The organism is Pseudomonas sp. Ors-4-3C (assembly GCF_055755035.1).
Genome location: NZ_CM146900.1, coordinates 6,183,816 through 6,241,034, shown reverse-complemented (window position 1 = coordinate 6,241,034; position 57,219 = coordinate 6,183,816). Strand labels below are relative to the sequence as shown.

At 62.2% G+C, this 57,219-nt stretch carries 51 protein-coding genes (1 of these 51 cut by a window edge); 36 read left to right on the top strand and 15 right to left on the bottom strand.

Annotated features, from left to right (window positions below; all coding sequences use genetic code 11):
- On the top strand, positions 1-69 hold the end of the coding sequence (locus ACVHNU_RS28180; protein ID WP_045122274.1) for a hybrid sensor histidine kinase/response regulator. The gene continues 2,706 nt to the left of window position 1, outside the view; only the last 69 of its 2,775 coding nucleotides appear in the window; its start codon lies off the left edge, out of view; its stop codon occupies positions 67-69.
- 21 nt (positions 70-90) lie between these two features.
- On the opposite strand, the gene ACVHNU_RS28175 is transcribed toward ACVHNU_RS28180, so the two are convergent.
- The gene (locus ACVHNU_RS28175; RefSeq protein WP_473018712.1) at positions 91-816 is read right to left on the bottom strand and encodes a hypothetical protein; all 726 of its coding nucleotides are present in this window, start codon (positions 814-816) and stop codon (positions 91-93) included.
- Positions 817-873: 57 nt separating this feature from the next.
- Positions 874-1,665: a hypothetical protein gene (locus ACVHNU_RS28170; RefSeq protein ID WP_400496178.1), complete on the bottom strand. Its 792-nt coding sequence runs from the start codon at positions 1,663-1,665 to the stop codon at positions 874-876.
- Between the two features lie 257 nt (positions 1,666-1,922).
- Between ACVHNU_RS28170 and ACVHNU_RS28165 the strand changes: the two genes are divergently transcribed.
- On the top strand, positions 1,923-2,519 hold the full coding sequence (locus tag ACVHNU_RS28165; protein ID WP_003221263.1) for a MarC family protein: 597 nt from the start codon (positions 1,923-1,925) through the stop codon (positions 2,517-2,519).
- Between the two features lie 59 nt (positions 2,520-2,578).
- Here the strand turns inward: ACVHNU_RS28165 and ACVHNU_RS28160 are convergent, their stop codons facing one another.
- The 6 genes from ACVHNU_RS28160 to ACVHNU_RS28135 all read right to left on the bottom strand — a co-directional run bounded on the left by ACVHNU_RS28160 (position 2,579) and on the right by ACVHNU_RS28135 (position 15,196).
- Entirely contained in the window at positions 2,579-9,637 is a 7,059-nt protein-coding gene (locus tag ACVHNU_RS28160; protein WP_473018711.1) for a TcdA/TcdB pore-forming domain-containing protein, read from the bottom strand.
- 406 nt (positions 9,638-10,043) lie between these two features.
- Positions 10,044-11,744, bottom strand: coding sequence for a precorrin-3B C(17)-methyltransferase (gene cobJ / locus ACVHNU_RS28155; protein ID WP_473018710.1), 1,701 nt, complete (start codon positions 11,742-11,744; stop codon positions 10,044-10,046).
- Positions 11,744-12,478: a precorrin-2 C(20)-methyltransferase gene (locus ACVHNU_RS28150; RefSeq protein ID WP_408980417.1), complete on the bottom strand. Its 735-nt coding sequence runs from the start codon at positions 12,476-12,478 to the stop codon at positions 11,744-11,746. The genes cobJ and ACVHNU_RS28150 overlap by 1 nt, the downstream gene beginning before the upstream one ends.
- Complete coding sequence (locus tag ACVHNU_RS28145; RefSeq protein WP_003221256.1) at positions 12,475-13,101, bottom strand: precorrin-8X methylmutase; 627 nt, start codon at positions 13,099-13,101, stop codon at positions 12,475-12,477. The genes ACVHNU_RS28150 and ACVHNU_RS28145 overlap by 4 nt, the downstream gene beginning before the upstream one ends.
- Positions 13,094-14,392, bottom strand: coding sequence for a precorrin-3B synthase (gene cobG / locus ACVHNU_RS28140; RefSeq protein ID WP_473018709.1), 1,299 nt, complete (start codon positions 14,390-14,392; stop codon positions 13,094-13,096). The genes ACVHNU_RS28145 and cobG overlap by 8 nt, the downstream gene beginning before the upstream one ends.
- Positions 14,393-14,539: 147 nt before the next feature.
- A complete protein-coding gene (locus ACVHNU_RS28135; RefSeq protein WP_473018708.1) occupies positions 14,540-15,196 on the bottom strand; it encodes a hypothetical protein in 657 nt (218 codons plus the stop codon).
- 234 nt (positions 15,197-15,430) lie between these two features.
- On the opposite strand from ACVHNU_RS28135, the gene cbiE reads away from it, so the two are divergent.
- The 24 genes from cbiE to ACVHNU_RS28015 all read left to right on the top strand — a co-directional run bounded on the left by cbiE (position 15,431) and on the right by ACVHNU_RS28015 (position 40,945).
- Positions 15,431-16,642, top strand: a complete 1,212-nt coding sequence (cbiE, locus tag ACVHNU_RS28130; RefSeq protein ID WP_473018707.1) for a precorrin-6y C5,15-methyltransferase (decarboxylating) subunit CbiE — start codon at positions 15,431-15,433, stop codon at positions 16,640-16,642.
- Positions 16,635-17,732 carry a cobalt-precorrin-5B (C(1))-methyltransferase gene (locus ACVHNU_RS28125; RefSeq protein WP_473018706.1) on the top strand — a complete coding sequence of 366 codons (1,098 nt, stop codon included), beginning with the start codon at positions 16,635-16,637 and terminating at the stop codon, positions 17,730-17,732. Before cbiE ends, ACVHNU_RS28125 begins: the two co-directional genes overlap by 8 nt.
- Positions 17,729-18,457, top strand: coding sequence for a cobalt-precorrin-6A reductase (locus ACVHNU_RS28120; RefSeq protein WP_473018705.1), 729 nt, complete (start codon positions 17,729-17,731; stop codon positions 18,455-18,457). Before ACVHNU_RS28125 ends, ACVHNU_RS28120 begins: the two co-directional genes overlap by 4 nt.
- A gap of 349 nt (positions 18,458-18,806) precedes the next feature.
- Positions 18,807-19,205 (top strand): DUF2946 domain-containing protein, encoded by a 399-nt coding sequence (locus ACVHNU_RS28115; protein WP_473018704.1) that lies wholly within the window; start codon positions 18,807-18,809, stop codon positions 19,203-19,205.
- A gap of 47 nt (positions 19,206-19,252) precedes the next feature.
- The gene (locus ACVHNU_RS28110; RefSeq protein ID WP_103485965.1) at positions 19,253-19,732 is read left to right on the top strand and encodes a copper chaperone PCu(A)C; all 480 of its coding nucleotides are present in this window, start codon (positions 19,253-19,255) and stop codon (positions 19,730-19,732) included.
- A 21-nt stretch (positions 19,733-19,753) separates the two neighbouring features.
- Positions 19,754-20,200 carry a DUF2946 domain-containing protein gene (locus ACVHNU_RS28105; protein ID WP_400496169.1) on the top strand — a complete coding sequence of 149 codons (447 nt, stop codon included), beginning with the start codon at positions 19,754-19,756 and terminating at the stop codon, positions 20,198-20,200.
- Between the two features lie 85 nt (positions 20,201-20,285).
- Positions 20,286-22,406: a TonB-dependent copper receptor gene (locus ACVHNU_RS28100; RefSeq protein ID WP_473018703.1), complete on the top strand. Its 2,121-nt coding sequence runs from the start codon at positions 20,286-20,288 to the stop codon at positions 22,404-22,406.
- A gap of 153 nt (positions 22,407-22,559) precedes the next feature.
- Positions 22,560-23,939: a PepSY-associated TM helix domain-containing protein gene (locus tag ACVHNU_RS28095; protein WP_473018702.1), complete on the top strand. Its 1,380-nt coding sequence runs from the start codon at positions 22,560-22,562 to the stop codon at positions 23,937-23,939.
- A 150-nt stretch (positions 23,940-24,089) separates the two neighbouring features.
- The gene (locus ACVHNU_RS28090) at positions 24,090-26,213 is read left to right on the top strand and encodes a TonB-dependent receptor (RefSeq protein WP_473018701.1); all 2,124 of its coding nucleotides are present in this window, start codon (positions 24,090-24,092) and stop codon (positions 26,211-26,213) included.
- Positions 26,214-26,327: 114 nt separating this feature from the next.
- On the top strand, positions 26,328-27,116 hold the full coding sequence (locus tag ACVHNU_RS28085; RefSeq protein ID WP_473018700.1) for an ABC transporter ATP-binding protein: 789 nt from the start codon (positions 26,328-26,330) through the stop codon (positions 27,114-27,116).
- The gene (locus ACVHNU_RS28080) at positions 27,113-28,060 is read left to right on the top strand and encodes an ABC transporter substrate-binding protein (protein WP_473018699.1); all 948 of its coding nucleotides are present in this window, start codon (positions 27,113-27,115) and stop codon (positions 28,058-28,060) included. Before ACVHNU_RS28085 ends, ACVHNU_RS28080 begins: the two co-directional genes overlap by 4 nt.
- Positions 28,057-29,067 (top strand): FecCD family ABC transporter permease, encoded by a 1,011-nt coding sequence (locus ACVHNU_RS28075; protein WP_400507892.1) that lies wholly within the window; start codon positions 28,057-28,059, stop codon positions 29,065-29,067. Before ACVHNU_RS28080 ends, ACVHNU_RS28075 begins: the two co-directional genes overlap by 4 nt.
- A 313-nt stretch (positions 29,068-29,380) precedes the next feature.
- Positions 29,381-30,646, top strand: a complete 1,266-nt coding sequence (gene urtA / locus ACVHNU_RS28070; protein ID WP_003221226.1) for an urea ABC transporter substrate-binding protein — start codon at positions 29,381-29,383, stop codon at positions 30,644-30,646.
- Between the two features lie 163 nt (positions 30,647-30,809).
- Positions 30,810-32,312, top strand: a complete 1,503-nt coding sequence (urtB, locus tag ACVHNU_RS28065; protein ID WP_262142667.1) for an urea ABC transporter permease subunit UrtB — start codon at positions 30,810-30,812, stop codon at positions 32,310-32,312.
- The gene (gene urtC / locus ACVHNU_RS28060; protein WP_473018698.1) at positions 32,312-33,391 is read left to right on the top strand and encodes an urea ABC transporter permease subunit UrtC; all 1,080 of its coding nucleotides are present in this window, start codon (positions 32,312-32,314) and stop codon (positions 33,389-33,391) included. Before urtB ends, urtC begins: the two co-directional genes overlap by 1 nt.
- Complete coding sequence (gene urtD, locus ACVHNU_RS28055) at positions 33,388-34,257, top strand: urea ABC transporter ATP-binding protein UrtD (protein WP_400507896.1); 870 nt, start codon at positions 33,388-33,390, stop codon at positions 34,255-34,257. Before urtC ends, urtD begins: the two co-directional genes overlap by 4 nt.
- Before the next feature lie 133 nt (positions 34,258-34,390).
- Positions 34,391-35,089, top strand: coding sequence for an urea ABC transporter ATP-binding subunit UrtE (gene urtE, locus ACVHNU_RS28050; RefSeq protein ID WP_473018697.1), 699 nt, complete (start codon positions 34,391-34,393; stop codon positions 35,087-35,089).
- Positions 35,090-35,119: 30 nt separating this feature from the next.
- Entirely contained in the window at positions 35,120-35,959 is an 840-nt protein-coding gene (locus ACVHNU_RS28045; RefSeq protein ID WP_473018696.1) for an urease accessory protein UreD, read from the top strand.
- Positions 35,960-36,106: 147 nt separating this feature from the next.
- A complete protein-coding gene (gene ureA / locus ACVHNU_RS28040) occupies positions 36,107-36,409 on the top strand; it encodes an urease subunit gamma (RefSeq protein WP_003221215.1) in 303 nt (100 codons plus the stop codon).
- A gap of 9 nt (positions 36,410-36,418) precedes the next feature.
- Positions 36,419-36,952, top strand: coding sequence for a GNAT family N-acetyltransferase (locus ACVHNU_RS28035; RefSeq protein ID WP_103485951.1), 534 nt, complete (start codon positions 36,419-36,421; stop codon positions 36,950-36,952).
- Between the two features lie 5 nt (positions 36,953-36,957).
- Complete coding sequence (locus ACVHNU_RS28030) at positions 36,958-37,494, top strand: GNAT family N-acetyltransferase (protein ID WP_473018695.1); 537 nt, start codon at positions 36,958-36,960, stop codon at positions 37,492-37,494.
- Complete coding sequence (locus ACVHNU_RS28025) at positions 37,491-37,799, top strand: urease subunit beta (RefSeq protein ID WP_007966984.1); 309 nt, start codon at positions 37,491-37,493, stop codon at positions 37,797-37,799. The genes ACVHNU_RS28030 and ACVHNU_RS28025 overlap by 4 nt, the downstream gene beginning before the upstream one ends.
- 170 nt (positions 37,800-37,969) lie before the next feature.
- A complete protein-coding gene (gene ureC, locus ACVHNU_RS28020; protein WP_027613556.1) occupies positions 37,970-39,670 on the top strand; it encodes an urease subunit alpha in 1,701 nt (566 codons plus the stop codon).
- A gap of 147 nt (positions 39,671-39,817) precedes the next feature.
- Positions 39,818-40,945 (top strand): sensor histidine kinase, encoded by a 1,128-nt coding sequence (locus ACVHNU_RS28015; protein ID WP_003221204.1) that lies wholly within the window; start codon positions 39,818-39,820, stop codon positions 40,943-40,945.
- 112 nt (positions 40,946-41,057) lie between these two features.
- On the opposite strand, the gene ACVHNU_RS28010 is transcribed toward ACVHNU_RS28015, so the two are convergent.
- Positions 41,058-41,363 carry a chaperone modulator CbpM gene (locus tag ACVHNU_RS28010; RefSeq protein WP_003221201.1) on the bottom strand — a complete coding sequence of 102 codons (306 nt, stop codon included), beginning with the start codon at positions 41,361-41,363 and terminating at the stop codon, positions 41,058-41,060.
- A 23-nt stretch (positions 41,364-41,386) separates the two neighbouring features.
- The gene (locus tag ACVHNU_RS28005; RefSeq protein ID WP_003221199.1) at positions 41,387-42,337 is read right to left on the bottom strand and encodes a DnaJ C-terminal domain-containing protein; all 951 of its coding nucleotides are present in this window, start codon (positions 42,335-42,337) and stop codon (positions 41,387-41,389) included.
- Between the two features lie 291 nt (positions 42,338-42,628).
- Here ACVHNU_RS28005 and ACVHNU_RS28000 point away from each other — a divergent pair, with 291 nt between their 5' ends.
- Entirely contained in the window at positions 42,629-43,903 is a 1,275-nt protein-coding gene (locus tag ACVHNU_RS28000) for an Hsp70 family protein (protein WP_003221197.1), read from the top strand.
- Positions 43,904-44,038: 135 nt separating this feature from the next.
- Here ACVHNU_RS28000 and ACVHNU_RS27995 read toward each other — a convergent pair whose 3' ends face one another.
- The 3 genes from ACVHNU_RS27995 to ACVHNU_RS27985 all read right to left on the bottom strand — a co-directional run bounded on the left by ACVHNU_RS27995 (position 44,039) and on the right by ACVHNU_RS27985 (position 46,419).
- Positions 44,039-45,052, bottom strand: a complete 1,014-nt coding sequence (locus tag ACVHNU_RS27995) for an AI-2E family transporter (RefSeq protein WP_007966974.1) — start codon at positions 45,050-45,052, stop codon at positions 44,039-44,041.
- 203 nt (positions 45,053-45,255) lie between these two features.
- Positions 45,256-45,561 (bottom strand): PsiF family protein, encoded by a 306-nt coding sequence (locus tag ACVHNU_RS27990; RefSeq protein WP_003221193.1) that lies wholly within the window; start codon positions 45,559-45,561, stop codon positions 45,256-45,258.
- Between the two features lie 63 nt (positions 45,562-45,624).
- Positions 45,625-46,419, bottom strand: coding sequence for an AraC family transcriptional regulator (locus tag ACVHNU_RS27985; RefSeq protein WP_045122700.1), 795 nt, complete (start codon positions 46,417-46,419; stop codon positions 45,625-45,627).
- A gap of 96 nt (positions 46,420-46,515) precedes the next feature.
- Between ACVHNU_RS27985 and ACVHNU_RS27980 the strand changes: the two genes are divergently transcribed.
- The gene (locus ACVHNU_RS27980; RefSeq protein WP_003221189.1) at positions 46,516-47,403 is read left to right on the top strand and encodes a DMT family transporter; all 888 of its coding nucleotides are present in this window, start codon (positions 46,516-46,518) and stop codon (positions 47,401-47,403) included.
- A 116-nt stretch (positions 47,404-47,519) separates the two neighbouring features.
- On the opposite strand, the gene ACVHNU_RS27975 is transcribed toward ACVHNU_RS27980, so the two are convergent.
- Positions 47,520-48,410 carry an alpha/beta fold hydrolase gene (locus ACVHNU_RS27975; RefSeq protein WP_473018694.1) on the bottom strand — a complete coding sequence of 297 codons (891 nt, stop codon included), beginning with the start codon at positions 48,408-48,410 and terminating at the stop codon, positions 47,520-47,522.
- Between the two features lie 312 nt (positions 48,411-48,722).
- Here ACVHNU_RS27975 and ACVHNU_RS27970 point away from each other — a divergent pair, with 312 nt between their 5' ends.
- A complete protein-coding gene (locus ACVHNU_RS27970; RefSeq protein ID WP_003221186.1) occupies positions 48,723-49,256 on the top strand; it encodes a ferritin-like domain-containing protein in 534 nt (177 codons plus the stop codon).
- A gap of 98 nt (positions 49,257-49,354) precedes the next feature.
- On the opposite strand, the gene ACVHNU_RS27965 is transcribed toward ACVHNU_RS27970, so the two are convergent.
- Entirely contained in the window at positions 49,355-51,430 is a 2,076-nt protein-coding gene (locus ACVHNU_RS27965) for an AsmA family protein (protein WP_473018693.1), read from the bottom strand.
- Between the two features lie 385 nt (positions 51,431-51,815).
- Here ACVHNU_RS27965 and ACVHNU_RS27960 point away from each other — a divergent pair, with 385 nt between their 5' ends.
- The 7 genes from ACVHNU_RS27960 (at position 51,816) to ACVHNU_RS27930 (ending at position 57,196) form a co-directional block, all read left to right on the top strand.
- A complete protein-coding gene (locus ACVHNU_RS27960) occupies positions 51,816-52,364 on the top strand; it encodes a hypothetical protein (protein ID WP_201135928.1) in 549 nt (182 codons plus the stop codon).
- A 174-nt stretch (positions 52,365-52,538) separates the two neighbouring features.
- A complete protein-coding gene (locus ACVHNU_RS27955) occupies positions 52,539-53,171 on the top strand; it encodes a TetR family transcriptional regulator (protein ID WP_045122272.1) in 633 nt (210 codons plus the stop codon).
- Between the two features lie 299 nt (positions 53,172-53,470).
- A complete protein-coding gene (ureE, locus tag ACVHNU_RS27950) occupies positions 53,471-53,971 on the top strand; it encodes an urease accessory protein UreE (protein WP_003221180.1) in 501 nt (166 codons plus the stop codon).
- A complete protein-coding gene (locus tag ACVHNU_RS27945) occupies positions 53,968-54,642 on the top strand; it encodes an urease accessory protein UreF (protein ID WP_400496151.1) in 675 nt (224 codons plus the stop codon). Before ureE ends, ACVHNU_RS27945 begins: the two co-directional genes overlap by 4 nt.
- Positions 54,643-54,666: 24 nt before the next feature.
- Positions 54,667-55,281 (top strand): urease accessory protein UreG, encoded by a 615-nt coding sequence (ureG, locus tag ACVHNU_RS27940; protein WP_003221176.1) that lies wholly within the window; start codon positions 54,667-54,669, stop codon positions 55,279-55,281.
- Positions 55,282-55,308: 27 nt separating this feature from the next.
- Positions 55,309-55,881, top strand: a complete 573-nt coding sequence (locus ACVHNU_RS27935; RefSeq protein WP_338800662.1) for a HupE/UreJ family protein — start codon at positions 55,309-55,311, stop codon at positions 55,879-55,881.
- 181 nt (positions 55,882-56,062) lie between these two features.
- Positions 56,063-57,196 (top strand): AGE family epimerase/isomerase, encoded by a 1,134-nt coding sequence (locus ACVHNU_RS27930; RefSeq protein ID WP_473018692.1) that lies wholly within the window; start codon positions 56,063-56,065, stop codon positions 57,194-57,196.
- Positions 57,197-57,219: the final 23 nt, after the last annotated feature.

Genomic DNA, 57,219 nt, shown 5'->3' with positions numbered 1-57,219 from the left:
CTGCGCGAGCTGATCGAACATTGGGTCGCCCAGCGCGATCAGCAGAACCGCACGGCCTCGACCTTCTGAGCAGGCCTGCCCGGTTGCGCCTCAATCGGCTGCGCAAAGCTGTCTGACTGCCCCTTCATCGGGCAACGTCAACCGCACAACGTTGTCCTTCAACCTGTCCCTGATTTTCAGGGCAACGGCGGCGCGTGCCGGAGCATAGAGGGTCTCAGACAAGTAGGCGCCGGCGTAACGCATGCACACGTCGCCGCGCACATCCTCGGCCTGAAACAGCTCGGCCAGGGGGTTGCCGCCAAGCACCCGATCAGTCGCAAGCTCAAGATAGACACTGGTCAAGGAGGTCGGCGTATTCGCGACGACCACCAGCAGGCGCACAGCCGTGGCGGACGCAAACCCATCTCCGGACTCGGACGCCAGGATGCTCTTCTGGATGTGTCTGCGCAGCAAACCCATGGCCGGCTCGGTGCCGGACAGGCCTGCCAGACGTCGCAGCGCTACAGATGCAGCGCCACTGTTATCCACAGCGTCGCTGAACATCGCGGTGAGGACCCAATCACCAAGCGACTCGACGTTATCCTTTTCGATGGACCATTGCCGTCGAGCTCTGGAGTGGCGCAGCCAATAGTTATCCAGCAACTGCACATACGCGCCATACCAGTCGATCTCCGCCGTCTTTTCGATTTTTTTATTGGCCGCCAATTGCGCCAGCAACAGGCACTCGATCAAATCGTCATAGTGTGCCAACTTATCCGTTACCGGAACCAGCACAACGGCGCCGCCAACAATCAATACTGAATATTCGTCATTCATATCATTGCTCCCGATAACAAAAAAGGCAGCCGAAACCGGCTGCCTTTTTTTGATCAATCAAATTTCAATATCGACAATCTTTTCACTGTGAACGATGAGTTTATTGTTAATGGCTTCACGAACCGAGTCCGCTTTTAATGTGTTTTTGACAAATACCGTTTCGCCTCGATACAGGTTTACATTACGCACATCGACATCGACGAACAGCACTTTGGTAGAGGTATTCCTGCGCTGGAAACGCACGGTGCCGAGGGCCATGATCGATTCACCATCGACTTCAACACATGCACCTGCGGAGATTCCGCCGACACCGTGTTGCAGCAGATTGCGCTCATAAGCCGTCAGTGCGGCAGTATCACGCTTCTGCAGGGCAGAGATCGCATCTCCCGCCACCTTGAGCATCAATGCACTGGCCGGGCCTGGCAGCGCAGCGCCGGCAACCACGGAACCGAGGATTTCCAGTACCAGTTTGTCCATACGCACGCTGGTGCCCTCGACATCCAGGTTGCTGTAATACTTTCTGACAGGTGTCCAGCCTGCCTGGGTCATCACCTCGCGAAAGCGCAGATACCACTCTTTACCCTGCTCTTCGGCCGGATACTGTTTGTTTGCTGCGAGCGTCGCGAAGAGGAAAGCGTTTGCCGCATCACGTTGGTTTTGGAGACTCATCTTGCCCACAAAGCCCATCGTGCCCTCACCTACAACAGCCCCCTTGGACGGTGCTTCTACGTCGTCCCCTATACCCATCAGGGCGTGAGGACGAATAACCAACTGGTCGTCGATCTCACACTCTTCAATCGCTTTAACACAAGAAGCAATATAACTTTCGCGAACAGCTTGATTATGCACAATAAAATCCTTATTAATTATCAGACAAGTTCCTCTTGAACTTGCGACCAAACAATAACCAAACAAACATACAACCACAAACCCGAATCTGTAACATCATATCCAAACAACAAAAACAACTAACAAAAAAGAACAACACAACGATCAAAATAAAGTCCGGAAAAAATGAACTGCCGTGCGCAGCATCTTCTGCGCACACAAGCAACTAAGCGACTGATAGACTCGCTGCCACCCCTCTCCGGATGCGAGCCGCCCTCATGCTCCACGTGTTATTCAGCGTTTACCTGAAGATGCTGGTGCTCTACAGCCCGTTCTTCGTGTTGTCCTGCTTCATCAGCCTGACCCGTGGCTACTCGCGCAAGGAACAGCGGCGCCTGGCCTGGAAAGTGGCGATTGCCACGCTGGTCTCCAGCGTCCTGCTGTATCTGTTCGGACGGGTGATTTTCGACGTGTTCGGGATCACTGCGGACGCGTTCCGCATCGGTGCCGGCAGCGTGCTGTTCATCTCGGCGCTGGGCATGGCTCAGGGCAAACCGGTGGTGCAAAGTGACAACGTGCAGCAGGATGTGACCATCGTCCCGCTGACCATTCCGTTGACGGTCGGCCCGGGCACCATCGGCGCCCTGCTGGTGATGGGCGTCAGCCAGCCGCACTGGGACGACAAACTGACCGCGATCATGAGTATTACCCTGGCCAGCTTCACCGTCGGGGTAGTGCTGTACCTGTCCAATCACATCGAACGCATCCTCGGCGATCAAGGCTTGCAGATCGTCAGCCGCCTGATGGGACTGTTCGTCTGTGCGCTGGCGGCGCAGATCATCTTCACCGGGGTAAAGGGTTACCTGGTTTCCTGAAGATCGGTAAAAAGGCCTGCGCAGTGAGCTGCGCAGGCCTTTTCAGTTACAGCGGTGCGTCACGCCGGCACGGCGTCGAGCAATCGTTCAAGCGTGACACTGCCGTCGGCGTCTGCGTGGTCACGCAGCCACTGCACCAGGCTCGACACCGGATAGGAGCGACCGCCCTCGAATCCGATGAACACCTCGCCACGCATCGCCGGATCACTCGAACACACATCACGCAGGATCAGGCTGTGCTGGCGGTCCGGGTCGACGATGAGCAAATGCTCCCCGACCTGCGACAGTTGCAGTTGCTGCGGCACATCCAGCTGCCAGATCAGCTTGCCGGGAATCGCCGGCACCTCGCCCAGACGGTGGCGGCAATCGACGATCACCGAATCCAGACGCAACCAGCAGGCCTTCGACAGGTGACAGGTCACATCACCCTGCCCCAAGCGCAGAACCAGACAGCGCACGTCATCGGCAATCAGCGGCAACAGGTCCTCGAGCTTGTTCTGCGCCTCGACCACCAGGACCTCGGCGTCACGCTGCACATACTCGAAAGGGCCGATACTCTGGTGGCCGGGGTAGACAACCACCCGCTGCGCCTGGCGCTCGTGCAACAACACATTGCGGTGGCGAGTGCCGAGCAATTCGCAATCCTGTGGCAGATTCTGGTCCGCCACGCGGATCAACCGCGCATTCGCCACGTCGTACCATTGCAGGCTGCCGGAGCCGGATTCCACGGCGATGAACGGCTCATGTTCGGCGGTCTCGAGCAAGGCCTGCAGTGCAGCCAGCCATTGTTCGCCGTGCTCGCGGACCCAGCGCTGTTCGACGCCAATGATTCGCTCCGCTTCCTCAGACCGCAACAGGAGTGACACGCCGTTGACCGTTGTCCCGCGCAGCCCGCCGCCATCACCGGTCACACGGCTGAATCGCCAGTCGTCCCACTCGGCCTGCGGCGCCGGCAGCAGGTCGGCCGACAACAGTTGTGCGCCGCTGCCGAAGGCCTGCTCAAGCAGCAGATGGTCAAAGAACACCTGCCTGCAGATCGCGCCGCTGGCAACGTCGAACAGCCACGCTGCCTGATTGTCCGGGGTGATACCGAGCAGACGCATCTCGCGCTCGTGGCCCGGATCGCACAACAGCAAGCGGTTATCCACCGTCCAGGCACACAGGTTGCGCTCACCGCCGGCATTGCGCACACCGAGAATGGCAAAACTGTTGATCGGATACTGCGTCGCCAGCGCTTGCAGTGCCTGCCACCACTGCGCCCGATCCTTGAGCCAACGCTCAGTAGTGCCCCCAAGCAACGCTTCACCCTGGGCGCTCAGGTTGAAAAACAGCCCGTCGTATGTCAGCGCCAGGTACCCACCCTCAACCGCCACTACGTCCTTGAGCCCGGCGGGCTGCACCCACTGATGCGTCCACTGCGCCGGCCAGCGCTCGCTGCCGGCGGACGTGGTCCGTTGCACCCGGCACAACTTCTGCGCCAGCCGGTCGTAAATGCAAAACAGATCGTGTTCATCGCTGAGGGGCAGGAGCACCAGGTCGCCGAGCTGCCTGATCGAATCGGCCCAGCCCCGGGTGTGCGGATACGGGGCATAGGGATGAATGCACAAGCGGTCACGACTGCGGATCCACACCAGGTCACGCTTGTGCGCATCGAACAGCCAGCAGACGGACACGAAGTCCGCCGGTTGCCAGTCGACCGTGGTGACCCCGGCACGCTCGGGCACCGGCGATAGCACCCCATACTCGCCAAACACCAGCGACCACTGCGCGAGGATCGGCTGAGCAAACACCTGGCGACCCAGCTCCCGGTCCAGCTCGTGGATCACCGCCACCAGCTGCAACCGGCCGTCATGGATCAGGTAATTGAACTGCGTGACTTTCCCGTCAGCGCCGACCCATTGCTGCTCGACATGGATCACGCCTTGGGCATCGGCATCAATGCGTCGCACGTGGCATTCACCGGCCAGCACCAGCAGGCGGTAACGGTATTTGAGCAATCCGCTGACTGCATCGACCTGCCAGATATCGTAGTTCTGCGCTTCGTAGAAATAGGCAAAATCATTCACCACCACCGCCAGCAACGCTTCATCCGCGGCCAGCACCTCTGCGCTGCGGATGTACAGAAAACGATTCTCTGCAGCGTCGTACCAGGCCGTGGTGTAGCGCGGCTGGTCCTCGGGCTCAAACGGAATCGGGAAATGCTGAACCGGCGTGTAGGGCAACCCCAGCCGATGCTCCCGGGCCAGCCCCTGGTAATGCAGAAGCAGCGATTGCTCGTTCTCACCGGAAGGTGCGCTCTGCTCGAGAATATCCAGTCGCCCGCCAGCGCGATTGACCTTGAACCGTTGGCGCCCTGTCAGCTGAAGCATGATCTCGTGGCGCCCCCTGCCGGTGAACGTCACCTTGACGCCGCCGACAGAAAGCCCCCCACCGACTTCGACCCGCACATCCGCCTCGGTCGCCCAGGTTGCCACCAGGCTCCACTGGCACAGCTGCAGGCTGGGCGCCTGCAACTGGATACTGACGCCGCGATTGAGGATCAGCGAGCACGCAGCGCCCGCCCCTTCAATCCGGTAAGTCAGGAGATCGTGCCAGGCTGTCGGGACCATCGGCACTGCCAGCGCACGCTCGCGGGCGTCCAGTTGCACCTCGATCACCGTTGGCCGATACGACGGTGCCAGGCGATTCACGATGTAGTGCGTGGGAAAGGAGTAGAACGAAAAGAGGAATTTCCACTGGCCGTCCTTATCCTTTTTTTCCAGCCTGCGAGCGGTATCGAAGCCCGTGTCGTGGCGCAGACTGGAGAACGGCAAGGCCTTGTATTCGTAGCCGTAGAACGTGATCGGCGTACACGGCAGGACGACCAGTTGCCCACCCGGCAGCTCGACATTGAGGTGACCGGGAAGCCCCAGTTCGCGGCGCAGATCGAGCGCCTGTTGCTCATCCGGATTGAAATCCGGCACCCCGAAATGGTCGCGCAACCGATACACCTTCGGGCTGCCGAGCAGCAGGCTGGCGCGGCTGAAATCGAGGCGTTGCACGATCAGCGCAGGGTGCACGACCCAGCCCCCCTGCGCAGCATCATGGCGATATCCAACACCGCGATAGGCCCGCTCCAGATCGTCGAAAAACAGCCCGACGTCCTGCGCCTGTTGCGCAATTCTGGCAAAGCCCTGGGCCAGGGCCGCGACGCCCACGGCCAGTCCACCGAGGATCACCCCGGCACCGCCGAGCACGGCAGCGGCCGTCGCCGCACCCGCAGTGGCCGCACCCAGACCACCAGCGGTCAATGCCAGACTGGCGGAGTCGAACGCCAGTTGCGTGCCAAACTGCGCCCGCTCGAGCTCGTTGTCCGCCGCCGCCAATTGATAGATGTCGAAGCCGACATTCGCCAGCCCCAGCACCGCTCCCACCCCTTCGTTGGCGACATGCCCCAGCGCCTCGCCTACCACCGGTGCGCAGGTGCGGGCGATGACCTTCTCCTCCTTGAGCGCGGTTCTGACCAGAGCGATCAGTCCCGCGACATCCGCGATATTGCCGTGCGCCAGCTGCGCGTAATTGACGTACGCGTGCAGCCGCACGGCAGTGGTCAATGTGCGGCCGTCGCCCTCGCGACCGCGCAAGGCGTTCATCAATGCCTGGATCGTGAAGCCGCTATTGAGGGTGTGCACGGCGCCGGCCTCGATCAACTCCGGCGCGGGCCGGGTGCCGAGGGTCGCGAACTGCTCGGACAGATAGCGCCTGATCCGCAGCAGACGATGATCAGTGCTGACCACCTGCACCACCTCCTCGCTTTGCACCGGGTCGATCAGGTTGATCCGGTATTTGCCATCGGCGGTTATCTCAAGGGTTTCGAACAGCGGCACCAGCGGTTTTGCCAAGCTGTGCAGCGCCTGCAAGGCGTCGGTCGTGTGGGCGATCTGCTGTCCCCACCAATGACTGTCCAGATCGCGCAGACTGCGCCCCAGAGGCGGATTGCTGACCAGCGACTGGCCGCGCGCACTGTTCAGGCGCTGGCGAATCCGTCCACCTGAATGCTCCGGCAGCACACTGTCGGACGCCAGCAATTGCCCGACGCGAAAGCCGGCGGACAGCTGCAGAGCCGAGATTTTTTGCCCGTGCAACTCGATCAGATCAAACGTCGGGCGCGCCTCGTCACCATAGGCCGCATAGTATTTCGCCAGGCCTTGCTTCAGAAACAGGTCGGTCAGCGCCCGCCGGAACAAGGCCGGATCACTGAACTCGAACACGCCGAAGTTGGGATCGTAGAAGTGATAAGTGATGCGTTCGCCGTCGAAGGTTTTCGCCAGCAGCATGGCGTGATTGTCCGAGTTGAGCATCAGCGTGCGCGAGCTGCCGTAGGCTTCAAGGGTGCTGCCGAGCTGCTGCAGATCGACACGTCCCAGAGGCTGGCCGATGTCGTGCAATTGCACGCTTTGCAACTCCTCGAGTGCCTCCAGGAACACCTTCGAATCGCTCTGGTGCGGCTCGACAGTCGCCAGGAAAAAACGCTCGCGCAAGCGCCGCGATGCGGCAACACCGTGCTCCAGCGCAGCACTCATGATCAGCGCAAGCGGATAACAGCGGCCACCGGGATCACCCGGGCCCTTGAGCAACAGATCCTGAGGCACCAGCTTGATGTCGCTGGCCTCGATTTGCCCCAGCACCTGCCCCAATCGCAGGATCACCTGCTCACGATGCTCGCGAGTGGCCACTTCCTGGATATGCCCGACATGCCGCCCCCACTGCAACAGCGTGTGAGCCTGCGACAGCGCCGCGCGCTTCAGCGTCAGCGCGCTGTCCGACGACAGCATCGGCTGATCGACATGGCTGGCCAGACCGGCCATGAACGCCGTCGCCCGCTGTTGATAAAGATGACGCTCGATGGCCGCATAGCGCACCGACGCCCCCACTTCGGCAACACGGTTGGCCAGGTTGTCGAGTTCGGCAGCGACCGCCATGAAACTTTGATTGTCCAGTGAGCCCGCGCCCAACAGTTGCCCCAACAGCACCCGCTGCAAGGCACTGACCTGGAAAAACTGCAGCGAGCCTTCGGCGATACTGCTCAGCAATTCATCCAGCGCCAGCCCCTGAACCCGCTCGTCGCTCAGCGCCACCGGCGCTTGCAGCATTGCAGGCTGCGCCTTGATGGCCTGACGGTCGGCGAAATCGAGCCCCGGGCCCGCAGGAAAATCCAGCGCGCCATTATGGCCTCGGCGCATTGCAGCCACGAACGGTTCACCGAGCCTGTCGATCATCCGTTGCAGAACATCCGTCAACAACACCGGCCGGCCTTCGATGACCGGCCATCCTTCTTCAAACAGCACGCTCTGCTGTTTCAGCAGGGCCGCCACATCACCGTTGTAGCGCGCGCTGTATTGCCCTTGCCGCCAGCGTTGCTGCTCGTCGACAACCCATTGTTCATCGTCGTTGGCGTTGTCTTTCCAGGAGTGATCCTGTTCTTCCTCGGTCTTGTCGTTGATTATCCAGAGTGGCTCGATGGCCGCCTCCAGGCGCAGGGTTTCCGCTTCTCGCGGGACAAAGTGCTGCCGTTCGTAATCGGCCATGCCATCGCGCATCGCCGCCGGGCCGGTCAGATAAATCGTCCCCTCGCTCTGCGGGCGGATGCCGTCACTGAAGTAGCCCGCGATGGCCAGCATCAGAAAGCTGGCCGCCACGTCTTCGGTCATCGACAGTTCGGCCAGAGGGCCAAAGGCCTGCTCGAGCACTTCGCGCGCCAGCCCGGTCATGCCGTCAAAATCGCTCAAGGCGACGCCGCGCTTGGCAGCAAGGCGGGCCGTTGCGTCGATCGACTCATAGTTGAACCGAAACCGCTCGATCACACTGTTGAGCATCGGCGCTTGCGCATGGGCCGTCAGGAATGAATTGCTCAACGTGTTCTGTACGGCAACGGCTCGCAAGGCCTGTGGCCGCACCAGCAGCTGCGCCGGGGCCTGGAACACTTCGTTCAGCGCGGGCTGTTGCCGGGCAAAGGCCTCAAGCGCGGGGCGATGCTCGGCGGGTAGGCGGTCCAGGTAGTCGGTGTAGGTGTCACGCCGGGTCTGCCGTCCAGGCATCCAGTGCGGGTTGTGATCAAGCAACAGTTGCAGGACGCCCAGACGCGCATCGCCGCCGAACCCACTGATGTCAACGCCCCCCAGGCGCCGGGCCAGCGGCGGCAGATTATCGACATCGGCATAGGCGCCGCCCTCGTTATACAAGGCCTCGACCCGCACCACATCAGAGGCGGCGGCCAGATTGCCGCGCAACCGGGTCTCGCGCTCGTAGATCGTCTGCAATTGCAGTGGCGTGTCGAGGTCATGCAGGTCGCGCAACTGCAGATCGCCGCCCGCGAGATCCAGCAGACTGCGACGGTTTTGTTCGATCCGCGTCTCCAGATCTGCGGCGTCCTGGCCGTAGGCCCGGGCCAACAGGTCGACCCGCGCTTCATCCGCTGACAGCCCCTGCTCCAGCGCGGCCTGGATGTGCATGAACATCTGTTGCTTGAGAACGATCACGCGTTCTTCGTACAACGTGCCCAGAGCCGATGCGGAAATGCTGTGGTCGCCACCCTGTTGCATGGCGTCAGCCTTGGCGGCCTCAACGATCAATCTGTCGGTTTGCCAGGCCAGCAACGCGTCACTGTCGTACCACAGATGCAGGCGATAGCCCTGCCCGCTCAAGACCTGTTTCCATACGTTGAGATAATCCCGCTGTATCGGGCCCAGCCCCCCGCCGAGCCAGACAAAGTGCAGATTTTTCGGTACCTCAGTGGCCACGCTCCTGGCATAGGACTGGCTGTTTTGCAGGCGGGTTTCGAAGGCCTCGATGCGGCTGTAGATCTGCGATAAGTCTTGGGGTCGTGCTGGCGCGTCGTCGGCATCGCGGCGCACGCGCGACAGGCCGAGCAACTGCCCCAGCGATTGTTTGAGCAATGCCAGGGGTTCGATCAATCGGGGCGAATCGAGCAGACCAATGCATGCAAAGTAATAACGCCAGACTGACTGCCAGGCGTCACTGTCGCGGTGCGCCAACAGGGCCTGTTCCAGATCCGCCTGTTTGAACAGGTTGATGAAATTCACATAACCACTGGCGTCTTGAAGTCTCTGATCCTGCATGAAAGTTTCTCCTTTGCCCTGAGCCGACATGTGTGCCTGCTGGCACTTTCCATGGCCGCCAAACTAACCACTGGCGAATCAGGGCTCAAACTGCAAAACATTCAATACATGTCAAAACAGACAACTAAAAAACAACTGGCAACACCTGTAACAGCAACAAGTTATTGCTGGTAACCCCGTTATGAATCAACGCAACTTAACAAGTCCCGTCATTACCTCGGTTTAAACTTTGGTACAGGTCTTAGAGGATTCAGGATAAGTCGGACAGAATGTAAGCAACAGGAAAGCTCTCACGTAGACGCGGAGCAAATCGTACAAGTCAGGTTGAAAAGTCAGACGCGGAGCATTTCACAGAATCCACGCGGGACAGCGGCTATGGCGAGGGAGCACGCTCCCTCGCCAGCACTCACGATTGCGGCTTTTCGCCGTACCAACGCGGCGTGTAGACCCACTCGCCACCGTCCGCTTTGGCAAAGGTGCAAGTGGTCGAGGAACCGATCAGCACCATGGTGCGCATGTCCACCTGATCGGGGGTCAGTTGCCCCAGCGTGGTCACGCGCAGGGTTTGCCCCGGCCGGCCAATGTCGCGCCCCAACACCACTGGCGTCGCCGCGCTGCGATGCTGCGCGACGATTTCCAGGGCCCGGCCCAGTTGCCACGGACGCGCCCGGGAGATCGGGTTGTAGAAGGCCAGGGCCAGATCGGCTGCGGACGCCAGATCCAGACGCTTCTCGATGATCGACCACGGCTTGAGGTTGTCCGACAGCGACATCACGCAGAAGTCATGCCCCAGCGGCGCACCCGCTTGCGCAGCTGTGGCGAGCGAGGCGGACACCCCCGGCAGGATTTCCAGTTCGACGCTGTGCCAGGCCGGATCGCTCGACTCGTGCAACGCTTCGAGCACCGCCGCGGCCATGGCGAATACGCCGGGGTCACCGGACGAGACCACAATCACCGAACGGCCCTCGGCTGCCAGCCGGAAGGCGTGGCGGGCGCGCTGCATTTCTTCGCGGTTGTCGGTGCAGTGCTGCACCTGATCATCGCGAAACGGGCCGGCCATGCGCACATAGGTTTCGTAACCGAGCACATCGGTGGCCCGCGCCAGTTCCGCCTTGACCGCAGGCACCATCAATTCGGCAGCGCCGGGGCCGAGGCCGATCACCGCCAGGCGCCCACGCTGACGACCGATCTGTGCGACGTCCAGCGGTTGCTCGGCGAGGGCAATCGCCAGGCCGTTGGCACTGCTGATCGTGGCCTGTGGCAGTGCCTGACGGGCGAGCTCGCCGAGATCTTTTTGCGCCGCGACAAAGCGCAGCGGCACACCCAGTTCGAGGGCCGCTTCACGCAGTCTGGCCGAGGCCATTTCAGTGTCAGCCGCCAGCAGACAGGCCAGCGACTGCTGCGCAACCCCGGCCTGCTGCAACGCGGCACGCACGGCATTCGGCAGATCGTCTAGCTGCGCGCTCACGGCCACCGCCACGCTGCGCGGATAGATCAGCAACTCGTTGGCGCTCGCGACACGCTCGGCACTGCCGACATGAATCGAGCGCTGCGCCTGCGGGTCTTGCGGCAGCTGCGCCTGATCCAGCCACGGCGCCGCACCTTCGATACGCACGCTGTGCCCGGCCAGCAGATCGGAAACGAAACGCTTGCCCAGTTCCAGATCCGCCAGCGCATACCCGCTGGGTGGATTGAGCAGGCAAGTGCCAAAACGCAATTCGCCACTGGTGGTGATCGCCGCTGCGACCTGCAATGCGGCGCCGATTTCACGGGCCATGACATTCACCCCGCCGAGGCCGCCGAGGAGCGGCACCACGGCGCTGCCATCTTCGGCCACGGCGAGTACCGCCGGTTCAGCGCCCTTCTCCAGCAGCAACGGCGCCAGGGTGCGAATGACAATGCCGGCAGCGCACAAGGCAATGATCGGCGTGTCCTGCTGGTACAACTCACGCAGGGTCGCGCCGAATTCCTGATAGCTGCAGTCGGCGCCGTCGACGCGTCCGGCGAGGCCGTGGATCTGCGCCGTCGGATACAGCTGCTGGATCCGTCGCGCGGTGGCGAGTGCGCCCTGTCCGAGGATGACAATGGCCGGTGTGGATGGCGTCATCAACCTTGCCACCGTTCGCCCGGGACGATGATCAGCGAGAAGTACGGCGAGGACATCGGCTCGACCTGATCCAGCGGCACGATTTTCTGATTGGCCATGGTCGCGCGTTCGACGTACAGCGCCCGCTCGGCCAGACCGAGTTCTTCGAGTACCGCACGAACTTTGGGAAAGTTGCGCCCCAGCTTCATGATCACCGCCGCATCGGCGTCGGCCAGACGTCGCTTCAGATCCTCATGCGGCAACACGCCGGAGAGCACCGACAGGCTCTGGTTGCGATACACCAGCGGCGCGCCGAGCACCGAGGCGCCGCCGAGCATCGAGCATACGCCCGGCACCACTTCGGCGTCGTAGCGCGTGGACAACCGATCATGCAGATACATGTAGGAACCGTAGAAGAACGGGTCGCCTTCACAGATCACCGCGACGTCACGCCCGGCGTCCAGATGCGCCGCGACTTCTTCGGCGGCGTCATCGTAGAAGTCGCTGATCACTTGTTCATAAGACAGCGGCGCCGGCAGCACTTCGGTGGTCACCGGGTACACCAGCGGCAGCAGATTCTGCGCGTCCTGCAGGTGCGCTTCGATGATGCCGAACGCATTGCCCTTCTTGCCCTTGGCGACGAAGTACGCCACCACCGGCGATTCGCGCAGCAGGCGCAGGGCTTTGACGGTAATCAGTTCCGGATCACCGGGGCCCACACCGAGGCCGATCAGACGTCCTTTGGCCTGCATCATTCGATCTCCGTGGCGAGGGCATTCACCGCTGCGGCGGCCATGGCGCTGCCGCCGAGCCGGCCCTGCATGATCACGAACGGTACGCCACGACTGTCCGCTGCCAGCGCCGCTTTCGATTCGGCGGCGCCGACGAAGCCCACCGGGAAGCCAAGGATCAGTGCCGGTTTCGGTGCGCCGGCATCGAGCATTTCCAGCAGATAGAACAGTGCGGTCGGCGCGTTGCCGATCACCACCACGCTGCCTTCCAGGTGCGGACGCCACAGCTCCAGCGCCGCCGCCGAACGGGTGTTGCCCAACTCGCGGGCCAGCTCCGGCACGCTGTCGTCGCGCAGGGTGCAGATCACTGGGTTGTTCGCCGGCAAACGCGCACGGGTCACGCCTTCGGACACCATCCGCGCATCACAGAGAATCGGCGCACCCGCCGCCAGCGCATCGCGTCCGGCCTTGCCGGCGCCCTCGGAGAACTGCAGACCATCGACTGCCTCGACCATGCCGCAGGCGTGGATCACCCGCACCGCTAGTTTTTCCAGATCGGCCGGGATGCGCGCCAGATTGGCCTCGCTGCGAATGATCGCGAAGGAGTTGCGATAGATCTCCTGACCGTCGCGGATGTAATCAAGCATCAAGGGGGCTCCATGAGCGGGCGTCGAGCAGGATCGCGGCCGCTTCAATAGTAAGGTTGCGTGCGTGCAGCGTGCCGAAACCCGGCAGCGTTGCATCGCGAAAATAGAGGTCATAGTGACCGGGGCTGACCGCCAGCAAAGTTGCCGGTGTGCGATGGGCCGCGGCGCAAGAACGCGGGCAACCGGACAGGTGCACGTGCTGCGCCTGTGGCAACAACGTCGCCAGCCGCCGCGCGTCGTGTTTGGTATCGGCCAGGCCTTTGCCGCAGCCGCTGGAGCCAGTGCAGGCGATCAGCCGGGACAACGGCTCGCCGGCATCCGTCAGCCAGTGCATCTGCGCCAGGTGTTGCAGGACTTGCGCAGCGTCGGTGGACTTCACGTTCGGCAACAGCAGACTTTGCCAGGGGGTGAAACGCAGGCTGCCATCGCCGAACTCTCGGGCCAGTCGGGCCGCACCACGCAGCATGGCCGGATCGAGACGACCGAGCGCCGGCACCGCACCGACATACACCCGGTCGTCAGCGTTTTGCGCGTGCATACCGATGTGCAGCGCATCCGCCAGCGGCGTGCGCTGTCGGGCAATGGCGGCTCTGATCGCCACGCGTTCGCGCAACTGTTCGAGAAAGGCCAGCATCGGCCATTCATCGAGCAAGTGGCGCATGCGGGTCTGCTCCGGCCGAGCCAGCTCAAGGAACAATTCCAGCACCGCGACCACCAGCGCATGGCCGTTTTCCACGGTCACGGCGCCGATCGCACGATCTGTCGGGCAGCCAGCCAGACCGAACGCCAGGAGTATTTCACCGTCACGTTCGAACGCCGACAGCCACAGATCATGCGGATGTTCGAGCATCGCCAATGCCTCTCCGCCGTCCAGTTGCACGGCAAACTTGGCGCTCAACTCGTGAAAACGGGGATGCGTTTGCAGGGTCGCCAGAATCTGCTCCGCCAGTGGCCGAGTGTCGAATTGCAGTTGCCGATCGATGCCGGCACTCGGGCTGAGCATCAGGTTGCGCACATCGTCGCCCGCGGCGGTTTGCGGCCCCAGGCCGGCGGTCAGCAAGCTTTCGATCAATGCCGCGGACTGCTCGCCAATGCCGCGAATCTGCAGATTGGCGCGGTTGGTCGCCTCGATCGCGCCACTGGCGAAACGCTCGGCGGCATCGGCCACCGCGTCAGCCTGATCGGCACTGATCGAGCCGCCATTGAGCTTGATCCGGCAGATGCCGCCGTCCAGCGCCTGGACAATACGCAGCAACCCCGGGCAAGCCGAGGGGCGTAAAGCGGTGGACATAGGGCGTTCGTTCAAGGGATGACCGGCTGGCTGGCAGCGCTGTGGTGGGCGAAAGGTCGCCATTATGCCTGCTTTGCCCAAGCGCATGAAAATGCCTGCCGGTCGGAAACTGCAGCCAGGCTGCAAATCTCACCGCCTGGCGCTGCCTCAGAGCTCGTATTCCTCAAATCTGGACGCACTCTTGCGAATGGCTTGCTCCACGCTTGCCCGTCTGGCATCCATCGCCCGGCGCGTGATCACCAGTTTTCTGGCGCGGATGTCCAGTTGCGACATCGGCTGATGAACCTGCCAGAACAGATAGTTGGTACTCAATACCAACTTGATAAAGCGAATATGGCTGAGCACCACGACCAGTTCGCCGCTGGCGTTCTGGCTGACCGGCAAAATATGCGAGGTGAAGGTTTTGCCACTCAGGGCGGTAAACCTTTGTAGCAGCGCTGCATCTTTTTCCAGCGCCTTCAGCCCTGCTTCAACCTGCTCTAATTGAGAGCGCGCGAGCAAGGGTGCTGCCAACCGCCGCCATGCCTCCTGCACACTTCCCGAAAACTCCGTCCGGACCAGCACCGCCGGTTGCTCCTCAGGAACCCAGTCGTACGACCAGAGGACCCCGGCAAAATAATCGAACCACTGCGCCGGCTGAGTGTTGCTGTTATAAACACTGTCCGCCTTGATCTGCGCGAGATAAATGCAGTTCTTCACAAAGTTGTTATCGGCCTCGGCCCGACCTTCCAGGCCGGTGAATAACATATTGTTAACGGCCATTGCATTATTCTGATTTGAACGTGTACTGGAACTGATATCCATATCATCTCCTGCCAACTTGGCATTGATTTAAAGTTATAGGTTTTATGGCGCCAGACTTACTCACAAATGCTGACTTGAACCAAACTAACAAAAACACTCGTTGAAAAAAGTACTTTTGCTCAACATCAAGTTTCCGTGCCGCTGTCAACGCGCCGCGACGACAGACCCGCGTCAGATGCCGGCAGCCGCGTTATCATGCCGCCCTTGAAGATCTACCCTGAATTAAGGAACGGCATGGCACCCTGGCTGACGGTTGTGGGAATCGGTGAAGACGGCTTCAAGGGCCTGGGCAAAAACGCCCGGCGCGCCCTGCTGGCTGCTTCGCGGATCATCGGCGGCCAGCGGCAACTGGACTTGCTGCCGGTGTGCATACGCGGCGAACGCGAACTGTGGCCGAGCCCGTTTTCCCTCGCGCCGGTACTGGAGCAGCGCGGCGCAGCCGTGTGCGTGCTGGCCAGCGGTGATCCGATGTTCTATGGCGTCGGCGCCAGCCTTGCGCGCCACGTGCCGAGCGCCGAGATGCTGATCCTGCCAGCGCCATCTTCCTGTTCGCTGGCCGCCGCCCGCCTCGGCTGGCCGCTGCAGGATGTCGTGACACTGTCGCTGGTCGCACGGCCGCTGGCAGCACTCAATGCGCACCTGTTCAGCGGGGTGCGCCTGTTGTTGCTGAGCAATGACCGACAAAGTCCGGCGGCAGTCGCGGCGCTGCTGCGTGAGCGCGGTTTTGGTGGCAGTCGCCTGAGCGTTCTGGAGCACTTGGGCGGCGACGCCGAGCGGCGCATCGACGGTACTGCCAATGACTGGAATGAGCCAACGATTGCCGATCTGAATGTGATCGCCATCGAATGCCTGGCCGATGCGCATGCACCGCGTCTGTCGCGTCTGGCCGGACTGCCCGACTCGGCATTCCAGCACGACGGCCAACTGACCAAACGCGATGTACGCGCCATCACCCTCGCCCGCCTCGCGCCAATCCCCGGCGAACTGCTGTGGGATGTCGGTGGCGGATGCGGCTCGATCGGCATCGAATGGATGCGCGCGCACCCCAACTGTCGCGCCATCGCCATCGAGGCGGACGCAGGCAGACAGGCCTTGATCGAACACAACCGCGACGCGCTGGGCGTACCCGGTCTGCAATTGGTGCGTGGCCGTGCGCCGCAGGCACTTGCCGGGCTGGAGCGACCCGACGCGATCTTCATCGGCGGCGGCGTGACCCGTGAAGGCGTGTTTGAAACCTGCTGGGATCAACTCAAGCCCGGTGGCCGACTGGTGGCCAACGCCGTGACCCTGCAAAGCGAAGTCACCCTGATGAACTGGCGCGAACGCCACGGCGGCGAACTGACCCGTATCCATGTCGCCCAGGCGCAACCGCTAGGCGAGTTCGACACCTGGCGTCAGGCGCTGCCGATCACCCTGCTGGATCTGGTCAAACCCCTCGATGCGTGACGAAACCGCCGAACAACCCGCGCCCCTGCGTAGCGGCCTGACCACCGGCAGCTGCGCCACCGCCACCAGCCTCGCTGCGGCACGCCTGCTGCTTGGCGGCACGTCGGCGGATGCAGTGCAGATCGTTTTGCCCAAAGGCAAGCAAGTGCAGTTGCGCCTGGAGTTCTGCCGCTTGACCGCCGACGGCGCCGAGGCCGGAACGATCAAGGACGCGGGCGACGACCCGGACGTAACGCACGGTGCGCTGCTCTATTCGCACGTGCGGCTGCTGGCCGAGCCGGGGATTCGCTTCATCGCGGGCGCAGGCGTCGGCACCGTGACCCGGCCGGGATTGGTGCTCGGGGTCGGTGAGCCGGCGATCAATCCGGTGCCGCGCAAGATGATCAGCGATCACCTGAGCCTGCTCGCCGCCGAAAGCGGTTATGCCGGCGGTTTCGAGATCACCGTCAATGTCGAGGGCGGCGAGGCGCTGGCGCTGAAAACCATGAACCCGCGCCTGGGCATTCTTGGCGGCCTGTCGATCCTCGGCACCAGCGGCATCGTCCGGCCGTTTTCCTGCGCGGCGTACATCGCCTCGATCCATCAGGGCATCGACGTGGCGAAAACCAACGGCTATCTGCACATTGCCGCGTGCACCGGCAACGCCAGCGAAGACACCATGCGCCGGGTCTACGACCTGCCGGAAATCGCCCTGATCGAAATGGGCGACTTTGTCGGCGCGGTGCTCAAGCATCTGCGCAAAGTGCCGGTGGATAAACTCAGCCTGTGCGGCGGCTTCGGCAAGATCAGTAAACTGGCGGCCGGGCACATGGATCTGCACTCGCGGCATTCGAGTATCGACCTGCCGCAACTGGCTGAATGGGCGGCGGCGATTGGCGCTGATCAGGCGTTGCAGCAGAGCATTCGTGAAGCGAACACCAGTCAGCAGGCCTTGGCGATGGCCAGCGCGGCGGGCATTGCCCTCGGCGATGAGGTCTGTCGCCACGCGCTGAATTTCGCCCGCAGCGTGGTCCCGGCGCAGGTGCAGGTCGAGGTGTTTGCGATTGATCGGCAGGGCGGCATCGTCGGCCATGCCGGAGGTTTTGCATGAAACGTATTCTGTTGCTCGGTGGCGTCACCGAAGCGCTGGCCATCGCCCGCACGCTGGGGCCAGAACACATTTACAGCCTGGCGGGCGTGGGCCGGGTGCCGACTGATCTGAGCTGCCAGGTGCGGGTCGGCGGCTACGGCGGGGCCGAAGGTCTGGCGCAGTTCATTGGCGCTGAAGGCATCGACCTGCTGCTCGACGCCACTCACCCCTACGCCGCACAAATCAGCCACAACTCCGCCCGCGCCGCGCAACTGTCCGGCATCCCCTGCTGGGCCTTGCGCCGCCCCGCGTGGCAGGCACAGGCCGGCGACGACTGGCGCGAGGTCAGCGACTGGGCCGAACTGAGCGAAGCCCTCAAACCGTTCCGCCGCCCGCTGTTCACCCTCGGCCGCGAACCGCTGCAACACCTCGACGAAATCCCCGCCAACCAGTTCTGGACCCTGCGCGCCCTCGACGTCTACCCCGGTAACGAACGCTGCGAAGTCATCGGCGCCCGTGGGCCATTTCTGCTTGAGGAGGAACGCGCGCTGTTCGAACGCCGGCAAATCGATGTGCTGATCAGCAAGAACAGCGGCAGCACCGCGACCGAGCCGAAACTGGAAGTGGCGCGGGAGTTGGGAGTGCCGGTGATGGTGCTGAAGCGGCCGGTGTTGCCGGGGGTTGATCGGGAGTTTGTGACGACGGCTGAAGTCCTCGCTGCCCTTGCCGCCTTCACCCGGCTTTAACCAAGCGCAGATCTCGAGTACGCCTTCGCGGGCAAGCCCGCTCCCACAGTGGTCGGCAGCGACTGCATAGTTTGTGTATGCCAGGGATCCTGTGGGAGCGGGCTTGCTCGCGAAGGCGTGCGACCTGACAGCTCGTATCCTGAACGTTAAAAAGCAGATCAAAAGATCGCAGCCTCGTTCCACTCGTCAGCTCCTACAGGAACGGCGGATGAGTCTGGCGTTGCGAATTTCCACCGCTACACTCTGTTTCAATTGATCTGCGACACCAAACCGCACGACGCCTTTTTACTTATCGGCCCTGATCAGGCTAAATAGCCGCGCCTGATCGCCCACCCAACGGATCTGTCCCATGAACCGACACCGGCTCGCATTTGCCTGGATCGCCTGCTTCGCAGTGCTGTTCAACATGCTCGCCATGCCGATGACCGGGGCGATGGCGCAGGCGGCCAATTCACCGGCCGAACAGTTGCTGTGGAGCAGTTTCTGCACCGGCAGCGGGACGAAGATGGTGGCGATCAACATCGGCACCACGGAGCAGAAAGCCCCGTCCAACGACAGCCATTCCACCATGCAGCATTGCTGGTGCTGCTCGGGTTCCGCGCCGCTGGTGGCGTTGCCGGGCCATACGCCGCAGCTGTATTTCGCCCGCTACGAAAGCAATCGCAGCGTGGCGCCGCCCTCGTTGCAAACACCGACACCGCGCCAGCAATGGCCGAGCCTCAATCCCCGCGCCTCGCCTCTGGTCTGATCTGTCTCGCAATTGACCTGCGTTTCATATCGTTCCGGAGAACTGCCATGTTGAACAAACTCATCGTCATCGCTGCGCTGTTGCTGCCTGCGTGCTTCGCCCATGCCCACGAATACAAGGCCGGCGAGCTGGAAATCGCTCATCCGTGGTCGCAGGAGCTGCCGCCCAACGCGCCGACCGTCGCGGCTTATTTCGTGATCAGCAATCCCGGCAAGACCGACGACCGCCTGCTCAGCGTCGACTCGCCGATCACCGCCGAAGCGCAACTGCATGAGCATGTGATGCAGGGCGACCTGATGAAAATGCAGCAGGTGCCCGATGTGGTGATTCCTGCCGGCGGCACGGTGACGTTCGCACCGATGGCCTATCACGTGATGCTGCTCAACCCGAAAGACCGCAGTCTGCTCAGCGACGGCAAACGCTTCCCGCTGACCCTGCATTTCGAGAAGGCCGGTGACGTGACCGTCGAGGTCGCGGTGCAGAAGAAACCTCCGCAAGAAACCCAGGCACACGATCACGCTCAGTAACCGATCCGGCTGACCACGCCCGTGCGCCCGCAACGCGCCGGGGCGTCCCGCCTGCATCGCCAGAGCCAGACTCTGACCCGCGGTAGCTGGATCGCCCTGTTCGCCATGTTGATGATCTTCATCGGCCCGCTGATTTCTCAGTCGATGCCGATGGATCAGCACGCCTCGACTTCCATGGCGATGCCCATGGACATGTCGATGGCCATGCCGGGCATGGATCACGCCACGCACGGTGCACAACCGGCTGCCGAACACTGTCCGCCGCAATCCTCGCACCACGCCCTGTGGGAAAAATGCGGTTATTGCAGCCTGCTGTTCAACTGTCCGGCGCTGACCGGTGGCGGCACTTTCGCCACGTTCAGCATCGCCCACGCCAACACCTTCACTCCACCCTCCCCGCGTCTGGGGCATGCCCGGCAGACCTTCTTCCCCGGCGCCCGAACCCGCGCCCCGCCCATCGCCGCGTAAACACCGCACCTTTGATTGCACACGGTTGAGAAGACAGCTTCAGGCTGCCGGCCGTGTCGTTTACGACTGTTTGATGGAAATTGTCATGTCCAGGTTTTCTGCTGTTCCACGTTTGAGCGCTGCTCGGGCGTCCTTTGCCTTGAACGAATCGCGCATTCGTTTCTCGCACGCCACCGCCGTCCTTTGCGGCGTCCTGCTGTCCCCGCTGGTGCTGGCCGATGACCACGCCGGGCACAACGAAGAACTGAGTCCGACGGTGATCACCGCGATCGCCCCGAGCTCGCCGCTGACCATCGTCACCAACCCCAAGGACCCGCGCCAACCGGTGCCGGCCAGTGACGGCGGCGATTACCTGAAGACCATTCCCGGCTTCGCCCTGGTGCGCAACGGCGGCACCAACGGTGATCCGGTGCTACGCGGGATGTTCGGTTCGCGGCTGAACATTCTCACCAACGGCAGCATGCTGCTCGGCGCCTGCCCGGGGCGGATGGACGCGCCGACCTCGTACATCTCGCCGGAAACCTACGACAAGCTCACAGTGATCAAGGGCCCGCAAACCGTGCTCTGGGGGCCGGGCGCATCGGCCGGCACGATCCTCTTCGACCGTGAGCCGGAAAGCTTCGGCGAGCTCGGCACGCGGGTGAATGCCAGCGTGCTGGCCGGCTCCAACGGACGCTTCGACAAGGTGGTCGACGCCGCTGCCGGCGGGCCATTGGGCTACGTGCGAGTGATCGGCAACACCGCGCACTCCGACGACTATCGCGACGGCAACAACGCCACCGTGCCGTCGCGCTACGACAAGTGGAACGGTGACATCGCAGTGGGCTGGACCCCGGACGCCGACACCCTGCTCGAACTCACCGCCGGTAAAGGCGACGGCGAAGCACGCTACGCCGGACGCGGCATGGACGGTTCGCAGTTCCTGCGCGAAAGCCTCGGCCTGCGCTTCGAAAAATCCAACATCACTGACGTGTTGGAAAAGCTCGAAGCACAGGTCTACTACAACTACGCCGACCACGTGATGGACAACTACACCCTGCGCACGCCGTCCGGCACCGGGATGATGGCCGGTCCCATGGCCTCCAACGTCGACCGTCGCACCCTCGGCGCGCGGATCAAGGCGACTTGGCGCTGGGCCGACATCCAACTGATCACCGGCCTCGATGCGCAGACCAACGAGCACCGCCAGCGCAGTGGCATGGGCATCGACACCTACAAGGATCAGCCGTACACCAAGGACGCCGATTTCCATAACTACGGCGTGTTCAGCGAAATGACCTGGTACGCCGCCGACCGTGATCGCCTGATCACTGGCGCCCGGGTCGACCGCGCTTCGGCCAGGGATTACCGGCAGAGCATCGGTTCGGGAATGATGAGCAGCCCCAACCCGACCGCCGGCGAGACCCGCGCCGACACCCTGCCAAGCGGCTTCGTGCGTTACGAGCATGACCTGGCTGACAGCCCGGCCACGCTGTACGCCGGCCTCGGCCACGCGCAGCGCTTCCCGGATTACTGGGAGCTGTTTTCACCGAAGTCTGGCCCGGTCGGTTCGCTGAATGCGTTCGACTCGATCAAACCGGAGAAGACCACCCAGTTCGACTTCGGTGTGAACTACAAGACCGCTGAACTCGAAGCCTGGGCCTCGGGCTACATCGGCGTGGTGCGCGACTACATCCTGTTCGACTACACGCCGACGATGATGGGCATGAGCTCTTCGCGCGCGGAAAACATCGACGCACGGATCATGGGTGGCGAATTGGGCGCGGCGTACAAACTCACCGAGCACTGGAAAGCCGATGCGACGCTGGCTTACGCCTGGGGTAAGAACAGCAGCGACGGCAAGGCCCTGCCACAAATGCCGCCACTGGATGCGCGCTTCGGCCTGACCTACAGCGAAGACAACTGGAGCGCCGGAGCACTGTGGCGCTTGGTCGCGGCGCAAAACCGCATCGACCAGAACAAGGGCAACGTGGTCGGCAAGGACTACGACAAGAGCGGCGGCTTTGGCGTGTTCTCGCTCAACGGCGCCTACCGGATCAACAAGAACTGGAAGGTCAGCACCGGCGTCGACAACCTGTTCGGCAAGGCTTACGCCGAACACCTGAACCTGGCCGGTAACGCCGGTTTCGGCTACCCGGCCAACGACCCGCAAGCGATCAATGAGCCGGGGCGCACGCTCTGGACCAAGGTCGATATGAGTTTCTAACAGTCAAATCCCACCCTGTGGGAGCGAGCTTGCTCGCGAAGGGGACGGCACATCCAACATAGATGCAGCCTGATACGACGCCTTCGCGAGCAAGCTCGCTCCCACAAGGGTTGCAGAACAACGAAAAGATCCAAGCCAAGCGGAGCAAACGTGATGCAAAAGCCCAAAGCGAAATTCTACAACCTGGCCTGGCGCTGGCATTTCTATGCCGGATTGTTCGTCGCGCCCTTCATGGTGATGCTGGCCCTGACCGGCATCATCTACCTGTTCAAACCGCAACTCGACTCACTGATGTACAGCAGCCTGCTCAACGTCCCGGCCGGACATCACACGGTGCCGGCCGATGAGCTGCTGCAACGGGTCAAGAGCGCTTATCCACAGGGTCAGATCACCCAGTACCTGCCGCCGGCCAACGCCGAACGCAGCGCGCAGTTCGTGGTGAAAAACGCCGGCCATGAACTCAACGTATTCATCGATCCGTACCACGGCGACATCCTCGGCGAGCAGGATGCAAAGAAAAATCTGCAAGCCATCGCCCGCGCCATTCACGGCGAATTGATGATCGGCACGGTGGGTGATCGCCTGATCGAACTCGCCGCCGGTTGGGGTGTGGTGCTGGTGGTATCGGGGGTCTTTCTGTGGTGGCCGCGCGGTCAGGCGGCGGGGATTCTGTGGCCTCGCCTGAACAGTCGCGGTCGGGTGTTGTGGCGTGATCTGCACGCGGTCACCGGGTTCTGGGGCGCAGCATTGCTGCTGGTGATGCTGCTCAGCGGCATGACCTGGACCGGCTTCTGGGGCAAGCAGTACGCCCAGGTGTGGAACGTGTTCCCGGCCGCGATGTGGAACAACGTGCCGACCTCCGACGTCGAGGCCGGCAGCCTGAACAACGCCGCGCGTCAGACCGTGCCATGGGCGATGGAAAACACGCCGATGCCGATGTCCGGCGACCACGCCGAACACATGGCCCACGGCGGCATGCAACACGGTCCCGCCGCACCCGCGATCAGCCTGCAAGACGTGCAGAACATTGCAGTGGAACGCAAGGTCGAACCCGGCTACAGCATCACCCTGCCAACCACCGCGACCGGTGTGTTCACCATTGCCGTGTTTGCCGACGACCCGCGTAACGATGCGACCCTGCATGTCGATCAGTACACCGGCAAGGTCCTCGCCGATGTGCGTTTCGAGCAGTACGGCGCGGTGGCGCGGGCCACGGAAATCGGCGTGATGCTCCACGAAGGCAAGATGTTCGGCACCTTCAACCAGATTGTCGTGCTGCTGATCTGCCTGATGATTCTGCTCAGCGCCGTCAGCGGTGTGGTGATCTGGTGGAAGCGTCGTCCGCAGGGCAAGTTCGGCGTACCGCCGCTGCGCCATGATCTGCCGAAATGGAAAACCGGCGTGGCGATCATGCTGGTGCTGGCGGTGATTTTTCCGCTGGTGGGGGCTTCGCTGGTGATGGTCTGGCTGCTGGATCGGCTGCTGTTGTCGCGTCTGGGCCGCCAAGCTGAATCTGCCTCAACTTCATCATGAAGCAGGCGAGATGCGCGTTTTAGACAGATCTTTAAACTGCCGGGGCTTAAACTCCGGCATTTTTTAGTGTTACTGTGTAACACAAATAGGCCACTCTGCCCGCAACCACAAGTTGCGGGCTTTCTTTTGAAGAAGTGATTCACCGCCCCGATGAACAAGTACCTCTTGTCCAGCCTCTGCCTGCTTGCCCTGAACAACGCCAGCGCCGATGGCCAACCGTTGACGCTGCCCACCGGAACCATCAGCGCCCCGGCCATGGATGACGAAAACGTCAGCCTGACCACACCGACCACCGCTGGCTCACGCCTGAACCTGACGGCCCTGGAAACCCCGGCCAGTGTCGAAAGCCTCAGCGGCGAGCAGGTGCGCGCCCGTGGCGATCGCAGCGTGCAGGACGCCGTGTCGCGCAGCACCGGCATCAGCCGCACCGGCACCCCGGGCGATGGTGGCACCTCGTTGCAGGCACGCGGCTTTACCGGGCAGAGTTCGGTGATGCAGTTGTATGACGGCAACCGGATGTACAGCGGCATGGGCACCGCGACCTTTCCGGTCGACACCTGGTCGGTGGAGCGCGTCGACGTGCTGCGCGGCCCGGCCTCGGTGCTGTACGGCGAAGGCGCGACCGGCGCGGTGGTCAACGTGATCCCGAAGAAACCGTTCGAGGGTGAAATCGAAAACCACCTGCGCGTCGGCTACGGTTCCTACGACAGCCAGCAACAGGCGTTCGACAGCGGCGGTTCGCTGAGCGACACCCTGAGCTATCGCCTCAATCTCAATCGTCTGCGCAGCAACGGCTGGATTGATCGCGGCGACTCCTCCAGCGACTTCATCAGCGCCGCCCTGCGCTGGCAAGCCACTGATGATCTGGCGTTCACCCTCGCCCACGACTATGGCGACCAGCGTCCGCAGAACTACTTCGGCACGCCGTTGATCAACGGCCAATTGCAAGACAGCCTGCGCAACAAGAACTACAACGTGCGTGACGACCAGCAGCACTACAACGATCAGTGGACGCGTCTGACCAGCGACTGGCAGATCAACGACGCGGTCAGTGCCAGCAACGAGTTGTACTACCTCAAGGCCCAGCGCCGCTGGCAGAACGCCGAGAACTACAATTTCGACACCGCCACACAACACCTCAGCCGCAGCGGCTACTTCGGCATCGGCCACCAGCAAGAGCAGGTCGGCGACCGCCAGACCTTCACCTTCAAACACTCGCTGTTCGGCCTCGACAGCCAGACCGTGAGCGGCGTCGATTACAACCGCATCCGTTTCCAGCTCAACAGCAACTCGCCGTTCAACGATGTGCTGCCGAACGGTCAGGCGCTGGATCTGTATCACCCGCAACCGGGCTATTTCGAAAGCGCCAACCCTTACCGTGACCAGTTCGACAGCACCACCAGACAGATGTCAGTGTTCGCTGAAAACCGCACGCAACTGAGCGAGCGCTGGTCGCTGGTGACCGGCGTGCGCCGTGATTACGTGCATGTGGATCGCACTAATCTGGTCGACGGCAGCCAGAGCGACAAGACCCTGACCGGCAACAACTGGAAGGCCGGACTGGTGTTTGCCCTGACGCCCGAGACCTCGTTCTACGGTCAGGTCGCGACCAGCACCGACGGCATCGGTGGCTTGATTTCGCTGAGCCCGAGCCAGCAGCAATACGACCTGTCGACCGCGCGGCAGACAGAAATCGGCATGAAGCAGTTGTTCTGGGATCAGCGCGGTGAGTTCACCCTGGCGGCCTATCGCATCGTCAAAAAGAAACTGCTGACCGACGATCCGGGCAACCCGACGCTCAAGCAGCAAGTCGGCCAGCAATCGTCCAACGGCCTGGAAGCCAGCCTCGATCTGCAACTGCCGCACGCCTGGCAACTGCAGGCCAACGCGGCGATTGTGAAGGCCAGGTACGATGACTTCTCCGAAGTGGTCAACGGGCAGACGCTGTCGTACAACGGCAATCGCCCGGTGGATGTGCCACGGCGCACCGCCAATCTGTGGCTGAACAAAAACCTCAGCGATGACCTGAAGGCCGGCGCCGGCGTGCGTTATGTCGATGCGCGTTACGCCGACATGGCCAATCGCAACGAGCTGCCGAGTTACACCGAGGTCGATGCGACGCTGTCGTGGAAAGCTTTGCGCAACACCACGCTGGGTCTGCAGGTGAACAATCTGTTTGACCGCCAGTACGCACAAAGCCAATACAATGAGGGCCAACAGTGGATTCTCGGCGAGCCGAGATCGTTCTTCGTCACGGCCGATTACACCTTTTGATTCATGGCCCTCTTCGCGAGCAAGCCCGCTCCCACATTGAAACGCGATCAACTGTGGGAGCGGGCTTGCTCGCGAAGGCGTCATCAGCAACGCCAGATATTTCAGAGTAGAAGCATGACCTCGCTAAACCTCACCAACCTCGCCTGGACACCTCTGGGCCACGGCCACTGCCATCACCAGTTCCAGCTGCGTGACGCCTCGTTGCAGGTGGCTGCCGGTGAGTTCGTCGGGCTGATCGGCCCCAACGGCAGCGGCAAGACCAGCCTGCTGCGGTGCGCCTATCGCTTCAGTCAGCCGGAAAGCGGTGAGGTCAGACTCGATCACCACAACGTGTGGAAGCAGTCCTCGCGCTGGTGCGCAAAACGCATCGCCGTGGTCTTGCAGGAGTTCCCCGATGCCTTTGGCCTGACCGTCGAAGAAGTGGTCGCCATGGGCCGCACGCCGCACAAAGGCCTGTTCGATGGCGACACGCTGGAAGATCGACAGCTGGCGACGCAAGCGCTCACATCCGTCGGCCTCGACGGCTTCGAAGACCATGCTTTCGCCACGCTGTCCGGCGGTGAAAAACAGCGGGTGATCCTTGCCCGCGCCCTGACCCAGCAACCGCAACTGTTGATCCTCGACGAGCCGACCAACCACCTCGATCCGCGTTATCAGCTCGAACTGCTGCAACTGGTCAAGCGCCTGCAGATCGGCACCCTCGCCAGCATCCACGACCTGAACCTCGCGGCCGCCTTCTGCGACCGACTGTACGTGATCAACCACGGACGGATCGTCGCCAGCGGCACGCCGCAGCAAGTGCTCACCACCGAGCTGCTGCGCGACGTGTTCGGCGTCGAAGCGTTGATCGACTCCCACCCCCTCCACGACTACCCGCGAATCACCTGGATAACCCGACCATGACTGTGCGTTCCCTGCTTTGCGTCGCTCTTTTGTTGTGCAGTGCCCAGGCCTTCGCCGAAGCCACGAAGTACCCGCTGACCATCCATAGCTGCAACCGCGAAGTGACCTTCAAGGAGGCGCCGAAACACGCGGTCAGTCACGACATCAACATGACCCAGATGATGCTCGCCCTCGGCCTCAAATCGCGCATGGCCGGGTACAGCGGTGTCAGTGGCTGGAAGTCGGTGACGCCCGCGATGCAGTCGCTGCTCGACGGCTTGCCGGAACTGGCCGCGAAATATCCGTCGGTGGAAACCCTGCTCAACGCCAACGTCGATTTCTTCTTCGCCGGCTGGGATTACGGCATGCGCGTCGGCGGCGATCTCACCCCGCAGACCCTGCAACCGCTGGGCATCAACGTGTATGAGCTGACCGAGTCCTGCGCCTTCGTGATGAAACGCCCGGCGGCGACGCTGGACGACACCTATAACGACCTGCGCAACCTCGGGAAGATTTTCGACGTGCAGGATCGCGCCAACGCACTGATCGCCGACATGCAGCAACAGGTCGCCGAAATCCGCAAAGATCTGCCCGCCGACAAGCCGCGCGTGTTTCTCTACGACAGCGGCGAAGACCGCGCCATGACTTCCGGCCGTCTCGGCATGCCACAGGCGCTGATCGATGCGGCCGGCGGGCGCAACATTCTCGACGACGTCGAAGCAAGCTGGACCCGGGTCAATTGGGAGACCGTGGTCGAACGCAATCCACAGGTGATCGTGATCGTCGATTACAGCGAAATCACCGCCGAGCAGAAGATCGAATTCCTGCTGAAGAACCCGGCGCTGCAATCGGTGGATGCGATCAAGAACCAGCGTTTCATCGTCATCCCCTACGTGCAGGCCACGCCGGGGATCGATAACGTGCTGGCGGTGGAAACCCTGGCCAAGGGGTTCCACGGCGAATGATCGACCGTCGCTACGCCTTGTTGCTGACCGCCCTCGGCGCCGTGTTGCTGGTGTCGTGCGTGGTCTCGCTCGGCTTTGGTCCGGCGCGGGTGCCGGTGGACGTGGTGTGGCGGATTCTGCTGCACAAGGCCTTCGGTCTCGGCGAGGTGAGCTGGAGCGCCGGGCAGGAACACATCGTCTGGCTGATCCGCGTGCCGCGCATGTTGCTCGGGGCGTTGGTCGGCGCCGGGCTGGCGTTGATCGGCGCAGTGCTGCAAGCGGTGACGCGCAATCCACTGGCCGATCCGCACCTGCTTGGCGTCACCTCCGGCGCGACACTCGGCGCCGTGATCGTGGTGCTGCACATCGGTGAAGTCGTCGGCCTGCTGACCTTGCCGATTGCCGCATTCATCGGCGCCTTGCTGAGCATGTTTCTGGTGCTGGGCATTGCCAACCGTCAGGGTCGGCTCGACAGCGACCGGTTGCTGCTGTGCGGCGTGGCGGTGTCGTTCGTGATGATGGCAATCGCCAATCTGCTGCTGTTCATGGGCGACCATCGCGCCAGCTCGGCGGTGATGTTCTGGATGCTCGGCGGCCTCGGCCTGGCGCGCTGGGAACTGCTGACGGTGCCGGCGCTGAGCGTGTTGCTCGGCCTCGGCTTGCTGCTGGGCATGGCCCGACCGTTGAACGCCTTGATGGCCGGCGAACAGACCGCCGTCACCCTCGGCCTGAATGCCCGCGCGGTGCGCCTGCGGGTGTTTGTGATCGCCTCCTTGATGACCGGGGTGCTGGTGTCGATCAGCGGCTCGATCGGTTTTGTCGGGCTGATGGTGCCGCACATTGCCCGGCGTCTGGTCGGCGCCGAACACCGGCGACTGCTGCCGGCCTGCGTACTGCTCGGCAGCCTGTTCCTGGTCTGGGTCGATGTTGCCGCGCGCACCCTGATCGCGCCGGAAGACCTGCCCATCGGCGTTGCCACCGCGGCTATCGGCGGCCTGTTCTTCATCGGTCTGATGCGCCGCCGCTGACACAACCCAATCCCCCCTGTAGGAGCTGCCGCAGGCTGCGATCTCTTGATCTTGCTTTTGATCATTGAAAATCAAAGTCAAAAGATCGCAGCCTGCGGCAGCTCCTACAGGAACAGTGTGCGCCCCAATCTGGCGCGGCCGCTTGCACCAACGCTCTCTCCGCGTCCCTTCATGGTGCACCCCGCCAACGCGCAACCGCTCTAAACCGACATTTTCCTGCCCGATCCCGACCGGGCACAGCCCTTGCAAAACAGTCTTCAGTCGTCCGCATCTGCCAACCATAAAAAACTTTAATGTTCATGGAGATCGCACAATGAAGCGTCGCAGTTTGATCAAGGCTTTCACACTCACGGCATCCATTGCCGCGATGGGCATGACCTGGACTGTCCAGGCTGCCGAGACCATCAAGGTGGGGATTCTGCATTCGTTGTCCGGGACCATGGCGATCTCCGAAACATCGCTCAAAGACATGGCGCTGATGACCATCGACGAGATCAACGCCAAGGGCGGCGTGAACGGCAAGATGCTCGAACCGGTGGTGGTCGACCCGGCGTCGAACTGGCCGCTGTTCGCCGAGAAGGGCCGGCAGTTGCTGACGCAGGACAAGGTCGCGGTGGTGTTCGGTTGCTGGACCTCGGTATCACGTAAATCGGTACTGCCGGTGTTCGAAGAACTCAACGGCCTGCTGTTCTACCCGGTGCAGTACGAAGGCGAAGAGATGTCGCCGAACGTGTTCTACACCGGCGCCGCGCCGAACCAACAGGCGATTCCGGCGGTGGAATACCTGATGAGCGAAGAAGGCGGCAGCGCCAAGCGCTTCTTCCTGCTCGGCACCGACTACGTCTACCCGCGCACCACCAACAAGATCCTGCGCTCGTTCCTGCATTCCAAAGGCGTGGCCGACAAGGACATCGAAGAGGTCTACACCCCATTCGGTCACAGCGACTATCAAACCATCGTCGCCAACATCAAGAAGTTCTCCGCCGGTGGCAAAACCGCTGTGATTTCCACGGTCAACGGCGACTCCAACGTGCCGTTCTACAAAGAGCTGGCCAACCAGGGCCTGAAGGCTACCGACGTACCGGTGGTGGCGTTCTCCGTGGGTGAAGAAGAGCTGCGCGGCATCGACACCAAACCGCTGGTGGGCAACCTCGCGGCGTGGAACTACTTCGAGTCCGTGGAGAACCCGGTGAACAAGAAGTTCGTCGCTGACTGGAAGGCCTACGCGAAGAAACACAACCTGCCGGGCGCCGACAAAGCCGTGACCAACGACCCGATGGAAGCCACCTACGTCGGCATCCACATGTGGGCGCAAGCCGTTGAAAAAGCCAAGTCCACCGACGTCGACAAAGTCCGCGAAGCACTGGCTGGCCAGACCTTTGCTGCGCCGTCCGGTTACACCCTGACCATGGACAAGACCAATCACCACCTGCACAAACCGGTGATGATCGGCGAGATCCAGGCTGACGGTCAGTTCAACGTGGTCTGGCAGACCGAAGGCCCGATCCGTGCCCAGCCGTGGAGCCCGTTTATCGATGGCAACGACAAGAAGCCGGATTATGCGGTGAAGAGCAACTGAACCATTGGGTGTCGGGCTGTTAAGACTTTCAGTCCGACACACTCCCCCTGTGGGAGCGGGCTTGCTCGCGAAAGCAGTTCGTCATTCAACTTAAATGCAAGCTGACACACCGCTTTCGCGAGCAAGCCCGCTCCCACAATTAGTCCGCGCAAGGCGACTCTTTATGCCGACTACCCTTTACCGCTTCATCCTCGTCATCGCACTTCTGTTGCCGATGACTGCCTTTGCCGGCGACGCCGAAGACTTCGTCGCCGCCAATCCCGTGCAGCAAGCCAAACTGCTGGAAGCCTGGGCCGCGCAGCCCGAGCCGGCGCGTGTCGAGCTGATCAACGCCCTGCAACAAGGCGAATTGACCCTCGACGGCCAGCCGAAAACCCTGCGCCTGAACAACCGCCTGCGGGGTCTGATCGACACCGCTTTGGCCAGCCACCAATTGCTCGCCGCCGACGCCAAAATCCGTCTGACTGCTGCGCAGCAATTGCAGAAAAGCGCGAAACCCGCGCAGCTGAAATTCCTCGACCAGCAACTGGCTGGCGAAAAAGATGAGAACGTCCACGCCGCCCTGAGCCTGGCCCTGGCCAACCTGCAATTGGTGGACAGCGATCCGGCAGTGCGTCTGGCCGCCGTGCGCCTGCTCGGTGAAACCGGCGATCCCCTGGCCCGCACCCGCCTCGAAGGCCTGCTCGAACCCGGCGTCGAAAGCGATGCCGGCGTGCGCACCGCCGCCGAAACCAGTCTGGCGCAGGTGAAACACAAACTGCTGGTCGGCGAAATCCTCGGTGAAGCCTTCAGCGGCATGTCCCTCGGCTCGATTCTGCTGCTCGCGGCACTCGGTCTGGCGATCACCTTCGGCCTGCTCGGGGTGATCAACATGGCCCACGGCGAGATGCTGATGCTTGGCGCCTACTCGACCTACGTGGTGCAGCTGATGTTCCAGCGTTACGCCCCGCAAGCCATCGAGTTCTACCCGCTGATCGCGCTGCCGGTGGCGTTCTTCGTCACGGCGGCGATCGGCATGGCGCTGGAACGCACGGTGATTCGTCATCTCTACGGCCGGCCGCTGGAAACCCTGCTCGCCACCTGGGGCATCAGCCTGATGCTGATCCAGTTGGTACGCCTGCTGTTCGGAGCGCAGAACGTCGAGGTGGCGAACCCGGCGTGGCTGTCCGGCGGGATTCAGGTGCTGCCGAATCTGGTGCTGCCGTACAACCGCATCGTGATCATCGCCTTCGCCTTGTTCGTGGTGGTGCTGACCTGGCTGCTGCTGAACAAGACCCGCCTCGGCCTCAACGTGCGAGCGGTCACGCAGAACCGCAACATGGCCGCCTGCTGCGGTGTGCCCACCGGGCGCGTCGACATGCTCGCCTTCGGCCTCGGCTCGGGCATCGCCGGCCTCGGTGGCGTGGCGCTGAGCCAGATCGGCAACGTCGGCCCGGACCTGGGTCAAAGCTACATCATCGACTCGTTCCTGGTGGTGGTGCTCGGGGGTGTCGGTCAACTCGCCGGCAGCGTGCTCGCTGCGTTCGGCCTCGGCATCGCCAACAAGATTCTCGAACCGCAGATCGGTGCGGTACTCGGCAAGATCCTGATCCTCGCGCTGATCATTCTGTTCATCCAGAAACGTCCGCAAGGCCTCTTCGCACTGAAAGGACGGGTGATCGACTGATGAACCAGCCTCTACTTGTCACGGCCACGCAAAAGGCCGGACCGAAACTCACCCTCGCCATCGGCGCGGTGATCCTCGCGCTGCTGATCGCCCTGCCGCTGCTCTCGCTGCTGGCGCCGGACAACGCGCTGCATGTGTCGGCGTATTCGCTGACGCTGGTTGGCAAAATCCTCTGCTACGCCATCGTCGCTCTGGCGCTGGATCTGGTCTGGGGTTATGCCGGTCTGCTGTCGCTGGGCCACGGCCTGTTCTTCGCCCTCGGCGGTTACGCGATGGGCATGTACCTGATGCGTCAGGCGGCCGGTGATGGTTTGCCGGCGTTCATGACCTTTCTGTCGTGGACCGAATTGCCGTGGTACTGGAGCGGCACCAGCAGTTTTATCTGGTCGATGTGTCTGGTGGTGCTGGCACCGGGTCTGCTGGCGCTGGTGTTCGGCTTCTTCGCCTTCCGCTCGCGGATCAAGGGCGTGTATTTCTCGATCATGACCCAGGCCCTGACCTTCGCCGGGATGCTCCTGTTTTTCCGCAACGAGACCGGGTTTGGCGGCAACAACGGCTTCACCAATTTCCGCACGATTCTCGGTTTCGGCATCACTGAGCCGGGCACCCGCGCGGTGCTGTTTCTGGCCACCGTGCTGTTGCTGGTTGCGAGCCTGTTCATCGGTTGGCGGTTGGCGCAGAGCAAGTTCGGCCGGGTGCTGACCGCGCTGCGCGATGCGGAAAACCGCCTGATGTTCTGCGGCTACGACCCGCGCGGCTTCAAGCTGTTCGTCTGGGTCTTGAGCGCGGTGCTGTGCGGTCTGGCCGGGGCGTTGTATGTACCGCAGGTGGGGATCATCAACCCCAGCGAAATGTCGCCGACCAACTCGATCGAAGCGGCAGTGTGGGTCGCCCTCGGCGGTCGCGGCACGCTGATCGGGCCGTTGCTCGGTGCCGGTGTGGTCAACGGCATGAAGAGCTGGTTCACCGTGGCTTTCCCCGAATACTGGCTGTTCTTCCTCGGTGCGCTGTTCATCGTCGTGACGTTGTATTTGCCCAAAGGTGTGATCGGCCTGCTGAAGAAACGAGGTGAACAATGAGAGTCACTGCGAGTGCTGAATTCATGCTCGAACCGGCGTTTTTCCCGGTGGAGCCGAACAAGGACGAGGGCACCAGCCGCGACTCGATCGGCCTCGGCCAGCGCGTCGGGCCGGGTCTCGACACCCGGCACGGCACGATCCTGACCCTGGAAGACATCAGCGTCAGCTTCGACGGCTTCCGCGCGCTGAATAATCTCAACCTGTACATCGGCGTCGGCGAACTGCGCTGCATCATCGGCCCCAACGGCGCGGGCAAGACCACGCTGATGGACGTGATCACCGGCAAGACCCGCCCCAGCCACGGCAAGGCGTGGTTTGGCGAAACCATGGATCTGACGCAGATGAGCGAAGTGCAGATCGCCCAGGCCGGGATCGGGCGCAAGTTCCAGAAACCGACGGTGTTCGAAGCCCTCAGCGTGTTCGAGAACCTGGAGCTGGCGCAGAAGACCGACAAGTCGGTGTGGGCCAGTTTGCGCGCACGCCTGAGCGGTGAGCAGAAGGATCGCATCAGCGAAGTGCTGGAAACCATTCGCCTGACGGTCTCGGTCAATCGCCCTGCCGGACTGCTGTCCCACGGTCAGAAGCAGTTTCTGGAGATCGGCATGTTGCTGATGCAGGACCCGCAACTGCTGCTGCTCGACGAGCCGGTGGCGGGCATGACCGATGCCGAAACCGAATTCACCGCCGAGCTGTTCAAGAGCCTGGCCGGCAAGCATTCGCTGATGGTGGTCGAGCACGACATGGGCTTCGTCGGCTCGATTGCCGACCATGTGACGGTGCTGCATCAGGGCAGCGTACTGGCGGAAGGATCGCTGGAGCAGGTGCAGGAAAACGAGCGGGTGATCGAGGTCTATCTCGGCCGCTGAACTGCAAACACCTTTCCAAACTGTAGGAGTGAGCCTGCTCGCGATAGCGGTGTATCAGATAAGCCGGCGTTGACTGACACGCCGCTATCGCGAGCAGGCTCACTCCTACAAGGGATTTGAGGAGATTCTGGACATGCTGCAAGTCGACAAGCTGCACCAGTACTACGGCGGTAGCCACATCCTGCGCGGCCTGAGCTTTGACGTAAAAATCGGCGAAGTCACCTGCCTGCTCGGGCGCAACGGCGTGGGCAAGACCACCCTGCTCAAATGCCTGATGGGCCTGTTGCCGGCCAAGGAAGGCGTGGTGAACTGGGAAGGCAAAGCGATCACCACGCTCAAGCCGCACCAGCGGGTACACGCCGGCATCGCCTACGTGCCACAGGGCCGGGAAATCTTCGGCCGGCTCACCGTGGAGGAGAATCTGCTGATGGGCCTGTCACGGTTTCCCGGCAGTGAAGCGAAAGAAGTACCAAGTTTCATCTACGAATTGTTCCCGGTGCTGCTACAAATGAAGCAGCGCCGCGGCGGTGACCTGTCCGGCGGTCAGCAACAGCAGCTGGCTATCGGTCGCGCCTTGGCCAGTCGTCCGCGTTTGCTGATCCTCGACGAGCCCACCGAAGGCATCCAGCCCTCGGTGATCAAGGAGATCGGCGCGGTGATCAAGAAGCTCGCGGCGCGGGGCGACATGGCGATTTTGCTGGTGGAACAGTTTTACGACTTCGCCGCCGAGCTGGCCGATCAGTACCTGGTGATGTCCCGGGGCGAGATCGTGCAACAGGGGCGCGGCGAAAATATGGAGGCCGAGGGTGTACGAGGTCTGGTAACAATTTAATCTGTAGCTTCCTAACGATAATTACAAACCATGAATTTACCGCTTTCCACTGCCCTGTTTACCCCGAGCTGGCACGCCGAGCTGGAGCTGGCCTACGCCCGCTTCGGTGACTGCACGCGCCCGGTTCAGCGCCGACACCTCGGCCCGCTGCGCGTGCAAAAGCATCTGTACGCCGAAGGCCCCGAAGTCTGCCAGCACATCATCGTCCACCCGCCGGGCGGGATCGCCGGCGGTGACCGGCTGAACATCAGCGCCCGCGTCGAACCAGATGCCTGGGCGCAGATCACCAGCCCCGGCGCCGCCAAGTGGTATCGCGCAGCGGGGCTGGCGTATCAGCAGCTCGACCTGAAAATCGCGGCCGGCGCGACGCTGGAATGGCTGCCGCAGGAAACCATCGTCTACAGCGCCGCCCAAGCTGAACTCAGCACGTCGATCGAGCTTGAGGGCGATGCGCGGCTGTTTTACTGGGACGTGGTGGCGCTGGGCCGACCGGCCAGTGGCGAGCGCTTCGACCTCGGACACTTTCAAGCGCATCTGGATATCCGCCGCGACGGGCGATTGCTCTGGCACGAGCGTCAACGCATCACCGGCAATGACGGCTTGCTCGATTCGCCGATCGGCCTGGATGGCCATCCGGTGTTTGCGACGCTGCTGGTGACCGGTGAAATCGATGCCGAATTGCTGGAGCGCTGTCGTTCGCTGGGGCATGCAGTGCGCGGGGATCTGACCCAGTTGCCCGGCCTGTTGGTGGCTCGGTGTTTGGCGTCAGAAGCACTGCTCGCCCGTGCCTGGCTCATCGATTTATGGCGTTTGTTACGCCCGGTTCTGCTAGGCCGCGAAGCCCAGCCCCCGCGAATCTGGAACACCTGAAATGCAATCCAACTGTGGGAGCGGGCTTGCTCGCGAAGGCGATGTGTCATTCACACAGATGCTGGCTGACCTACCGCTTTCGCGAGCAAGCCCGCTCCCACAGGAGATTTGTGCACATTTTTCAATCTGCCCTGATGGATACCCACAATGGACCTGACCCCACGCGAAAAAGACAAGCTGTTGATCTTCACCGCCGGCCTCGTCGCCGAGCGCCGACTGGCCCGTGGCGTGAAGCTCAACTACCCGGAAGCCATGGCCTACATCTCCGCCGCCCTGCTCGAAGGCGCCCGTGACGGCCAGACCGTGGCTGAGCTGATGCACTACGGCACCACCCTGCTGAGCCGCGAGCAGGTGATGGAAGGTATTCCGGAAATGATTCCGGAGATTCAGGTCGAAGCGACGTTCCCCGACGGCACCAAACTGGTCACCGTCCACCAACCGATCGTCTGAGGCCGCACCATGACTTACTCCATTCGCGATGCCCTGCACGCCGACCTCCCTGCAATCCGCGACATCTACAACGACGCGGTGCTCAACACCACGGCGATCTGGAACGAATCGGCGGTCGACCTCGGCAACCGCCAGGCATGGTTCAGTGCCCGTCAGGCCCAGGCCTACCCGATTCTGGTGATCGTCGACGCCGACAATAGCGTGCTCGGCTACGCTTCATTTGGTGACTGGCGGCCGTTCGACGGTTTTCGCCATACCGTCGAGCACTCGGTTTACGTGCGCAGCGACCAACGCGGCAATGGTCTTGGCCCGCAACTGATGAGCGTGCTGATCGAGCGGGCCAAAGCCTGCGCCAAGCATGTGATGGTCGCCGCCATCGAAAGTGGCAACACCGCTTCCATTCGTCTGCATGAACGCGCCGGTTTCAGCATCACCGGGCAGATGCCGCAAGTCGGCACCAAGTTCGGCCGCTGGCTCGACCTGACCTTCATGCAACTGACCCTCAATCCTGGCGCGGAGCCGCCTGACGCCAACAAGGAGTGATAACGATGAACGCTGCCCAACTGCGCCGCGTCAATGCTGAAAGTTTTGCGCACTACCGTCAGGGCTTGATCGACTTGCTGCTCGACGCCGTGGGTTATGGCGCCAGCGTCGGCTTCATGGCCGACCTCGACGCCGCACAGGCGCGCGCCTATTTCGATGAAGTGCAGCAACAAGTGAACAAGGGCGGCGTGTTGCTCTGGGTGGTGGTCAAGGATGAAGAGGTGCAGGCCAGCGTGCAGTTGGGCCTGTGCCAGAAGGCCAACGGCCTCAATCGCGCCGAAGTGCAGAAACTGCTGGTGCGCGAACAGGCGCGGCGTCGTGGCCTCGGCCAGCAATTGATGAATGCGCTGGAACTCGAAGCGGCCAAGCACAAGCGCGGCATGCTTTACCTTGACACCGAGGCCGGCTCCCCCGCCGAAGATTTCTACAAGGCCCTGGGTTACACCCGCGCCGGTGAAATTCCCGATTACGCCTGCGACCCGCATGGCACGTATCGACCGACCGCCCTCTACTACAAGATTCTGCAAGGAGCCCGGCCATGATTCCCGGCCAGTACCAGATCCAGCCCGGCGACATCGAACTGAATGTCGGCCGCCGCACCCTCAGCCTGAAAGTCGCCAACAGCGGCGACCGGCCGATCCAGGTCGGCTCGCACTATCACTTTTTCGAAACCAACGACGCGCTGACCTTCGACCGTGCCGCCAGCCGTGGCATGCGCCTGAACATCCCGGCCGGCACCGCCGTGCGCTTCGAGCCGGGGCAGAGCCGCGAGGTCGAACTGGTGGAGTATGCCGGGCATCGCCGGGTGTTCGGCTTTGCCGGGCGGGTCATGGGTGATCTCGACTGACATGCACACAACCCTGTGGCGAGGGAGCTTGCTCCCGCTCGAGTGCGTAGCACTCGCCAACCCAGGGAACGCGGTGTGTCTGTAAGAAATCATTGGCAGGTTTTGGGACTGCTGCGCAGCCCAGCGGGAGCAAGCTCCCTCGCCACAATAAATTTTTGCAAGGAATTGAAATGAAGATTTCCCGGCAAGCCTACGCCGACATGTTCGGCCCCACCGTCGGCGACAAGGTGCGCCTGGCGGACACCGAGTTGTGGATCGAGGTCGAAAAAGACTTCACCACCTACGGCGAAGAAGTGAAGTTCGGCGGCGGCAAAGTCATCCGCGACGGCCAAGGCCAGAGCCAGTTGCTCGCCGCCGAAGTGGTCGACACCCTTATCACCAATGCGCTGATCATCGACCACTGGGGCATCGTCAAAGCCGACGTCGGCCTCAAGGACGGGCGTATCGCCGCGATCGGCAAGGCCGGCAACCCGGACGTGCAACCGAACGTGACCATCGCCATCGGCGCCAGCACCGAGGTGATCGCCGGTGAAGGCATGATCCTCACCGCCGGCGGCATCGACACGCACATTCACTTCATCTGCCCGCAGCAGATCGAAGAAGCGCTGATGAGCGGCGTCACCACCATGATCGGCGGCGGCACGGGGCCTGCCACCGGCACCAACGCCACCACCTGCACCTCCGGGCCGTGGCACCTGGCGCGCATGCTCCAGGCCGCTGATGCGTTCCCGATGAACATCGGCCTCACCGGCAAGGGCAACGCCAGCCTGCCGGAGCCGCTGATCGAACAGGTCAAGGCCGGGGCCATCGGCCTCAAGTTGCACGAAGACTGGGGCACCACCCCGGCGAGCATCGACAACTGCCTGAGCGTCGCCGATCAGTACGACGTACAGGTGGCGATCCACACCGACACCCTCAACGAATCCGGCTTCGTCGAAACCACCCTCGGCGCGTTCAAGGGTCGCACCATTCACACCTACCACACCGAGGGTGCCGGCGGCGGCCACGCGCCGGACATCATCAAGGCCTGCGGTTTCCCTAACGTGCTGCCGAGCTCGACCAACCCGACCCGGCCGTTCACCCGCAACACCATCGACGAACACCTCGACATGCTGATGGTCTGCCACCACCTCGACCCGAGCATCGCCGAGGACGTGGCGTTCGCCGAAAGCCGCATCCGCCGTGAAACCATCGCCGCCGAAGACATCCTCCACGACCTCGGCGCGTTCTCGATGATCAGCTCCGACAGCCAGGCCATGGGCCGCGTCGGCGAAGTCATCACGCGCACCTGGCAGACCGCCGACAAGATGAAAAAGCAGCGCGGCCCGCTGCCCCAGGACGGCGAAGGCAACGACAACTTCCGCGCCAAGCGCTACATCGCCAAGTACACGATTAACCCGGCGATCACCCACGGCATCAGCCATGAAGTGGGTTCGATCGAAGTCGGCAAATGGGCCGACCTGGTGCTCTGGCGTCCGGCATTTTTCGGTGTGAAACCGACGCTGATCCTCAAGGGCGGCGCGATCGCCGCCAGTCTGATGGGCGACGCCAACGCCTCGATTCCCACCCCGCAACCGGTGCACTACCGCCCGATGTTCGCCAGCTACGGCGGCTCGCTGCACGCCACCAGCCTGACTTTCATCAGTCAGGCCGCGCAGGAGGCCGGGTTGCCCGAGGCACTGGGCCTGAAGAAGAAAATCGGCGTGGTCAAAGGCTGCCGCGACGTGCAGAAAACCGACCTGATCCACAACGATTACTTGCCGAACATCGACGTCGACCCGCAGACCTATCAGGTCAAGGCCGACGGCGTGCTGCTCTGGTGTGAACCGGCCGAGACTCTGCCGATGGCCCAGCGTTACTTCCTGTTCTGACGCACGGCAAAAGGCCCCGGGGTCGTGTCTTGGGCACGGTCCCGGGGCCTTTTTCATGGTGCTGGAAAAGCACTGTGCAAACGGTCGTGTATTTCCCGCCAAAGGGACTAATATTCGATTCGCTCCGCCTATTTTCAGGAACTGCCCATGCGTCTTTCCGAGTTCATCGTGGCCAATATCGACCCTATCGTCGATGAGTGGGAACAGTTCGCCGCGACCATCACTCCGGCCGCCGACTATCTGGATTCCACTGCGCTGCGCGATCACGCCAGCGAGATTCTGCGGGCTGCCGCCCGTGACATGAACAAACCGCAAAGCGCCGCCGAACAGGCTGCCAAAGCCAAGGGCGAAGGCCCGGAAAAGACCCCGAGCCTGGACGAAGCCGGCGCCAGCCATGGCGAGCTGCGCCACACCGTCGGTTTCGATCTGGTGCAGATGACCAGCGAATTCCGCCATTTGCGTGCCTGTGTGATCCGCCGCTGGGTGCGCAGCCTCGACTCACCGGACATGACCTATTTCCAGGACATGATCCGCTTCAACGAAGCGATCGATGAAGCCCTCGCCGAATCCACTGCGGCCTACGCCGAGCAGGTCAATCGCTCGCGAGACATTTTCCTCGCCATCCTCGGCCATGACCTGCGTGCGCCGCTGCAAGCGGTGAGCATGTCCACCGAACTGCTGCTGCGCAAATCCAGCCTTGAGGGCGATGCCCTGGCCTGCGCCCAGCACATCAAGCGAGGTGCGCGGCACATGGCGACGATGGTCAGCGATCTGCTGGAACTGGTGCGCAGTCGGCTGGGCCGTAGCCTGCCGATCGAGCCGGCACCGATGGATCTGGCCGTTGCAGCGCGAGCGGCGATTGCCGAAGCCTGCGCCGGTAATCCGCTATCCGATCCCAAGCTCACGGTGCACGGCGATACCAGCGGGGTGTGGGACGCCGGGCGAATCGACCAGTTACTGCAAAACCTGATCGGCAACGCCTTGCAGCACGGCACCAGCCAGCGCGACGTGACCCTCAACCTGCGTGGCGAGGGCGACAACGTGTGCCTGTCGGTGCACAACTACGGCACGCCGATTTCCGAGGAGGCCATTGGCACGATTTTCGACCCGCTGGTGCGCAGCGCCGACGAAGAACTCGGGCAGCCGTCGACCAGCCTCGGGTTGGGCTTGTTTATCGTCAAGGAAGTGGTAACCGCCCATGGCGGGACGATCGAAGTCAGCTCGAGCGCGGCTGACGGGACGTTGTTCAGTGTGGTGTTGCCGAGAAAGGTTTAAGCAGGCTTACCGCGTAATCGTTCTTCGCGAGCAAGCCCGCTCCCACATTTAGATCGCGATCTCCTGTGGGAGCGGGCTTGCTCGCGAAGGGGCCGGCAAAGACACTAAAAAACTATTCGACCACCAGGCGCCCCAAGCGCTGCCTGAGCATCCGGTTCTCCGCCCGCAACTCATGCACCTCCTCCAGCAGATTCAGTGCCAGCGCGACGCCCTCCCACTCCAGCTCCAGCTCGCGCCGCAACTTCGCGGCGCGCTTGGCCAGGCTCAACTCGTAGTCGGTGAACCGCCATTCCCGGGGCTGCGCGCCCTGAGGTTCGAGGATGCCGTGTTCGACGATTTCGATCACGTAGACGTCCGACAGATCGGCCGCCTCACAGAATTCTGCCATGTCCAGTTGAACGATCAGGGGGCTGCTCATGATGGGCTACTCCGTCGTCGAATTCAGAAGTTCTCGCGTGGATTGAACGCGGCTTTCTTCGCCAGTTCCTGCCACAGCGCCTTGACCTCGTCGTCCGAAGTCTTCGGCATCACGGCCTTGAGCTGCACGAACAGATAACCGCGCTCACCGGCCTTGTTTTTCAAGCCATGCCCCTTGGCGCGCATGCGCTGGCCGTTCTGGCTGCCGGCCGGAACCTTGAGGTTGATCTTGCCGGTCAGGGTCGGCACCGCCACTTCAGCGCCCAGCGCCAGCTCCCACGGTGCCAATGGCAGGGTGATGATCAGGTTTTCGCCTTCGACATCGAATTTCGGGTGCGGCGCAAAGCGAATGGTCAGGTACAGATCACCATTGGCCCCGCCACCGATGCCCGGTGCGCCCTGCCCCTTGAGGCGGATGCGCTCGCCGTCGCTCACGCCCGCCGGGATCTTCACGTTCAGGCTCTTGCTGGTGTTGCTGACGTGCTGGCCGTTGGCGTTGTATTGCGGCACCTGAAAGGTGACCTTCTTCGATTCATTCGAGAGCGTTTCCTCGAGGAAGATCGGCAGTTCCATTTCCACGTCTTGCCCTCGGCGCCCTGCACTGCGTGATTGCCGACCCTCGCCGCCACCGAAACCGGGGCCGCGATTGCCGAAGATCGAACTGAAGAAGTCCGAGAAGTCGCCGGTGTCGCCACCGCCGCCGCCAAAGCCGCCACGGCTCTGCCAGCCCGGCGGGCCCTGGAACGGCTGACCGTGCTGGCCATAACGGCGCAGTTCGTCGTATTCGGCGCGTTTGTCGGCGCTTTTCAGCGCTTCATAGGCTTCCGAGGCGTCCTTGAACTTGGCCTCGGCGTCTTTTTCCTTGCTGACATCGGGGTGGTATTTGCGCGCCAGCTTGCGATAGGCAGCCTTGATTGCCTTGTCGTCCGCTGTCGGCTCCACGCCGAGTATCTTGTAATAGTCTTTGAAGTCCATCGAAGGAATCACCATCCGTTATCGATTTCGCGCCGAGGCCAGCATGCGCTCATTCGCGCGTGCCGGGTTGACCGATCTCAAGTTTGTGACCGGGTGGCGCAGCAGAAGTTTATCGGCAGTGGACGACGGTTCTTGCGACCGCCGGTATGTCTGCCGGCCCATGCCAGCAAGTTTGGGGCGAAGCTGCGACTTTCAAGAAGCTTAGTCGCGAAATAGCAGATGACCGGCCTTCGAATCTGCCGCGCACTGACATACACTGCGCGGCCGTTTTTTGACCGGAACCCGAAAGACATGAACAACGCCTCTCCAGCCCGTGCCTGCGGTATCGACTTCGGCACCTCCAACTCCACCGTCGGCTGGCTGCGCCCCGGCATGGAAACGATGATCGCGCTGGAAGACGACAAGATCACCCTGCCGTCGGTGGTGTTCTTCAACATCGAAGAGCGCCGTCCGGTTTACGGTCGTCTGGCCCTGCACGAGTACCTGGAAGGCTACGAAGGCCGGCTGATGCGCTCGCTCAAGAGCCTGCTCGGTTCCAAACTGATCAAGCACGACACCAGCGTCCTCGGCACGGCGATGCCGTTCAAGGATCTGTTGGGGCTGTTCATCGGCCAGCTCAAGAGCCGCGCCGAAACGGCCGCCGGTCGGGAGTTCGAGCAGGTGGTGCTGGGGCGTCCGGTATTTTTCGTCGATGACGACCCGCTGGCCGACCAGGAAGCCGAAGACACCCTGGTCGAAGTGGCGCGCAAGCTCGGTTTCAAGGACGTGTCGTTCCAGTACGAACCGATCGCTGCGGCATTCGACTACGAGTCGACCATCGAGAAAGAAGAACTGGTGCTGATCGTCGACATCGGCGGTGGTACGTCCGACTTCTCGCTGGTGCGCCTGTCGCCCGAGCGTCGCGGCATGGACAACCGTCACGATGACATCCTCGCCACCGGCGGCGTGCACATCGGCGGGACCGACTTTGACAAACAGCTGAGCCTGCAAGGCCTGATGCCGCTGTTCGGCTACGGCAGCCGGATGAAGAGCGGCGCCTACATGCCGACCAGTCACCACATGAACCTGGCGACCTGGCACACCATCAACTCGGTGTACTCGCAAAAATCCACCCTGGCGCTGGGCAGCATGCGTTACGACATCGAAGACACCGGCGGCATCGACCGTCTGTTCAAGCTGATCGAACAGCGCGCCGGGCACTGGCTGGCGATGGAAGTCGAAGAAACCAAGATCCAGCTGACCCACGCCGACAGCCGCCACGTGCCGCTGGACCGGATCGAGCCGGGCCTGAGCGTGGAACTGAGCCGCGCCCTGTTCGAATCGTCGATCGACGCCTTGCTTGAGCGCGTGCGCGGCAGCGTCACGCAGCTGTTGAACGATGCCAACGTGTCGGTCGCTCAGGTCGATACGGTGTTCTTCACCGGCGGTTCCAGCGGCATTCCGGCGCTGCGCAACAGCGTCTCGGCGATGCTGCCGAATGCGCGACATGTTGAAGGCAACATCTTTGGCAGCATCGGCAGCGGTCTGGCGATTGAAGCCCGTAAACGCTATGGCGCCATGAACTGACCTGAAATCGGCGTTGCGCCTTTCGCGAGCAAGCTCGCTCCCACATTTGACCGCATTCCTTCAGTTGCAATGCAATCCAGTGTGGGAGCGAGCTTGCTCGCGAAGGCGCCAGATCAGGCAACACAGATCCATCGGTTACACCATCCCGCCCAGCTTCAACTCACTCTTCAGATACGCGTAATAAATCGGCCCCGCCACCACTCCCGGCAGGCCGAACGCGGCTTCGAACACCAGCATCGCCAGTAGCAGCTCCCACGACTTGGCACTGATCTGCCCGCCGACGATGCGCGCGTTGAGGAAGTATTCGAGCTTGTGGATAAAAATCAGGTAGCCCAGCGCCGCCACCGCCACCCAGATCGACAGCGACAGACCGACGATGGTGATCAGCGTGTTCGACATCAGGTTGCCGATCACCGGCAACAGGCCGAGCAGGAAGGTCAGAACAATCAGGGTCTTGGTCAGCGGCAGTTTGATACCGAACAGCGGCAAGACCACCACGAGGAAAATCGCGGTGAAGAACGTGTTCAGCAGGGAAATCTTGATCTGCGCGAAGACGATGTTGCGAAAGGCTTGAACCACCAGGTGCAGACGGTCGAACAGGGCGGCGGCCAGCGGTTTGCGCTTGGTCAGATCCGGCACTCGCTGCAGAGCAATGATCGCACCAAGGACCATGCCGATCAGCAAGGTGACGAACATGTGCGCCGCGTCCTTGCCCACCAGTTGCAGCTCGGCCAGGTGTTTGCTCGCCCATTCGCCGATGGCCACGCGAAACTCCGCAGCACTGGCCGGCAGGTAAGCATCGAGAAACGGTGGCAGTTGCCCGCGCGCGCGGTCGACCACGCCCATGAATTTGTCGAGCGAGGCGCCCGGGTTTTCCGCTTCGTGCAGCAGGAAACTGATGGCGCCGGCAAAGATCAACGCCAGCACGCTGACCACCAAAGTGCCCAGCAGCGCCACCGCCAGCCAGCGCGCGCGCCGCCCTTCGATCAGCCGCTGCAGTTGCGGGGTGAGCATGTTGACCAGCTCGAACACCAGCAAACCGGCCAGCAGGCTGGGCAACAAGCGCAATGGCAACGCCAGCAACAAACCGCCGCAAATGATGATGCAGCTGACCCAAAACACAACATGACGCTCAGAAAACGTTGGCATACAGCCTCAAAACGAACGGCGTAAAAGGATTGGCAGTCTGCCAGCGATCCGGGGAGAGCACTAGGTATATGCGGTGCTTGAGATTGGCGGTGCCAAGACCGGTTTCTTCGCGAGCAAGCTCGCTCCCACATTGGAATGCGCACTCCTGTGGGAGCGAGCTTGCTCGCGAAGAGGCCAGCCCGCTCACCACAAGACTCAAGTGCTTACTTTTTCTTCAGGCAATCACTCATGAAGGTCTTGCGCGCATCGCCGGTCAGCGCCTTGGTTTTCGCGTCGGCGTTGCAGGTCTTCATTTTTTCCTGCTGCGGGGTCAGCACCTTGGCGTCATTGGCGGCGGGTGCAGCCTTGAGACAAGTGCTCATGAAGGTTTTGCGCTCGTCGCCCTTGAGGCTCTTGGCGGTAGCGTCAGCATTGCAGGTGGTCATTTTGTTCTGTTGCGCCGTGGCGGCGAAACCCTGGGAACACAGGAGCAGACCGATCATCAACAAAGGGACACGCAACATCTTCATGGAGTTTTCTCCTTGTCGCCGCATCGATGGATGCGGCCTCTGCTGGAGTGTAGCCAAATCTTGTTACACCTTCCTGCCCTCCAGATGGCTGCGTCGGTATTGCTCCGGCGTACAGCCGGCCTGACGGGCAAACATGGCGATGAAGGCCGAGCCGCTGCTGTAGCCGAGGTCGAAGGCGATTTCCTGCACGCTGCGGGTACTTTCCAGCGCCTCGATGGCTGCCAGATAGCGCAGGCGCTGGCGCCATTCGCCGAAACTCATCCCCAGTTCGCGCACGAACTGCCGGGCCAGCGTGCGCTCGCTGACGTGTACCTGCGCCGCCCAGTGCGCCAGTGGCTGGTTATTCCCCGGATCAGCCTGCAATGCATCGAGAATCGCCAGCAACCCGGGGTTGCGCGCATACGGCAGATAACACTCATGCACCGGCGCCTGTTGCAGTTGATCGACCAGCACTTGGGCCAGACGCTGGTCAGCGTCGAGTTCGGGGATCTTCACGTCGCGGGCGGCGAAGTCTTTGAGAATCGCCTTGAGGATGTCGCTGATCGCCAGGGTGCAGGCGCGCGGCGGCAGATCGGCACAGACTTTGGGATCGAGGCACACCGCGCGGTAGTTGACCGGTTGGTGGCTGTAGAAACTGTGCTCGACCTGCGGCGGCACCCACACCGCATAGTGCGGCGGCGACATGAAGCGGCTGCCGTCGACGTCCATGTGCAGCACGCCGTGGGCCGCGTACTCCAGCGTGCCCCACGGATGACGGTGCGGCGCGGCGTATTCATGGGCGTTGAAGTCGGCATAGCGGAAGTACACCGCCGACGGCAGTTCGCTGAAATCCAGCAGATCGATGTGTTTGCTGTTCATGCTGTCCGGTTGCAGAGGCAGGTTGTCCGGTTCGCAGTATAGGGCTGCATCCAGACAGGCGATAATCACCGTTCATCAACGTTCTGGTTTTAACCCATGCAATACGCGTTTCCGCTGCTGGCGATTTTCATCTGGGCCGGCAATACCGTGATCAACAAACTGGCGGTCGGGGCGATCTTCCCCGCCGAGATCGGTTTCTACCGCTGGCTGCTCGCCGGGCTGCTGTTCACCCCGTTCATGCTCAAAGCGGTGATCGCCCATTGGCCGCAGATCCGCCCGAACCTGGGCAAGATCTTCATCCTCGGCGTGCTCGGGATGGCGGTCTATCAAAGCCTCGCCTACTTCGCCGCGACCCTGACCACGGCGACCAACATGGGCATCATCCTGTCGCTGATGCCGCTGATGTCGCTGGCCATGGCCATCATCAGCCTCGGCCAGCGCCTGACTGCCGGGGCGCTGTTCGGCGCGGTGCTGTCGTTCGCCGGCGTGCTGGTGGTGGTGTCGTCCGGCAGCCTCGGCGCGCTGCTGCAACATGGGGTGAACCTGGGTGACGCGATGATGCTGATCGCCACCCTGGCCTACGCGATCTACAGCACCCTGCTGAAAAAATGGCAGCTGCGCCTGCCGCCGCTGGTGTTGTTGTACCTACAGGTGCTGGTGGCGATTGTGGTGCTGTTTCCGCTGTACGCCGCCTCGCCGAAAACCGGCTTCACCGCGCAGAACATTCCGCTGGTGCTGTACGCGTGCCTGCTGGCCTCGATGCTCGCGCCGCTGGCGTGGATGCAGGCGGTACAGCGCCTGGGGCCGAGCCGCACGACGTTGTTCTTTAACCTGCTGCCGCTGATTACCGCGCTGATTGCGGCGGTGGTGCTGAAGGAGCAGTTGGCGATGTATCACCTGGTGGGTGGGGTGTTGACGTTGGGTGGGGTGATTCTTTCCGAGCGCTGGACCACGGTATTGGGCCGCCGGATCAGCGTTGCCTGATCTGGCCCTGTGGTGAGGGGATTTATCCCCGATGGGGCGCGAAGCGGCCCCTTTTTTAAAAGCCGGGGCCTGCTGCGCAGTCCAGCGGGAGCAAGCTCCCTCGCCACAAGAGCAGGTTAAACCCCGGCAGCCTTGAGCCGCGCCGCATGCTCGACAAACAACCGCACCGGGTCCGCCCCCTTCCCCACCAGCCCCAGCGACTGGTTGACGATGTCGAAGTGATCCAGCGGATAGTCATCGCCAATCACCGTGCCCAGGTGCGAGCTGTAGCGTCCGACCATCCCGTCACACTGCCCCGGCTCCCGCACGAAGGTTTTCGCAAACAGGCGACAGCTGCGATTGGTGCCGTCGAACAGGTTGCCGCCACGATCGGTCTTGCCCGGCTGCAACGTCCCCGACCACGAGTAATAACGCACGCCGTTGACCTCTTCCGGCCCGTGACCGCCCCAGGTTTCGGGCAGGCCCTGTGGATAACGCTGATTGAACAGCGCCACGCCTTCACGGGTCAGCGATTGATGCGAGGCGTGGATGTCCACCGGCAGTTTCGGCCCGTGGTAACCGGTTTCCAGCAGCGCCATCAACCAGCCGACAACACGCAGCAGCACCTCAAGCAGGCGGCCCTTGGCAGTGTTCGCCGGGTAGTGTTTCTGCAGATAGTCGGCCAGCTCGGAGCCGTGATTAGGCCCGGCCACGGACGTCACCGAAGCCACCAGATCCGGCCGTTTGGCGGCGGCATAACGTGCCGTCAATGATCCCTGACTGTGGCCGAACAGATTGACCCTCGCGGCGCCGGTCTCGCGCAGAATCTCCTCGATCCGCGCCAGCAGTTGCTCGCCGCGCACCTCGGTGGAGTTGAGCGGCGACACCTGCACCGCAATCACCGTCGCCCCGCCACGGCGCAACGCCTTGATGATCCCGTACCAGTACGGATACAGCACCAGCCGGATAAACCCGAGCATGCCCGGCACCAGCACCAGTGGATAACGTGTAACCGAACCTTGTGACATGGGCAAACATCCTTGTGGTCGCTGAGTGGATGCCAAACGTGCAAAACGCCCGCCAAGCCTCCTCCTTGATGATGACAACGCCACCTTCAGCCTACTTCAGGCCCACTCCCCCCGCCACAATCAGTCCTACCGACCGCAAGCGATGAAGAGCATTACACCCCGCAAGCGGCGATTGCCACGCAAGGTCTGGGGCTGACGCCAAGGTCGCACGAAATCCCATAAAACTTTTTGCATCGCGCAGGACTCACAACTTGGGTAAACGATCACGCCTGTAGAGCGTGGCGCCATTGGATTAGCCTCCTGGAGATCAATATGAGCGACGACCTGCACTTGTCAGATGTCAAAACCCTGCGCGAACGTGCGCGGCAACACGTCGAGAACGGCGCGGTTACCGAGAGCTACAGCGCTAACCGTGAGGAGGTGCTGCGCCTGCTCAACGAATCGCTGGCCACCGAACTGGTCTGCGTGCTGCGCTACAAGCGTCACTACTTCATGGCCAACGGTCTGAAAGCCAACGTGGCCGCCGACGAATTCCTCGAACACGCAACCCAGGAAGCACAACACGCCGACCGTCTGGCCGAGCGCATCGTGCAACTGGGCGGCGAGCCGGAGTTCAATCCGGATCTGCTGTCGAAAATGTCCCACGCCCAGTACGTGGCCGGGAACACCCTGAAGGAAATGGTCTACGAAGACCTGGTGGCCGAGCGGATCGCCATCGACAGCTACCGCGAAATCATCCAGTACATCGGTGAGAAAGACCCGACCACCCGCCGCATCTTCGAAGACATCCTGGCGCAGGAAGAAGAGCATGCGGATGACATGGCCGACATTCTGAAAGACCTGTAAGCCTTCAAAACCGCCTTCGCGAGCAAGCCCGCTCCCACAGTTTTTTCACTAACCTGTGGGAGCGGGCTTGCTCGCGAAGGGGCCCTGTCAGTCACCGATCATTTTGTAGGTTTCACAGTGACTGGCGCCTTGCCCGCCTTCATCTGCTCCAGCAACGGCGCGCACTGATTCGGCTCACCACCGCTCGGCGCCACCAGCGCCAGCAGCCCGGCCGCCGGCGCTGCAATCACGCCCAGCGCCACCATCCCCGCCCCGCGCAACATCAACGGCACGGCCTTGACTCCGGCGTCCGGCTTGATGAACTTGCCACGCACGTACAACGGTGAACGCAGCGAAATCAGACGCCAGCCCTTGGATTCCGGCGTTACCGTCAGATCCAGTTGCTCGGTGGCCATGTTCGCGGTGCCGTCGATGTAGATGATCGCGTTCTCGGTATCGAACACGAACAGCCGCGTGCTCGCCAGGCCGGTCTTGATATCGAAGTCCGCCGCCGCGCAGTTGATCTTCACTTCCTTGTCGCCGAAGACTTTGCCGACCACGTAGTTGCCGACATTGAGCCCCGCCAGTTCCATCAGTTCACGACTGATCGCACCGTCGTTGATCAGCATCTTCAGGTTGCCGTTAGCCCCGCCCAGCAGTTTGGCTACGGAGTTGCCGCGCCCGCTGATGTCGGCATCGCCATTGAGTTCGCCGAAACTGGTTTTCATCGGCTCGAAGGTCGGGAACAACTGCTTGAGCTTGAACCCGCGCGCGGTCAGTTTGGCCCGGCCTTCCAGCGGTTCGGTGCGACCGTTGAGGCGGATCTGCGCATCCAGCTTGCCCCCGGCCACGCCGAAGCGCAGCGGTTCGAGGCTGAGCTCGCCGTCGTTGAGTTTCAGGTGGGTATAGAGGTCGGTGAACGGCAGCTTTTCGCTGTGGACGATGCGCTTGCCGGTGAACTCGACGTCGGCATCCATCGCGCGCCAGCGGTCGGTCTTGAACTCTTCCACCGGCAGCACTTTGTCGGTCGGCTGTTTGCTCTCGCCGCCGCGGGCCTTTTGCTTGTCATTCGAGTCGGCGCCGATCAGCGGCGCGAGGTCGGCGAACAACAGTTGATTGGACAGCAACGCGCCACTGAGTTTTGGCCGTGGCTGGCTGGCGACGTAGGTCAGGTCACCGTGAATGTCACTGCCACCGATCTTGCCGTTGAACTGCTCATAGGTGAATTTGGCGCCAGCGGCGTCATGCAACTTGGCAATCAGATGACCGTCGGTGGAATACGCTGGTGTATCCGGCAGGGTCACGCCGGTCAGAGGATAAAGGTTGCCGAGGCTGGCGCCGGCCAGTTTCAAACGCAGATCGAGGGCGCCTAGGTTCAGCGGGTCGGTCAGGGTGCCGGCGAGTTCGATGCTGGTGGCGCCGATCTTCGCCTGCGCCTGCAGCGGGAACGGCTTGTTCGCATCCTGCAACGCCAGCAGCCCGCCGATCTTGCCCTGGCCGGTGAGATTCTGGCCGTGGTATTGGCCTTTGACCTTCAGCGCAAACGCATAGTCTTGAGGCGCGGCGCCCTTGTCCTGGGCGGTTTTCGCGGCTTTGTCGCCGACGATCTCGCTGAACGGAATCGGCTTGCCCAGCGGATCGATCACCACGTCGAGATTGGTCTTCAGCGTCTGGTCATCCAGGGTGACGTGGCCCTTGTCGAAACCGATGGCACCAATGTCCACCACCCAGTTCGACGGTTCGGCATTCGGGTCTTTCGGATCGAACTTGAACGTCCAGTTGGCACGACCATCGGCCAGACGCTGCAGTTGCGCGTTGGGTTCGGTCAGGTCGATGCGCGGGATCGTCACTCGTTGCGCCAGCAGGGCCAGCGGCGAGATGCGCAGTTCCACGCGTTTGAGCGTGACCATCTGCGGCTGCTTCGACCAGTCCGGATTGCCCAGCGTCAGGTCTTCAGCCACCACATGCGGCCACGGCACCCAGGCCCGCCAGCCACCCTCGTCCGGCTCGCGTTGCCAGATCACTGCGAGGTTGCCGTTGATGGCGAACGGTCGATGCAGTTCTTCCGAGGCTTTGGCATTGAGCGGCGGTTTGATCCGGTTCCAATCGAAGAACACGATGATCAGAACCAGCACCGCCAGCAGCAGTACGAGGATGGCGAGGGTCCAACTGAAGATTTTTCCGGTGCGCGTCATGCACAAAACTCCTGATGACGACCGCACGCCGACTTCGCGACGCACAGCTGAAACGGCGGGCCAAAGCGGCCCTCATGAAATCTACGACTGGCAAACAGTACGCAGGTTTAATCGGAATATAGATTCCGCGGCAAAAAATCGCGCGAATGCTGACCGATTGGTCGAACAGCGTTACCGCCACCCGCACATTTGCGAGGCGCGAGTGAGTCGAAAATACCCACTGCGGTGCAAAACCACCGCCCGCAAACGCCCGAGCTAGAGCGCCTCGGCAGAACAATCAATTCTGTTGATTATTACCATTGCGTTTATGAACTTTTATATCGACTTATCGAGAGTAGCATTGGCTTCGTACCCACTTTATCGCCCTCCCAAGGAGCAACCCATCATGAAACGCCAATTACTGCTCAGCCTTACCCTGTCGATGCTAGCCAGCACTGCTTTCGCCCTGCCCGCTGCCGATCAGGCTACCCCACAAGTAAAAACCAGCCACTCGGTGTTCAGCCAGACTGTTGCTGCTGACGGCGGCGACCGCACTCCACAAGGTCAGACCCTGGCTGAAAACGGCCGTAATCGTCTGGAAGAAAAAGGCCTGGTACAAGATGGCTACGACAAGACTCCACAAGGTCAAGCTGTAGCAGAAGGTGGCCGTGACCGTCTCGAAGAGAAAGGTCTGGTTCAGGACGGTTCCGATCGCACTCCACTGGGCCAGGCTCTGGCCTCTGATGGCAGCGACCGCACTCCACAAGGTCAAACCCTCGCTTCCGACGGTAGTGACCGCACTCCACAAGGCCAGACCCTCGCTTCCGATGGTAGTGACCGCACCCCACAAGGCCAGACCCTCGCTTCCGACGGTAGTGACCGCACTCCACAGGGCCAGACCCTCGCTGAAGGTGGTGGTGACCGTGTGATCGAACGCAACAGCGCTTTGAGCTAAGCCCATGGCGGCCTGGAAAAAAAGCCCGATCAGCCGATTGGGCTTTTGACTTTTTCAGCCCCGGCCAATCGCAAAACCGCATTTCCCCCCATTGACTCTCCCCCGACGTTCGACGCCAGCAAAGCCGATTTGCTAGAGTGCGGCGCTTGTCCCGCTCAAGAAAACGCCTTTGCGATGCTGCCCCGCGCCGAACAGAAACAACAGACCCGCAACGCCCTGATGGACGCCGCCCGCCATTTGATGGAAAGCGGCCGAGGATTCGGCAGCCTGAGCCTGCGCGAAGTGACCAAGACCGCCGGCATCGTGCCCACCGGTTTCTATCGGCATTTCGCCGACATGGACGAGCTGGGTCTGGTACTGGTCAGTGAAGTCGGCCAGACCTTCCGCGAAACCATCCGCCTGGTGCGCCACAACGAATTCGTCATGGGCGGCATTATCGATGCGTCGGTGCGGATCTTCCTCGACGTGGTCAGCGCCAACCGTTCGCAATTCCTGTTTCTCGCCCGCGAGCAGTACGGCGGCTCGCAGCCGGTGCGCCAAGCGATTGGCCGACTGCGCGAAAACATCAGCGCCGACCTCGCGGCCGACCTGAGGCTGATGCCCAAGCTGCAGCACCTGGACGCGGCCGGCCTGAGCGTGATCGCCGACCTGATCGTCAAATCGGTGTTCGCCACCCTGCCGGACATCATCGACCCGCCCGCCGAAGCCCTGCCGGAACATCTGACGCCACAGGCAAAGATCACCCAGCAACTGCGCTTCATCTTTATCGGTCTCAAGCACTGGCAAGGGCTGGGCAGTACCGAGTAACTCGCCTTTTTTCAAACACAACGCAAATCCCCTGTGGGAGCGGGCTTGCTCGCGAAAGCGGTGTATCAGTCAACAATAAAGTGACTGACCTACCGCTTTCGCGAGCAAGCCCGCTCCCACATTGGTTTTGCGCCGCCCATATTTGGTGCATGTAAAAATCTTCACGCACCAAAACCTTCCAAAATTCTGCAACATCTTGAAACATCCACTACGCTCCGACAGGGATTTCCTACATCTCGGCCGGTTGGCAAGCCCCTTGCTCTAGCCCTCTCTACAAGTCCACTGCTGGAAGCTTTCCGATGCTGGTGATTCATCGCAGAATCGACCCTCAACCTGTCTGGTCCGCCGAGTTGCACCTGACCTTCGAAGCGCGGAGCAAGAGCCGCCTGCGCTGTTTCAGTGCCGATGGCGAAGACGTCGGGTTGTTTCTGGAGCGCGGTCAGGCGCCGTTATATGACGGCGAATGCCTGCAGGCCGAAGACGGCCGCATCGTTCGCGTCTGCGCTCGCCCCGAGCAACTGCTCCACGTCACCTGCGCCAACGCCTTCGAACTGACCCGCGCCGCCTATCACCTCGGTAACCGCCATGTCGCCTTGCAAGTCGGCGACGGCTGGCTGCGTCTGCTCGACGACTATGTGCTCAAGGCCATGCTCGAACAGCTAGGCGCGCAGGTCGAAGCGATTGAAGCGCCGTTCCAGCCGGAGCACGGTGCCTACGGCGGTGGTCATCATCATTCGCGACACGGCGACGAGGACTTCAACTACGCGCCGAAACTGCACCAGTTCGGCGTTCGTTTATGAACCCAGCCTGGGCGCTGTTGCGCCTGGCCAGTCCGCAACTGCCGATTGGCGGCTACAGCTATTCGCAAGGCCTGGAAATGGCGGTGGATAACGGCCGCGTGCACAACCCGGACAGTGCCCGGCGCTGGATCAGCGATCAATTGCTGCTCAACCTCGCGCGTTTCGAAGCGCCGCTGCTGCTCGCCCATTGTCAGGCCGCTGCCGACGAAAACTGGCCCGAGTTGCTGCGTATCTGCGAAACCCACCGGGCCAGCCGCGAGACCCGCGAACTGCATCTGGAGAGCCGGCAGATGGGTTACTCGCTGCAGCAGTTGCTCAACGGTTTGCCGGAACTTGACGCGCCGGCCCGCGGCTTTCTTGAGCAATGCGCCGAACCGCATCTGGCCCTCGGCTGGGCACTGGCTGCCCGCGCCTGGCAGATCAGCCCGCAGGACGCCCTCGCCGCGTGGCTGTGGAGCTGGCTGGAAAACCAGCTCGCGGTGCTGATGAAAACCCTGCCGCTGGGCCAGCAAGCCGCCCAGCGCCTGACCAGCGAATTGCTGCCGCTGCTGCAACAGGCGCAGCAGGACGCCAGCCAAATCAATCCCGAACACATCGGCAGCGCCGCGTTCGGCCTGTCCCTGGCGTGCATGGCGCATGAGCGCCAGTACAGCCGACTTTTCCGTTCCTAGGGCCCTGTCATCTTGGAGAAGCACATGAACACACAACCCCTGCGCGTCGGCATCGGCGGCCCGGTCGGTTCCGGCAAAACCGCGTTGACCCTGGCCCTGTGCCTGGCGCTGCGCGACCGCTATAACCTGGCCGTCGTCACCAACGACATCTATACCCGCGAAGACGCCGACTTTCTGGTGCGCAACGAAGCGCTGGCGCCGGAGCGGATCATCGGCGTGGAGACCGGCGGCTGCCCGCACACGGCAATCCGCGAAGACGCCTCGATCAACCTCGAAGCGGTCGATCAGCTGAACCGGCGCTTTCCGGGGCTGGACCTGATTCTGGTGGAGTCCGGCGGCGACAACCTGTCGGCGACCTTCAGCCCGGAGCTGTCGGACCTGACCATCTACGTGATCGATGTTTCGGCCGGCGACAAACTGCCACGCAAGGGCGGCCCGGGGATCTGCAAGTCCGACCTGCTGGTGATCAACAAAATCGACCTGGCGCCGCTGGTCGGTGCCTCGCTGGAAATGATGGATAGCGACACCAAGCGCATGCGCAACGGCAAGCCATTCGTCTTCAGCAACCAGAAAACCGGCCAGGGCCTGGAAGACATCATCGCCTTCATCGAGCGCCAGGGCCTGCTGAACGCCGCCTGATTCAATGACCAACAAGGAAGCTTATCCATGACACTCAAACGCATTCTCGGCGCCGTGGCGCTGCTGCTGACCCCGGCCCTGGCCTTCGCCCACCCGGGCCACGGCGACAGCGGCTTGATCGCCGGCATCAGCCACCCGATCGGCGGCCTCGACCACTTGCTGGCGATGGTTGCGGTCGGCCTGTGGGCCGCGCAGCAGCAAGGCGTGGCACGCTGGGCGCTGCCCTGCACATTCGTCGGCACCATGCTGATCGGCGGCATGCTCGGTTTTGAAGGGCTGCAACTGCCGGCGCTGGAAAGCGGGATTGCGGCTTCGGTGCTGGCGCTGGGCCTGGCCGTGGCACTGGCGGTGCGTCCACCGCTGGTGATGGCGGTGGCGGCAACGGCGTTGTTTGCGCTGTTCCATGGCGTGGCGCATGGCCTGGAGCTGCCGGACATGAGCAGCCCTTGGGCGTATGCCGCCGGTTTCGTCGCGGCGACGGCGGCGCTGCATGCGGCGGGTTATGGCCTGGTGCGCGTGTTGCCTCAGGCTGCTGCACCATTGGTGCGAGTGGCGGGGGCTGCTTCGGCGGTGACCGGTGCATGGTTGCTGGCCGGCTGATCTTTATCGCCTGAACCGGCCTCTTCGCGAGCAAGCCCGCTCCCACCCTGGATTTGCGGTGTACACAAAACCTGTGGGAGCGGGCTTGCTCGCGAAGGCGGACTGACAGACACCGCGTCTCATCAGGCCGTCGCTCTGCTACCATGTCGCGCAATCGCCCCAGCCGTGACGACGTCCGCCAATGCCCCATGCTTCCCGCTCCACCTCTCTGCCCGAATTGACCGCCCTGTTCAGTGATGTGCAACAGCACTTTCTGAACGTGATCGTGCCGCTCTGGCAAGGCCCGGGCTGGAACGCCGACATGGCGCTGCCCTACGAAGCACTGGACGCCGCACACCAGCCGCTGCCGCCGCAACGCTACCGGGCGATGGCCTGCGCACGGCAGCTGTACCTGTTTTCCAGCCTGATCGGGGTTGTGGCTAACGCCGAGGTGCGCGCCGCCGCGCTGTTCCGCTCGCTGCAACGGCATTTCCACGACGCCGAGCACGGCGGCTGGTTCTACAGCATCGACGCGCAAGGCAAGCCGCTGGATCAGCGCAAGGATCTCTACACCCACGCTTTCATCCTGTTCGCCTGCGCCCATTACTGGGCCAAGTCCCGCGAGCCGCTGGTGGAGTCCACACTCAACGCCGCACTGGAAGTCATCGCCCGGCGCTTCGCCACCGGTGACGGCCTCTACGAAGCGTGCCTGGACCGCGACTGGATCACCCTGCAAACCGGCCCGCTGCAAAACCCGCTGATGCACCTGGCCGAAGCGTTCCTCGCCACCCTCGCGGTACGCGAAGACGCGGCGACGCAGCAAGCGCTGGTGGAGTTATGCACAGCCATGCACAAGCAGTTCGTCGACCCGCAACATGGCGTGTTGATGGAGAAACCACTGGGGGCTGTGGATAACTGGTACGAGCCGGGGCATCAGTTCGAATGGTATTTCCTGCTCGAGTCTTCAGCCCTGCTGCGTGGTTCGAAACTGCATGCAGCGCTGGACCGGGCATTCGCTTTCACCGAGCAGTTCGGCGTTGAACAACCTTCAGGTGCGGTGCGGGCGATGCTCGATCTGCAACTGGACGGTCGCCCGAAAGATTCGACTCAGCGGATCTGGGCGCAGGCTGAATACCTGCGCGCGCTGACCTTGCGTGCGGGCAGTGAAGCTACAGTGCTACGCCAGTTGCAGGCGCTGCAGCAGCGTTTTCTGCATGCGGGCGGGTGGCATGAATGCCGGGATGAGCAAGGAGAGGTCAGCCGCAAGGACATGCCTTCGACGACGCCTTATCACTTGGCGACGTGCTACAGCGGTTTAGCCGAATATCTGCGTTGATTGAAAAATAGCTTTCGCGAGCA

Excerpts from the sequence above, each read along its gene's own strand:
- ACVHNU_RS28175 (WP_473018712.1), bottom strand. The coding sequence starts at position 816 with ATGAATGACGAATATTCAGTATTGATTGTTGGCGGCGCCGTTGTGCTG.
- ACVHNU_RS28165 (WP_003221263.1), top strand. The coding sequence starts at position 1,923 with ATGCTCCACGTGTTATTCAGCGTTTACCTGAAGATGCTGGTGCTCTAC.
- ACVHNU_RS28160 (WP_473018711.1), bottom strand. The coding sequence starts at position 9,637 with ATGCAGGATCAGAGACTTCAAGACGCCAGTGGTTATGTGAATTTCATC.
- cobJ (WP_473018710.1), bottom strand. The coding sequence starts at position 11,744 with ATGACGCCATCCACACCGGCCATTGTCATCCTCGGACAGGGCGCACTC.
- ACVHNU_RS28150 (WP_408980417.1), bottom strand. The coding sequence starts at position 12,478 with ATGATGCAGGCCAAAGGACGTCTGATCGGCCTCGGTGTGGGCCCCGGT.
- ACVHNU_RS28145 (WP_003221256.1), bottom strand. The coding sequence starts at position 13,101 with ATGCTTGATTACATCCGCGACGGTCAGGAGATCTATCGCAACTCCTTC.
- cobG (WP_473018709.1), bottom strand. The coding sequence starts at position 14,392 with ATGTCCACCGCTTTACGCCCCTCGGCTTGCCCGGGGTTGCTGCGTATT.
- ACVHNU_RS28135 (WP_473018708.1), bottom strand. The coding sequence starts at position 15,196 with ATGGATATCAGTTCCAGTACACGTTCAAATCAGAATAATGCAATGGCC.
- cbiE (WP_473018707.1), top strand. The coding sequence starts at position 15,431 with ATGGCACCCTGGCTGACGGTTGTGGGAATCGGTGAAGACGGCTTCAAG.
- ACVHNU_RS28125 (WP_473018706.1), top strand. The coding sequence starts at position 16,635 with ATGCGTGACGAAACCGCCGAACAACCCGCGCCCCTGCGTAGCGGCCTG.
- ACVHNU_RS28120 (WP_473018705.1), top strand. The coding sequence starts at position 17,729 with ATGAAACGTATTCTGTTGCTCGGTGGCGTCACCGAAGCGCTGGCCATC.
- ACVHNU_RS28115 (WP_473018704.1), top strand. The coding sequence starts at position 18,807 with ATGAACCGACACCGGCTCGCATTTGCCTGGATCGCCTGCTTCGCAGTG.
- ACVHNU_RS28110 (WP_103485965.1), top strand. The coding sequence starts at position 19,253 with ATGTTGAACAAACTCATCGTCATCGCTGCGCTGTTGCTGCCTGCGTGC.
- ACVHNU_RS28100 (WP_473018703.1), top strand. The coding sequence starts at position 20,286 with ATGTCCAGGTTTTCTGCTGTTCCACGTTTGAGCGCTGCTCGGGCGTCC.
- ACVHNU_RS28095 (WP_473018702.1), top strand. The coding sequence starts at position 22,560 with ATGCAAAAGCCCAAAGCGAAATTCTACAACCTGGCCTGGCGCTGGCAT.
- ACVHNU_RS28090 (WP_473018701.1), top strand. The coding sequence starts at position 24,090 with ATGAACAAGTACCTCTTGTCCAGCCTCTGCCTGCTTGCCCTGAACAAC.
- ACVHNU_RS28085 (WP_473018700.1), top strand. The coding sequence starts at position 26,328 with ATGACCTCGCTAAACCTCACCAACCTCGCCTGGACACCTCTGGGCCAC.
- ACVHNU_RS28080 (WP_473018699.1), top strand. The coding sequence starts at position 27,113 with ATGACTGTGCGTTCCCTGCTTTGCGTCGCTCTTTTGTTGTGCAGTGCC.
- ACVHNU_RS28075 (WP_400507892.1), top strand. The coding sequence starts at position 28,057 with ATGATCGACCGTCGCTACGCCTTGTTGCTGACCGCCCTCGGCGCCGTG.
- urtA (WP_003221226.1), top strand. The coding sequence starts at position 29,381 with ATGAAGCGTCGCAGTTTGATCAAGGCTTTCACACTCACGGCATCCATT.
- urtB (WP_262142667.1), top strand. The coding sequence starts at position 30,810 with ATGCCGACTACCCTTTACCGCTTCATCCTCGTCATCGCACTTCTGTTG.
- urtC (WP_473018698.1), top strand. The coding sequence starts at position 32,312 with ATGAACCAGCCTCTACTTGTCACGGCCACGCAAAAGGCCGGACCGAAA.
- urtD (WP_400507896.1), top strand. The coding sequence starts at position 33,388 with ATGAGAGTCACTGCGAGTGCTGAATTCATGCTCGAACCGGCGTTTTTC.
- urtE (WP_473018697.1), top strand. The coding sequence starts at position 34,391 with ATGCTGCAAGTCGACAAGCTGCACCAGTACTACGGCGGTAGCCACATC.
- ACVHNU_RS28045 (WP_473018696.1), top strand. The coding sequence starts at position 35,120 with ATGAATTTACCGCTTTCCACTGCCCTGTTTACCCCGAGCTGGCACGCC.
- ureA (WP_003221215.1), top strand. The coding sequence starts at position 36,107 with ATGGACCTGACCCCACGCGAAAAAGACAAGCTGTTGATCTTCACCGCC.
- ACVHNU_RS28035 (WP_103485951.1), top strand. The coding sequence starts at position 36,419 with ATGACTTACTCCATTCGCGATGCCCTGCACGCCGACCTCCCTGCAATC.
- ACVHNU_RS28030 (WP_473018695.1), top strand. The coding sequence starts at position 36,958 with ATGAACGCTGCCCAACTGCGCCGCGTCAATGCTGAAAGTTTTGCGCAC.
- ACVHNU_RS28025 (WP_007966984.1), top strand. The coding sequence starts at position 37,491 with ATGATTCCCGGCCAGTACCAGATCCAGCCCGGCGACATCGAACTGAAT.
- ureC (WP_027613556.1), top strand. The coding sequence starts at position 37,970 with ATGAAGATTTCCCGGCAAGCCTACGCCGACATGTTCGGCCCCACCGTC.
- ACVHNU_RS28015 (WP_003221204.1), top strand. The coding sequence starts at position 39,818 with ATGCGTCTTTCCGAGTTCATCGTGGCCAATATCGACCCTATCGTCGAT.
- ACVHNU_RS28010 (WP_003221201.1), bottom strand. The coding sequence starts at position 41,363 with ATGAGCAGCCCCCTGATCGTTCAACTGGACATGGCAGAATTCTGTGAG.
- ACVHNU_RS28005 (WP_003221199.1), bottom strand. The coding sequence starts at position 42,337 with ATGGACTTCAAAGACTATTACAAGATACTCGGCGTGGAGCCGACAGCG.
- ACVHNU_RS28000 (WP_003221197.1), top strand. The coding sequence starts at position 42,629 with ATGAACAACGCCTCTCCAGCCCGTGCCTGCGGTATCGACTTCGGCACC.
- ACVHNU_RS27995 (WP_007966974.1), bottom strand. The coding sequence starts at position 45,052 with ATGCCAACGTTTTCTGAGCGTCATGTTGTGTTTTGGGTCAGCTGCATC.
- ACVHNU_RS27990 (WP_003221193.1), bottom strand. The coding sequence starts at position 45,561 with ATGAAGATGTTGCGTGTCCCTTTGTTGATGATCGGTCTGCTCCTGTGT.
- ACVHNU_RS27985 (WP_045122700.1), bottom strand. The coding sequence starts at position 46,419 with ATGAACAGCAAACACATCGATCTGCTGGATTTCAGCGAACTGCCGTCG.
- ACVHNU_RS27980 (WP_003221189.1), top strand. The coding sequence starts at position 46,516 with ATGCAATACGCGTTTCCGCTGCTGGCGATTTTCATCTGGGCCGGCAAT.
- ACVHNU_RS27975 (WP_473018694.1), bottom strand. The coding sequence starts at position 48,410 with ATGTCACAAGGTTCGGTTACACGTTATCCACTGGTGCTGGTGCCGGGC.
- ACVHNU_RS27970 (WP_003221186.1), top strand. The coding sequence starts at position 48,723 with ATGAGCGACGACCTGCACTTGTCAGATGTCAAAACCCTGCGCGAACGT.
- ACVHNU_RS27965 (WP_473018693.1), bottom strand. The coding sequence starts at position 51,430 with ATGACGCGCACCGGAAAAATCTTCAGTTGGACCCTCGCCATCCTCGTA.
- ACVHNU_RS27960 (WP_201135928.1), top strand. The coding sequence starts at position 51,816 with ATGAAACGCCAATTACTGCTCAGCCTTACCCTGTCGATGCTAGCCAGC.
- ACVHNU_RS27955 (WP_045122272.1), top strand. The coding sequence starts at position 52,539 with ATGCTGCCCCGCGCCGAACAGAAACAACAGACCCGCAACGCCCTGATG.
- ureE (WP_003221180.1), top strand. The coding sequence starts at position 53,471 with ATGCTGGTGATTCATCGCAGAATCGACCCTCAACCTGTCTGGTCCGCC.
- ACVHNU_RS27945 (WP_400496151.1), top strand. The coding sequence starts at position 53,968 with ATGAACCCAGCCTGGGCGCTGTTGCGCCTGGCCAGTCCGCAACTGCCG.
- ureG (WP_003221176.1), top strand. The coding sequence starts at position 54,667 with ATGAACACACAACCCCTGCGCGTCGGCATCGGCGGCCCGGTCGGTTCC.
- ACVHNU_RS27935 (WP_338800662.1), top strand. The coding sequence starts at position 55,309 with ATGACACTCAAACGCATTCTCGGCGCCGTGGCGCTGCTGCTGACCCCG.
- ACVHNU_RS27930 (WP_473018692.1), top strand. The coding sequence starts at position 56,063 with ATGCCCCATGCTTCCCGCTCCACCTCTCTGCCCGAATTGACCGCCCTG.